The organism is Spirosoma sp. KCTC 42546 (assembly GCF_006965485.1).
Lineage (GTDB): Bacteria > Bacteroidota > Bacteroidia > Cytophagales > Spirosomataceae > Spirosoma.
Map to the genome: position 1 here is coordinate 3690259 of NZ_CP041360.1, position 57671 is coordinate 3747929.

Annotated in this window: 44 protein-coding genes and 1 pseudogene (2 of these 45 only partly in view); 29 read left to right on the forward strand and 16 right to left on the reverse strand. The window is 47.2% G+C overall.

From position 1 onward, the window contains the following. The 5 genes from EXU85_RS15000 to EXU85_RS15020 all read left to right on the forward strand — a co-directional run. A protein-coding gene (locus EXU85_RS15000; protein WP_142772868.1) for a PhoH family protein crosses the window boundary here: on the forward strand, positions 1 to 132 show its end. 834 nt of this gene lie to the left of the window's left edge; only the last 132 of its 966 coding nucleotides appear in the window; its start codon lies off the left edge, out of view; the stop codon is at positions 130 to 132. Next, complete coding sequence (locus tag EXU85_RS15005; RefSeq protein WP_142772869.1) at positions 113 to 1471, forward strand: M43 family zinc metalloprotease; 1359 nt, start codon at positions 113 to 115, stop codon at positions 1469 to 1471. The genes EXU85_RS15000 and EXU85_RS15005 overlap by 20 nt, the downstream gene beginning before the upstream one ends. A gap of 207 nt (positions 1472 to 1678) precedes the next feature. Beyond that, on the forward strand, positions 1679 to 2131 hold the full coding sequence (locus EXU85_RS15010; RefSeq protein WP_142772870.1) for a GNAT family N-acetyltransferase: 453 nt from the start codon (positions 1679 to 1681) through the stop codon (positions 2129 to 2131). Continuing rightward, complete coding sequence (locus tag EXU85_RS15015) at positions 2128 to 4311, forward strand: ComEC/Rec2 family competence protein (RefSeq protein WP_142772871.1); 2184 nt, start codon at positions 2128 to 2130, stop codon at positions 4309 to 4311. The genes EXU85_RS15010 and EXU85_RS15015 overlap by 4 nt, the downstream gene beginning before the upstream one ends. Positions 4312 to 4347: 36 nt before the next feature. Further along, positions 4348 to 4956 (forward strand): Uma2 family endonuclease, encoded by a 609-nt coding sequence (locus tag EXU85_RS15020; RefSeq protein WP_142772872.1) that lies wholly within the window; start codon positions 4348 to 4350, stop codon positions 4954 to 4956. A 90-nt stretch (positions 4957 to 5046) separates the two neighbouring features. Here the strand turns inward: EXU85_RS15020 and EXU85_RS15025 are convergent, their stop codons facing one another. The 3 genes from EXU85_RS15025 to EXU85_RS15035 form a co-directional block, all read right to left on the reverse strand. Next, positions 5047 to 6492: a tetratricopeptide repeat protein gene (locus EXU85_RS15025; protein WP_142772873.1), complete on the reverse strand. Its 1446-nt coding sequence runs from the start codon at positions 6490 to 6492 to the stop codon at positions 5047 to 5049. Between the two features lie 111 nt (positions 6493 to 6603). Next, entirely contained in the window at positions 6604 to 7164 is a 561-nt protein-coding gene (locus EXU85_RS15030; RefSeq protein ID WP_142772874.1) for a hypothetical protein, read from the reverse strand. A gap of 77 nt (positions 7165 to 7241) precedes the next feature. After that, positions 7242 to 7796, reverse strand: coding sequence for an ABC transporter permease (locus EXU85_RS15035; protein ID WP_142772875.1), 555 nt, complete (start codon positions 7794 to 7796; stop codon positions 7242 to 7244). Positions 7797 to 7912: 116 nt separating this feature from the next. Here EXU85_RS15035 and EXU85_RS15040 point away from each other — a divergent pair, with 116 nt between their 5' ends. Both EXU85_RS15040 and EXU85_RS15045 read left to right on the forward strand, forming a co-directional pair. After that, positions 7913 to 8587, forward strand: a complete 675-nt coding sequence (locus EXU85_RS15040; protein WP_142772876.1) for a TetR/AcrR family transcriptional regulator — start codon at positions 7913 to 7915, stop codon at positions 8585 to 8587. A gap of 81 nt (positions 8588 to 8668) precedes the next feature. Next, the gene (locus EXU85_RS15045; RefSeq protein WP_142772877.1) at positions 8669 to 9994 is read left to right on the forward strand and encodes an AarF/ABC1/UbiB kinase family protein; all 1326 of its coding nucleotides are present in this window, start codon (positions 8669 to 8671) and stop codon (positions 9992 to 9994) included. Positions 9995 to 10076: 82 nt separating this feature from the next. Here the strand turns inward: EXU85_RS15045 and EXU85_RS15050 are convergent, their stop codons facing one another. Beyond that, positions 10077 to 11099, reverse strand: coding sequence for a Gfo/Idh/MocA family protein (locus tag EXU85_RS15050; protein WP_142772878.1), 1023 nt, complete (start codon positions 11097 to 11099; stop codon positions 10077 to 10079). A 73-nt stretch (positions 11100 to 11172) separates the two neighbouring features. On the opposite strand from EXU85_RS15050, the gene EXU85_RS15055 reads away from it, so the two are divergent. Next, entirely contained in the window at positions 11173 to 12291 is a 1119-nt protein-coding gene (locus EXU85_RS15055) for a glycerate kinase (RefSeq protein ID WP_142772879.1), read from the forward strand. Between the two features lie 88 nt (positions 12292 to 12379). On the opposite strand, the gene EXU85_RS15060 is transcribed toward EXU85_RS15055, so the two are convergent. Further along, on the reverse strand, positions 12380 to 13588 hold the full coding sequence (locus tag EXU85_RS15060) for an FAD-dependent monooxygenase (RefSeq protein WP_142772880.1): 1209 nt from the start codon (positions 13586 to 13588) through the stop codon (positions 12380 to 12382). Positions 13589 to 13660: 72 nt separating this feature from the next. Beyond that, entirely contained in the window at positions 13661 to 14647 is a 987-nt protein-coding gene (locus EXU85_RS15065; protein WP_142772881.1) for a lipid A deacylase LpxR family protein, read from the reverse strand. Between the two features lie 128 nt (positions 14648 to 14775). Between EXU85_RS15065 and EXU85_RS15070 the strand changes: the two genes are divergently transcribed. Beyond that, on the forward strand, positions 14776 to 14958 hold the full coding sequence (locus tag EXU85_RS15070) for a hypothetical protein (RefSeq protein WP_142772882.1): 183 nt from the start codon (positions 14776 to 14778) through the stop codon (positions 14956 to 14958). Here EXU85_RS15070 and EXU85_RS15075 read toward each other — a convergent pair whose 3' ends face one another. Continuing rightward, positions 14959 to 16398 (reverse strand): C1 family peptidase, encoded by a 1440-nt coding sequence (locus EXU85_RS15075; RefSeq protein ID WP_142772883.1) that lies wholly within the window; start codon positions 16396 to 16398, stop codon positions 14959 to 14961. It lies immediately after the preceding gene. 20 nt (positions 16399 to 16418) lie between these two features. After that, entirely contained in the window at positions 16419 to 17522 is a 1104-nt protein-coding gene (locus EXU85_RS15080; RefSeq protein WP_142772884.1) for a caspase family protein, read from the reverse strand. A gap of 181 nt (positions 17523 to 17703) precedes the next feature. Between EXU85_RS15080 and EXU85_RS15085 the strand changes: the two genes are divergently transcribed. Beyond that, positions 17704 to 19698: a tetratricopeptide repeat protein gene (locus tag EXU85_RS15085; RefSeq protein ID WP_142772885.1), complete on the forward strand. Its 1995-nt coding sequence runs from the start codon at positions 17704 to 17706 to the stop codon at positions 19696 to 19698. A gap of 105 nt (positions 19699 to 19803) precedes the next feature. Here the strand turns inward: EXU85_RS15085 and katG are convergent, their stop codons facing one another. The 5 genes from katG to EXU85_RS15110 all read right to left on the reverse strand — a co-directional run bounded on the left by katG (position 19804) and on the right by EXU85_RS15110 (position 25328). After that, positions 19804 to 22074, reverse strand: a complete 2271-nt coding sequence (gene katG, locus EXU85_RS15090) for a catalase/peroxidase HPI (protein WP_142772886.1) — start codon at positions 22072 to 22074, stop codon at positions 19804 to 19806. 152 nt (positions 22075 to 22226) lie between these two features. Next, on the reverse strand, positions 22227 to 22850 hold the full coding sequence (locus tag EXU85_RS15095; RefSeq protein WP_142772887.1) for a trans-aconitate 2-methyltransferase: 624 nt from the start codon (positions 22848 to 22850) through the stop codon (positions 22227 to 22229). Between the two features lie 49 nt (positions 22851 to 22899). Beyond that, entirely contained in the window at positions 22900 to 24168 is a 1269-nt protein-coding gene (locus EXU85_RS15100; RefSeq protein WP_142772888.1) for a dipeptidase, read from the reverse strand. A gap of 205 nt (positions 24169 to 24373) precedes the next feature. Further along, complete coding sequence (locus EXU85_RS15105; protein WP_142772889.1) at positions 24374 to 24784, reverse strand: RidA family protein; 411 nt, start codon at positions 24782 to 24784, stop codon at positions 24374 to 24376. Positions 24785 to 24902: 118 nt separating this feature from the next. Next, positions 24903 to 25328 carry an EthD family reductase gene (locus EXU85_RS15110; RefSeq protein ID WP_142772890.1) on the reverse strand — a complete coding sequence of 142 codons (426 nt, stop codon included), beginning with the start codon at positions 25326 to 25328 and terminating at the stop codon, positions 24903 to 24905. A gap of 742 nt (positions 25329 to 26070) precedes the next feature. Here EXU85_RS15110 and EXU85_RS15115 point away from each other — a divergent pair. The 19 genes and pseudogenes from EXU85_RS15115 (at position 26071) to EXU85_RS15205 (ending at position 54175) form a co-directional block, all read left to right on the forward strand. Then, on the forward strand, positions 26071 to 28143 hold the full coding sequence (locus EXU85_RS15115) for a histidine kinase (protein WP_142772891.1): 2073 nt from the start codon (positions 26071 to 26073) through the stop codon (positions 28141 to 28143). Further along, entirely contained in the window at positions 28136 to 28876 is a 741-nt protein-coding gene (locus tag EXU85_RS15120; RefSeq protein ID WP_142772892.1) for a LytTR family DNA-binding domain-containing protein, read from the forward strand. Before EXU85_RS15115 ends, EXU85_RS15120 begins: the two co-directional genes overlap by 8 nt. A 557-nt stretch (positions 28877 to 29433) precedes the next feature. Then, entirely contained in the window at positions 29434 to 30765 is a 1332-nt protein-coding gene (locus EXU85_RS15125) for a VCBS repeat-containing protein (RefSeq protein ID WP_142772893.1), read from the forward strand. Between the two features lie 139 nt (positions 30766 to 30904). Next, a complete protein-coding gene (locus tag EXU85_RS15130) occupies positions 30905 to 32017 on the forward strand; it encodes a FecR family protein (RefSeq protein ID WP_142772894.1) in 1113 nt (370 codons plus the stop codon). 202 nt (positions 32018 to 32219) lie between these two features. After that, positions 32220 to 35780: a TonB-dependent receptor gene (locus tag EXU85_RS15135; RefSeq protein ID WP_142772895.1), complete on the forward strand. Its 3561-nt coding sequence runs from the start codon at positions 32220 to 32222 to the stop codon at positions 35778 to 35780. A 19-nt stretch (positions 35781 to 35799) separates the two neighbouring features. Continuing rightward, complete coding sequence (locus EXU85_RS15140) at positions 35800 to 37482, forward strand: RagB/SusD family nutrient uptake outer membrane protein (protein WP_142772896.1); 1683 nt, start codon at positions 35800 to 35802, stop codon at positions 37480 to 37482. Positions 37483 to 37557: 75 nt separating this feature from the next. Beyond that, positions 37558 to 39885, forward strand: a complete 2328-nt coding sequence (locus EXU85_RS15145; RefSeq protein WP_142772897.1) for a PQQ-binding-like beta-propeller repeat protein — start codon at positions 37558 to 37560, stop codon at positions 39883 to 39885. Positions 39886 to 39918: 33 nt separating this feature from the next. Next, complete coding sequence (locus tag EXU85_RS15150) at positions 39919 to 41220, forward strand: DUF1080 domain-containing protein (RefSeq protein WP_142772898.1); 1302 nt, start codon at positions 39919 to 39921, stop codon at positions 41218 to 41220. Further along, on the forward strand, positions 41220 to 42128 hold the full coding sequence (locus tag EXU85_RS15155) for a PmoA family protein (protein ID WP_142772899.1): 909 nt from the start codon (positions 41220 to 41222) through the stop codon (positions 42126 to 42128). Before EXU85_RS15150 ends, EXU85_RS15155 begins: the two co-directional genes overlap by 1 nt. Positions 42129 to 42225: 97 nt before the next feature. Then, positions 42226 to 43473, forward strand: coding sequence for a sugar MFS transporter (locus tag EXU85_RS15160; RefSeq protein WP_142772900.1), 1248 nt, complete (start codon positions 42226 to 42228; stop codon positions 43471 to 43473). A 69-nt stretch (positions 43474 to 43542) separates the two neighbouring features. Then, complete coding sequence (locus EXU85_RS15165) at positions 43543 to 44667, forward strand: Gfo/Idh/MocA family protein (RefSeq protein WP_142772901.1); 1125 nt, start codon at positions 43543 to 43545, stop codon at positions 44665 to 44667. 34 nt (positions 44668 to 44701) lie between these two features. After that, a complete protein-coding gene (locus EXU85_RS15170) occupies positions 44702 to 46336 on the forward strand; it encodes an NADP-dependent glyceraldehyde-3-phosphate dehydrogenase (protein WP_142772902.1) in 1635 nt (544 codons plus the stop codon). Between the two features lie 46 nt (positions 46337 to 46382). Beyond that, complete coding sequence (locus EXU85_RS15175; RefSeq protein ID WP_142772903.1) at positions 46383 to 47879, forward strand: xylulokinase; 1497 nt, start codon at positions 46383 to 46385, stop codon at positions 47877 to 47879. A gap of 174 nt (positions 47880 to 48053) precedes the next feature. After that, positions 48054 to 48185: pseudogene (locus EXU85_RS35655) on the forward strand (fructose-6-phosphate aldolase); the annotation flags it as partial. Beyond that, a complete protein-coding gene (locus EXU85_RS15185; RefSeq protein WP_142772905.1) occupies positions 48182 to 49039 on the forward strand; it encodes a transketolase in 858 nt (285 codons plus the stop codon). The pseudogene EXU85_RS35655 and the gene EXU85_RS15185, both read left to right, overlap by 4 nt. A 9-nt stretch (positions 49040 to 49048) precedes the next feature. Beyond that, positions 49049 to 50017 (forward strand): transketolase family protein, encoded by a 969-nt coding sequence (locus EXU85_RS15190; protein WP_142772906.1) that lies wholly within the window; start codon positions 49049 to 49051, stop codon positions 50015 to 50017. Positions 50018 to 50278: 261 nt separating this feature from the next. Then, positions 50279 to 50872, forward strand: a complete 594-nt coding sequence (locus EXU85_RS15195) for an RNA polymerase sigma factor (protein WP_168207797.1) — start codon at positions 50279 to 50281, stop codon at positions 50870 to 50872. 352 nt (positions 50873 to 51224) lie between these two features. Further along, positions 51225 to 51632 (forward strand): PadR family transcriptional regulator, encoded by a 408-nt coding sequence (locus EXU85_RS15200; protein WP_142772908.1) that lies wholly within the window; start codon positions 51225 to 51227, stop codon positions 51630 to 51632. 35 nt (positions 51633 to 51667) lie between these two features. After that, a complete protein-coding gene (locus tag EXU85_RS15205) occupies positions 51668 to 54175 on the forward strand; it encodes a PspC domain-containing protein (protein WP_142772909.1) in 2508 nt (835 codons plus the stop codon). 88 nt (positions 54176 to 54263) lie between these two features. Here the strand turns inward: EXU85_RS15205 and EXU85_RS15210 are convergent, their stop codons facing one another. The 3 genes from EXU85_RS15210 to EXU85_RS15220 form a co-directional block, all read right to left on the reverse strand. Next, complete coding sequence (locus EXU85_RS15210; RefSeq protein ID WP_142772910.1) at positions 54264 to 55331, reverse strand: AI-2E family transporter; 1068 nt, start codon at positions 55329 to 55331, stop codon at positions 54264 to 54266. Between the two features lie 181 nt (positions 55332 to 55512). After that, positions 55513 to 56895, reverse strand: coding sequence for an L-serine ammonia-lyase (locus tag EXU85_RS15215; RefSeq protein WP_142772911.1), 1383 nt, complete (start codon positions 56893 to 56895; stop codon positions 55513 to 55515). A 73-nt stretch (positions 56896 to 56968) separates the two neighbouring features. Next, positions 56969 to 57671: the 3' portion of an oxygenase MpaB family protein gene (locus EXU85_RS15220; protein ID WP_142772912.1), read on the reverse strand. Its footprint extends 56 nt past the window's final position; the window shows 703 of its 759 coding nt (coding positions 57-759); the start codon falls outside the window, past its right edge; it ends in the stop codon at positions 56969 to 56971.

The following is a 57671-nucleotide window of genomic DNA, read 5'->3' on the forward strand; positions in this document are numbered from 1 at the left end:
GGTTTGATTGAGTCGGTGGAGATTTTGAAAAACATCAAAGGAATTTCGTTCGTTGAGCTGGATGGACGTGATGTGGTACGGCACCGGCTCGTTCGTGAAATTATAACAGCGTATGATAAAGCAGGGCAATAACAGCCTGATGAGTAACAGGCGAACCGGCTGGCATTGGCTGGCCGGTTCGCTTTTCTGTTTACTGACATCTGGGGTGGGGGCGCAGTCCCTTCAGGAACCGATCGTTAACCGATGCGCAACGGTCGAACATGAACGAATCTTACAGCAACGGGACCCCAACCGATCTCGGCAACTGACGGAGCTGAACGATCGGGTTGAGCAGGCACTGGCGAAGCAAAAATCACTTCGTCAACAAGCAGACAACACGATTTACCGTATTCCGATTGTTGTGCACGTGGTTCATAACACAGCCTCATTAGCCATTGGGGGAGCTAACAATGGAAATATTTCTGAGGCACAAATAGCCTCTCAGATTGCCGTATTAAACGAGGACTACCGACGTAAGGCAGGCACTAAGGGCTACAACACCAGCCCCATTGGGGCCGATGCAGGCATAGAGTTTTTCCTGGCTACCAAAGACCCGTACGGGCAGCCAACTACGGGTATTACACGACATTACTACCCTCAAAAAGCATCGTTCAATATTTTTAACGACGATTCGCTATTGTCGCAAATTGCCTACTGGCCCAGCGATCGGTATCTGAACATCTGGGTGACAACCCTTCAGGATGATTATTTGGGATACACGCAGTTTCCAACAATGGCTGACACGCTGAAGGGGTTACCTACAACGGCGAATGACCTCACCGATGGCTCGATTATCGATCACCGGACGTTTGGTCGGCAAACAGGTACGGTTAGTCGGTCATTGTACTTACTGGGCCGAACGGTTACGCACGAAATCGGTCACTGGCTGGGATTGATCCATCCGTGGGGAGATGGGAGTGGATGTAATGAGGATTATGTAGCCGATACACCCCCCATGGCTGACGGATCAACCGCTCAGCAGACCTGTAAGCAAACCTATTCCAATTGTGATGGGAAGGGACAGGTTCGTGATTTGATGGAAGACTACATGAATTACTGGCCAGATGCCTGCATGAATCTGTTTACGGCAGGTCAGGTCGCCCGGATGCGGTCGGTACTGGCACTGAGTCCACGACGGGCCCGATTGATCAAATCGGTTGAGTCGCCCTTACCCGAAACAGAAAACCTGACCCTGACGGTTTATCCAAACCCCGCCACTACTGATCCTACGGTTGATGTTCAGCTCAAGGGGTTTCAGTCATTCAGTGTAGATTTATACGATACAGCAGGTCGTCAGCTACGAACAACGGCTTATACCGATTCCCCCAGTACACGGGTATCACTTTCAGTAAGTGGATTACCAACAGGTGTGTATATTGTGCGGGTAAAAACCGACAGCGAAATCGCCAGTAAGCGTTTGCTGGTGCCGTAGTGTTTAACATGTGAGGTTTGATGTCTGAAGTTTAGGCATTAGTAAACACTATTTTTACTAGTTCCTGGCCAAACTAACTTCTTTGGTTTCTACTAGATACTCTTGTTCATCTTGTACTATATAGAGCCAAGGGGATCTGTAAGAATTAAACTGAGCGAGTACTCGCGCTAACGTCAAACTTCAGACATCAAACTACAAACTTCTTTTATGATTAACGTTTTACCTATTTCAACACCTGCCGATCTTGACACTGCTTTTGCTATTCGCCGAAAGGTGTTTGTGGAAGAACAGCATGTTTCGGCAGCGGAAGAATATGATGAGTTTGAGGAGAGTAGCACTCATTTTCTAGCCTTTTCAGAAGGTATCCCTTGCGGAACAGCCCGTTGGCGTCGAACATCGAACGGTGTTAAATTAGAGCGGTTCGCTGTGTTGTCCGCTTTTCGGGGGAAAGGTGTCGGTAAGGCATTAGTTCAAGCTGTCCTGGATAACGTATTCAGCCAGCAGCCTGAACCGATCGAGCGCATTTACTTACATGCGCAGGTAACAGCGATGCCGCTATATACTGGCTTTGGGTTCGTTGCGGTTGGCCCCATGTTCGAAGAAGCGGGTATCCAGCATTATAAAATGGTACTTCCGGGCTCTGCGTATGCTAAGGAATGAAGGGTCAGCCATTTGTTCGCTATGTAGCCGCTCTGATTGCGGGTATTAGCCTCTATGTGTTCCTGCCCAATTGGCCAATGCTACCCATTTGGGGACTGGTTATAGGCCTGGGACTGTTCATTTCTGGCTTTTTTCGTACAGTCGGAAACATAGGCAGGCCAATCCAATCATGGGCGGGTATAGGTGGATTACTTATTCTGGCAGGTTTAGGCTGGGCTATTACCTATCAACGAACCGCCAGCAACCGGCCCGATAACATCAGCCACTTAGCTGATACGTTACAAGCCTACGAAGGCATCGTTTCAGCTCAGCCAGAGGAGCGGGCAAAAACTTACCGTGTTGAACTGGAAATTCGCCAGGCCACGTTTGGCCGGGCCATAGTTCATCAAGTGGTACTGGATCAACAACCGATTGCAAGGTCCAGCCAATCAACAACTACATCCTGGAAGCCTGTAAGTGGTCGGGTAATTGTGTACCTCGACAAGGCGGACCAGCCTATGCCGCGCTATGGCGAGGTTTGGCTGGTATCAGGCTCACCCCGGCCCATTGATCCGCCACTGAATCCCGGTGAGTTTAATTACAAACGGTACCTCAGCTACCGGAATATTTATCACCAGCAATACCTGCGCCCCTTCCAACGGCAGATTCTGGGGTTGGACCCTCCCAACCGAATTACTCAACTGGCCACCCGTGTGAACCGCTGGGCCGATAGTGTGTTTACCCATCAGGTAGGTGCCCGAGCCGAATATGGAATTGTGAACGCGATGATTCTGGGTAGTCGGGATGACCTTGACACTGAGCTCTACCGGGCGTATTCGGCAGCGGGAGCCGTACATATTTTATCCGTATCGGGTTTGCACGTGGGTATTCTGTTTCAGGTGCTAACCGTATTGCTTGGCTTTCTGGCTAAACGACGGTATGGTAAACTTCTGATGGCTGGCCTTCAACTAGCCATTTTGTGGTTTTATGCTCTTGTCACGGGTTTTTCGCCCCCTGTGCTTCGGTCAGCGGCCATGTTTACGATGGTGATTCTGGCCAATGCGTCGGGTCGGCAACAGCAGATCCCGAATACGTTAGGGGCATCCGCATTTTTCATCCTGTGCTTTGATCCTTACGCCTTATTTTCGGCGGGATTTCAGTTGTCTTACCTGGCTGTGGCGGGCATTAGTGCCTGGCAGTCTTCGCTCTATCAGTCAATAACCTTTCGTTATAAGTGGGCAAATAAACTTTGGGAGTTAACGGCGGTTGCCCTTGTTGCACAGTTAATTACGTTTCCGTTAGGTGTCTTCTATTTTCACCAGTTTCCAACGTATTTTCTAGTGGCGAATCCGATTGTCATCGTGATGTCGGAGATTCTGTTGCCATTGGCTATGGCTACCTTAGCTTGTAGTTGGGTTCCTTATCTGAATGATACAGTAGGGTGGTTGTTGCAGAAAACGGCCTGGTTGCTCAACTACGCCGTTACCAAGACGGGCCAATTGCCCGGTGCGGCCTGGGATGGGCTCTGGCTATCACCTATAGCCATGCTCCTGATTTATACGGTTATTCTATGTGGTGCGGCTCTATTGTTAACCCGAAATCGTGTTTATGTTTGGGCAACGGCTGCGGCTGCGGTTTTACTGGCGATGATAACCGGTTGGGAGGAGTATAGTCAGCAAAATCAGCAACAAGTAGCTGTTCATTTTTTACCCCATCGAACTGCTGTGAGCCTGACCTATGGCCATCGAAGCACCCTGCTAACCGATCTGGATACAAACGATACACGTTCGTTTGATTTTTATCTCAAAAATACCTTTGGGCAGTGGGGTGTGAAGGAGTTGACGATTGCCCATGTGAAACGATCCGACAATGCAGTGGACTCACTGACTGACATACCTTACTACTACCGAACACCTGCGTATGCGTTGTGGGTTTGGCATGGTAAGACACTCTTATTGGTTAATAAACTGTCTGGTCAAAATCGGTGGCGATTACCGGCTGTGGTGGACTATCTGATCATCCGTCGAAATGCCTTACAACACTGGGATCAACTCAACGGACGCGTAGTAGCGCGACACATTATTTTCGATGATTCGAATAAAACCCCTCTGACAGACAAGCTCTTAGGCGAGGCCAGGCAACGTGGAATTGCCTGTTATTCCGTACGGCAAATGGGAGCGTATGTGGCCGATTTGGAATGATTTTGGTTATCTTTACAATGTTAAGATACTACGGCAATGACAATCAGTATTGCAAATTTACCGGAAGAACAACGGCCTACAACCGTCGAGTTTGCCAATTATCAGATGGACGATGACGCGTTCTACGATTTTTGTCGTCAAAACGAACATCTGAAATTTGAGCGCGAACCCAACGGAATTATTACTGCTATGCCAAATACAGGCGGAAAAACTGGGAATCGAAATACAAAAATTATATCTAGGTTAGATTTTTGGTCTGAATCGTTTGGTGGACTCGTATTTGACTCATCGACAGCATTTAAATTCCCGAATGGAGCAGTACGCTCGCCCGATGCTGCCTGGATAAGTGATGCCCGTTGGGATTCGCTAACGGCTAGTCAACAAGAGAAGTTTCCGCCAATTGCTCCTGAGTTTGTAGTTGAGTTAATGTCGGCAACGGATTCAATTGCGAATGCAAAAGAAAAAATGCAGGAATACATTACCAATAATGTGTTATTAGGCTGGCTTATTGATCCTAAAAATGAGGAAGTAATGATTTATCGGGCAGATGGTACCATTAGTCGGCATACCAACTTTGAGCAGCCTATTACAGGTGAAGATGTACTGCCAGGGTTTGAATTTAATTTACGATTACTGCTACGTTAGCAACCATACGCTGGATTTAACTGAGACGGGCTGCTTTTAATTAGTTAAGCAGCCCGTCTTTATATTTTCAATTCGGTCAGTAAGTTAATACTATCGTGTGTACAATGCCCCTTTTGCAATGGTAGACTCGTATTCGTAATTGATCGTTTCTAAAAACTTGCCGGTTACCCAGCCAATATCCGCATTTCGGACAAATACGAAACGTTTTGGGCTTGAAGTTGATGAATACGCTTTCATGATAGAGTCCAGCCATAAGGCACCAGCAATAAGTTGTTTCTCTGTTAGCAAGTTTTGTAAGGTGGTTACGTCCTTCTCCACTTTGCTACGGGTGGCCGGGTCAATTACGGCATTCAGATTAGGTTTCGTTAGCTCTTTGTAGTCTGTCAGGGCCAGGCGTTTAAACCGTTCTACATCGTCTAGTGTAATAGGGACAGCCGTAACATTGGCTCGTTCAGGATGAAGGTAAGTAACCAGTGCCCAAACAATATCCCCACCAACGCCTACTGTATTCCGCTGTTGTAGCCCTTTGTTGTTGGTGGTAAAGCGGTTGCTAAAAATAGAGTCTGCCATTGATTTAATGACCCGTGGCGCTTCCTTTTTGTAAGCATCCATAGTCAGTGAGCGTTTGGCTTCGATCTGGGCAACCAACGAGTTCGTACCAACTGGGAGGTTAATTCCATGAAACGTTTTGGACGCAGGGGTAGAGCCTTGTTCGAAATAGCCGCCAACGGTACTGTTCTTGCCGAGGTCCAGAGCCGAGGTTGTAGGCCATACTTTACGTGGAATTGCTCCCGTGGTAAATAACTCCGCTTCCCGGTTGGCGGTCAATGAGGTGTCGATTTTTAGATTGCTGTTGGGAAGTGCCCGCGACAATTGATCGTACACTTTTCGGCGGCTGTCGGGGTTGCGGGCCAATTCCTCCCGGACGTCGTTACTCAGAACGATAAAGACGCGCTCATTCGGAATGTTGTACCGCTTAATGGAGTCCAGACAGGATCGTAACGCATCCTGCTCCGCCCGAAACCCACCCGATGCATCAGCGAACAACGTTTGAGAAGGGTTGGCAATATCCGCAATCGACTTTATGTCTTTCTCATAAAAATCAGTTTCGTATTTCGTTTTGAGGATCGCCAGTTTAATGCTTGACAAACCAATCTGGATACCAGCATACAGATTTTTATTCGACAGACTTCGGGCAATTTCATTGACACCCCAGGCACTGGCCACATACTTGAGTTTGAGATACTGAGCACCAGCCCGTTCGAGGTAGCGTAGGGCTGTAGTTGTATCCTTCAGATCCTGGTACGAAAGGCCTAATAGCTCATTGGTGACGGCTTCCCAATACAAACTACTCGTTTTTGTTGCGGGTAAAGCCCGTTGGAGCAGGTTGATGGAGGCATCCGGCTTATCGACTTCCCGAAGGGTAATGGCTAGTTTAATATACCGAATGGCCTGGTGCAGACTTGTGGCTTTCTGCGCGAATCCAGTATGGCTTGAGCAACTGAGTAGGAAAAGTAAAATTAATAAGCGTTTCATAAGCAGGGCGAGTAAAATTAGGGTTACCGCCACACTTACGTAGTAAATCAGCAATTAGACTTATTGACTTGAGGAAAATTAGCCTGGATCAGCAAAAATGATTGTATGGAACTAGGGTTGGCTGGGTGCCTTGCTCAGCGAGTCTTTCTTAGGGGCGGGTGGCCGGAATCCACCAATTTCCTTCTGCATATCCGGTTTTTGGGACTGATACATAGTCCATTGTTCGGGCGTAAGGATAGGCTTTAGTTTTTCTTCTTTTTCTTCATTGAACATCAGCATCACTTCCCGGATCTGTTTGATCGTTTCGGGAGAAGGCCGACCACCGCCACTGGCACCAACAATATCTTTGATAGCATCCTGTTGCTGGCTGGCGTATTCATTGTTGAGGTGTTTGACTTCTTTCAACTGATCTTTGGTCAGAGACAGGTGATCTTTCAGCCATTTAGTTTCCTTCATGGCCATATCGCCAGCAATATTCGGTACCGAGGAGCGTGGGCTACTGGGCATCTGCTGCTGATTCATACCACTCATACCGCCCATCCGGCCCCCCATGCCACCACCGTATCCACCCCCTCCATAGCCCCCATACTGGCCAAAACACTGGCTATTTATCAATAGACCTGTGCTCAGGCATACAATGCAGAATAGAGTAAAGCGGGTTGACAAGTTCATGAGTACGGCTTCTAGTGACAAATACGATAACTGAAAGGCGAAGTTCGGAAAAAAAATTAAAGAATTTCGAAAGCAGGCTATCGGATAGGGGACTTATCGAGAGACTTGATACGAACCTGTAGGTGAGGCTCTTCTCCATCAGGTACAATCACAACGATGTTATTGGTTAGCGTTTCGCCATTTTCAAAGGTGTGACTTGGCTGGATAGGTAACGTGGTCGAAAGGGTTTTGCCCTCTCCTCCATCCATATTTTTAGCCGAGGCTGTGTAGGAGGTTGACGTTGGTCGGGCACGGAGGGTAATTGTTTTCGAAGTCAGTTTCGCTCCGGTTGCATTTAAACAGTCGAACCGGGCCAGCAGGTCCTGATCCCGCACACCAAAAGACGTTTGCCGGGGATTGAAGAGCTTAGTCACTCCACTTTTATTAGTGGCATAGACCGTAAGTTCGTACCGTTTGAACGTACCTAAGTGACTCAGTTCTTTTTTGCATTCGTTACGAATTGTATAGCCGTATTCAATGCCATTGATTTCGGCTGGTTTGTTGATGGCTATTTCATAAGCTTGTTGAGCAATTGCCGGAGAAACCAGACCAACGCCCAATAAAAGAAGCAGGAAAACAGAGCAGTTCTTCATGCGAAAATCAATAGGACAAATTGTATCCGAAATTTACAAGAAAAACAGATGTAAACAGTAGGATATTGTGGAAAGGTTGACAAACTTTTCTGATGTACAGACCGTTGCTCTTGTATATGGAAACGCTCGAAAAAATCCGTAAAGCCTACACAGAGTACGTACTTGAAAACGGGAAACAACCCACCTCTGTCTTCCAGTTTGTCAAGAAATTGAAAATTGCCGAAGCCGACTTCTATACCGAGTATGCATCCTTTGATGCCATTGAAGCCGACATCTGGCTTACTTTGTTTAAAGAAGCCAAAACAACTGTTGAAGCCGACGAAACCTATCAGGGCTACTCTGTTCGGGAGAAACTGCTGGCCTTCTATTACACCTGGATCGAGTTACTAAAAGCCCAGCGCAGTTTTGTCGTATATAGCTATGGACGTATGGGCATGGAGCAAGGGACAGGGAGCATGGGGAGGAAAGTACAAGGCTTTGGGCGTACGAACCAATCGCAGGTGCTTAGCTTGTTCAAAGAGGAGTTTTTTGATTATGCCCGCGATTTGCTGGCCGAAGGCCGGGAAAGTAAAGAAGTAGAACCCCGCCCATTTATCACCGACCGTTATCCGAACGCACTATGGGGCCAGACCCTCTACCTGCTGGACTTCTGGGTACGCGATGTGAGCAAAAACTTTGAAAAAACTGATTCGGCTATCGAAAAATCAGTCAATACCGCCTTCGACCTCATTGGCCGTTCGCCCCTGGATACCCTGTTCGATTTCGCCAAGTTTATGTACCAAAATAAATAATTAATGTGTAATGCATAATGTAAAATGGACAATGGCAAAGAGCCCAGTGCATTATACATTATGCATTGATCATTTTACATTATGAAAAGCCAAACCTCCGTTCCGACCACCAAAGTTGCCCGTGCCAGCCAGTTTGTGAAAGCCGGAGTAAAAGTGGGCGGGAATTATATTAAGCATTACAGCAAAAAGCTACTCGACCCGAGTTTGTCGAAGGATGAACTGCACAAAGACAATGCGGCCGATATTTACGACGCACTCAGTGAGCTGAAAGGCTCAGCTCTGAAAATGGCCCAGATGCTGAGCATGGACCGGGGCCTGCTTCCCGTGGCTTATTCCGATAAGTTTACCATGGCGCAGTACTCAGCTCCTCCGTTGTCGGGGCCGCTTGTGGTGAAAACGTTCAAGACCTATTTTGGCAAGACACCCGCACAATTATTCGATAAGTTCGATATTCAGGCGGTGAATGCGGCTAGTATCGGACAAGTACACCAGGCCTTTAAAGACGGCAAAAAGCTGGCGGTTAAGGTCCAATATCCGGGTGTTGCCGATGCCGTCAGTTCAGATTTGAAGATTGCCAAACCACTGGCTGTTCGACTATTGAATTTGAATGAGCGCGATATTGACCGCTACATGGGTGAAGTAGAGTCGAAACTGCTGGAGGAAACGGATTATGATCTGGAACTTCGCCGGTCAATTGATATTTCTGAGGCCTGTGCGCATATTCCTGATCTGGTATTCCCGAAATACTACCCCGAATTATCCTCCAAGCGGATACTGACCATGGACTGGCTCGATGGGCTTCATCTGAAAGAGTTTCTGAAAACCAACCCTTCTCAGGCTGTTCGGAACCGTATTGGGCAGGCACTGTGGGACTTTTATGATTTTCAGATTCATTCGCTCCGACAGGTTCATGCCGATCCGCATCCGGGTAATTTCCTGATGCGGGCAGATGGGACAATGGGCGTTATCGACTTCGGTTGTGTAAAGGTGATTCCGGATTTTTACTACGATAACTACTTCCGGCTTGTCAATCCTGATACACTCGAAGACCCCGATCTCACCGAAGAGATTTTTGAAAATCTGGAGTTCCTGACGGATGCTGATTCGCCGAAAGAGCGGGTATTTTTCTCTGATTTATTTAAAGAAATGACCCTCATGCTGGCTGAACCCTTTGCCGTCGATTCCTTTGATTTTGGCGACGATTCGTACTTTACGAAAGTCTATGCCTTTGCCGAAGGGCTGACCAATGTGCAGGAATTGAAAAATTCAAAAGTAGCCAGAGGATCCCAGGACGGCCTGTACGTGAACCGAACCTACTACGGTCTGTATGCCATGCTAAATGAATTAAAAGCCTGCGTAACGACCACCAAACCCGAGTGGCTCCGCTCGAAGAAAGAGCTGGTGTAGAAATTGGTCATTGATTGTCACTGATTGTCAGGCATAGTCAAGTATAGTTAAACAACTCTTGACTATGCCTGACAATTTATGACTATGCAGATGCCGATTGGTAAATCCGTTCGATGATTTCCTGTAAAATGGCGCCTTGTTCCGCCGTACAAACGTTTGACGGTTTGCCGTTGCATGCATCCAGAAAAGCGGCTGTGTTTTTCAGTTGAATATCAACTTCCTCCAGATACGGAAATTGAACATCGGCCAGCTCGCCAGCCATTTCAGTATGAAGGCTGAACGGAAATAGCTTTACCCCGCCTTTACTGCCAAACAGTTCCAGATTGCGATCCTTATCCACCTGCGTATTGAGCGCAAACGAAGCCGACAGAATGATCGACGCTTTGTTGGGAAACGAAATGTAGGCTGTTGCTGCATCTTCAACCTCAAACGTAGCGGGATTCCAGGCACCCAGTAATCCTTTGCCACCAGCTTTTCCAATAAAATCGTATGTATTCCCCAAAACCTGATCGGGAGTAGGGTAACCGAGAGCACACAAGGCCAAGTCGAGTACATGAACGCCCAGGTCCATTAATGCGCCACCACCCTGCATGGCCTTATTGGTGAAATAACCCCAGCCCGGAATTCCCCGCCGACGAAGAAAATGTGCTTTGATGTGATAGATTTCACCCAGTAGTCCATCATCTTTGCAGCGCGTCAACAACGCCCATTCACTCGTTTGCCGAAGCTGGAAATTATACGCCAGAACAAGGCCTTTCTGAGCGGCCAGTTCGGCCATTTCGCGGGCGTTTTGAGCATGTATAGCAGGTGGTTTCTCGCAGAGAACGTGACAGTTATGGGTCAGAGCCTCCATCGTTTGTGGATAGTGAAGGTTGTTGGGTGTGCAAATGACCACCACATCCGGTGCGCACTGGCTGTATAGTTCGCCAGTATCCGAAAAGGCGTTGGCAATGCCATGTTTGTTGGCCAGGGCACGGGCTTTTGTTAAGTCGCGGCTGCAAACGGCTACAACCTCAACCTGATCGGATAACTGGTTAAGCGCGGGAATATGATTCGTATCGGCAATATTGCCACCACCAATGATAGCTGCTTTAAGTAAGGACATAATTCTAGAGAAGGCAGTAAATCGAATTGGCTGCCAACTTACTCACTAACCAAAGGATACACAATTATTGACAATGAAGATTTTACTGGCGCCGGATAAGTTCAAGGGTTCACTGACTGCTTCGGAAGTATGTGCGGCTATGGCCGAAGGGATTTTACTGGCCAATCCAACGGCCGAAGTGTTATCTGTTCCAATGGCGGATGGGGGAGAAGGTACGGCCGATGTACTAACACAGGTTACCCAGGGGGTGTGGCATACCTTAACCGTTCAGGGCCCGTTGGGCCATCCGGTCGAAGCGGGTTATGGTATTTCGGGTGATGGTAAAACTGCGTTTATAGAGATGGCCCAGGCATCGGGCCTGCGATTGCTTCAACTTGCAGAGCTCGACCCATTTCAAGCCAATACATTTGGAACTGGTGAATTGATCGCGCACGCCATCCAGCAAGGGGTTGAACGAATTGTGCTGGGAATTGGCGGTAGTGCTACCAACGATGCCGGAACGGGCATGGCAGCAGCGCTGGGCTGGCAATTTCTTGATCAATCAGGCCAGCCATTACGCCCCTGTGGGGGGAATCTGGGCGAAATCCAGACAATCATTCCACCTGAATCTGCCTGGAAAGGAACGGTTGAAGTCGCCTGTGATGTTACGAATCCGCTGGTCGGCCCACAAGGAGCAACGTATATATACGGCCCTCAGAAAGGAGCCAAACCGGCTGATTTGCCCAGGCTGGATGCCGGAATGAAACACTGGGCAAAGGTTGTTTATAACCAGTTTGCCATTGATTTAGCCGATATGCCCGGTGCGGGTGCTGCGGGTGGATTAGGTGCCGGTGCTGTTTTATTCCTGAAGGGTCGCCTGACCGAAGGGGTTAATCTGCTGATGAAAGATACCCAGTTGGCCGAAAAAATGGCGGGCGTAGACCTCGTGTTCACGGGCGAAGGGCGAATCGACAATCAGACCTTACAGGGTAAACTTATTGCAGGAATTACCCGATTGGCGGGAGAACGAGGTATTCCCGTAGTAGCGTTGTGTGGCTCTTTACAACTCAAGCCAGATGAGCTGGTTGAGCTGGGTTTGACAAGTGCCTTTTCCATCATGCCCGGCCCAGCCAGTTTAGAAGAAGCCATCGCAAATGCCGCCGATTATATGAAACGAGCATCGTTTCAGGTCATGCGAGTATTGACCTTATAAAGTTGTGTATACGGGAAGAGAGGATGGCCCAACCAGCTCCAAATTGTAGTGGTTAGTAAGTTTTTATAACTACCGAGTCAATTTATTGTCAGATGCTCGTGTTTTTCCAGTAATCAGGGAGTATGATTTTATCTTCGGTTGGATCTTTAGTTTTACTACTAAACAAATCGGAAATTCGTTTGACCAACCGGCTGGAAATGAGCCTAATTCCTGCGTAAAATAAAGAGATGCCGAATTTGGTTTTTGGATGTGCTGCCCAGGGTACGCCCGGAGGCAACTTCTGCACCTGATTGACATAGGGACGCAGGAGGCTTTCATAGGCAGCAAACGCTTGCCTGTAATCGGCGTTTCTTGCTAATTCACCGGCAAGCACATAAGCTCCTACAATGGCAAGACTGGTTCCCATTCCACTAAGGGGAGAAGGGCAAAAGGCGGCATCTCCCACCATGGCACATCGACCCTCCGACCATCGAGGGGCCATCACCTGACTGATGCCATCAAAATAAATATCCTGGTTGGCATCGAGTTCGGCTAGAATTCGGGGTGCCTCCCAGCCTGCATCGGCAAACTTCTTTTTTAGAATTTCCTTCTGCTCAGAAACTGGCAATCGTTCGTATCCTTTCGGGTCTGACAAAAATGAAAAGGAAACCCGGGTTGTGCCTTCGTTGTCTGGCCGAATGAAGATTACCCGTGAACCTGGTGCGTTGTACCAACGTGCCCAGTTCGTATCGGTTGCTGAGCGTGGAATGGTAAAATACGAAATGTAAAGACCTAACGGCCGAATAGTGGGTTCATCCCCAAAGAGTAACGTACGCGTTTTTGAACGGATGCCGTCTGCACAAATGACAAGGTCAAACTGCTGTTCAATACCGTTCTGAAATGCTACAGTAACGCCAGTTTTTCCTTCCGTCAACTGAACGATCTGTGTGCCAAATATATACTCGACCTTATCTTTCGTCAGGTCGAAAAGCAGTTTAGCCAGATCTCCCCGAAGAATCTCCAGTTCACGAGTTCCTACAGTTGATTCACCTTTCGGGAGTTCGGCTTTACTAATGTTGTGTTCATCTACGAAACATACGCCTAACTCACCTGTGTTTGCCGCACGAATGTCGTCTTCGATACCCATCAATTGGACAATTTTTTGGGCGGCCCCGGTTATGTCAATATTCTGGCCACCCAGTCTGAGTGAGTCTGCCCGTTCCACTATGGTGGTTTGAAAGCCAAAACGAGTAAGCCAGAAGGCCAGGGTGGGGCCGGCAATACTTGCCCCGGAAATAAGCACTGTTGTTGGCTTCATGTCGTGTTAGGTACCAGACAATGAGTTACTAACTTTCGCCCTTGGGCAGTCCGTTGAACTCAATAGGGTTGTCTATTGGGCAAATGTACCGAATGATACACCGATTTTAATACCACCCCAACGGTGGGGCTTGCCCGTTTCAAACTCTCGGGTCAGCAAGGACTGATAATATTCCAGATACAGTTTTTTGTACCGGAGCACAGCTCCATAGTTCGCCTGAAAGGTAGTGCGCGCCAGTTGGTCGGCGGGAATCACGTACGGGCTGGTGCGGTTAAACAGGCCGCCTTGCAGAGTGGCATCGTAGCCGACTAAACTGACCAGCGGCTGTGCGTACACATACAATTGCAGCGGTAACCGCCTTTGGGTCGAGGTAGTACCAAACGGCGAATCGAACCGACCTGCCATCACCACAAACCCCGTTTGCAACCGATCCGCGAAGGTGCCCACCTGTGCCTGCGCATTAGCGCTGACCGACAGCGCATTCCGATAGGCATAGAGTTGTTTCTCGTAATTGAGGTTGTAATTCAGAATCACGTCGTTGCGAATCTGATGCTGCCAGCCGTGGGGTTCAACACCATTTATGAGTCGATGAATAGCCGCCTGCATTTCGCCCCCAAAAGCAACAGATCCAATCATTCCGGTGCTCAACACCGACGATACTCTAACCCGGCGCAACGTATCAGTTGCTATACTGAACGTTTTGAGCAGAATACAGCCCGCAAAAGGACGGTCGCCAACCAAGATGGCGTCGCTTTGGATTGTAGTGGGTGTAAAGCCGAAATGTTCGAGCGCCAGCCCATACTGAATATGGCTAGCTCTGGCTTTAATGAGCAGCTTCGTAAGGGGATTTTTACGGAGCGCCGGATTGACGACTTCAAAATTGTAGCCCTGTGTATAGTAATAGTCAGTGGTCGTGAAATAATCGTTGTCGTAATGTAGCCGGAAGTAGTTATCGGAGCCCATTTGCCGAAACGACGCCGTATTGTCGATGCGTTGTGCTAAACCTACCAGGGGAATCAACCACCCCAACACGACCAAAATAATTTTAATTGTTTGCATGGTAAGCTATCTACGCCTACACGGGGGCAGCGGATTGATTAGCTTAACTAATTAATGGATAGGTATACTGAGAGAAAAAATTCGTTTATTGTCCTGGGAAGACACAGTTACATCAACTCGATCAAACTATGAAAAAATTAACGCTCTCTCTGGCTTGCTTTTTTTTACTAACCGTAGTTGCATTTGCTCAGGCACACCGAGATACCGGAAGTGGAAATTCATCTGGAATTGACTTCCTGTCTGTAGGTATAGGTATAGTTATTGGAGTCATCATTGGCTATTTGATTGGCTCCCGCGCCAGAAAGGTATAATCAGTTTATATGGTTCATGCCTACCAATAGCGGTACAATACGGCCCCGATTTTGATTCGTCAGGAAAAATCCCATTTTCTTCTCTTTGTAATTAACTTGTTGATAAGGAGTTAAGGCGCTCCCAAAAGCCGCCAGAACACGGCTGGAGAAGGATCCTTTTTGTTCGTTTATTTTTTTGACATAGTCATCTATGTTGATCGCTGTTTCCGAGAACAGAAACAGCCAATATTCCAGACCTGTACTCCCTTCAAGCCTTAGCAGCTTGTCTTTTGGTAAATCCATCCGGGTATCGCGACCGATAAGCGGACTAAAGCCATCTTCAGGAAAGAGCCTGGTAGTTACACTATCGGTTGCATTGGCCGTAATCAGATAGAGGTACGTTTGCTTCGATACGGCAACACTGAATATAAACGGCGTACCTGTTCGCTGAGGTCTTATAACCGAGTAAGCTGCCAGTTCTGTACCCGCTTTTGTTCGCTCAACAGCTTCTTCGGTACCGGTCACGAACGTAGCCAGCGAAATGGTTAAATCGGCCGAGAGAATGATGTTTGATTTGTCGCCAGCGGGTTGTAGGTAAGCCTGATAGCCATATTTGGCATATTGATTAAAGTCAGCATAGGTAATCCAGAAATAGCCTTTATCTCCCCAGGTACTTCCCCAGCTATTGACCAGTTTAAACGCCCCCTTACCAAACATGGTATCGTCGTAACCAACTATGCACATGGCATGGCCAATGCTTAGTGACGTTGATAATTCGGGTTGCCAGCGCGTAAAATTAGCTCGTGCGTTCCCCGAATGTACCCAGGGTAAAAAGGTCTTTGTTCGTGACCCAAGCGTATTACGGAGAGACAGGTTATTCATCGAAGGAGTCGTTTGCATGCCGACGACAACCGGTGAAAGCTCCGACAGTGCTTTTTTGGTAGCTAATGTCTTCGCTTGTTGTTCATCCGACAACCCGAACAGCTTCACGTAATCCAGTATTCTGGAGTCTGGGTTAACCTTCATGGCAGTTGGTTGCTGGCAGTTCGGAAAAGGAGCCTCCGACAGTAAGGGTAGGCCGTTTTGTTTAATATACTCCAGGGCGTCACCAATATCGAGTCCTCCTGTGCAATCGGTATCACCTGCGTCTTTGACGTTGTTGTAGAGATAAGAGGGAGAAAACCGGAGTGCATCAATCGCCTTTTTGTCGGTTAGTCCCCTCTTTTGAGCTTCTAACAGGGTACGCATGTAGTAGCCTACTGATACGGCTACGCAAGTTCCATTCTCTCCCTGATTAATAACCGAGGGAACATACGCAGACAAATCGACCCGGGGCGGTAGTTTGTTAATTGCCTGGCCAGAGCGCTTCTGAAGTAAATTCTGGTACTTGGTATCGTCGTTATGCAGCCCCTGTCCATACAGCCAGGATGGTAAGAGCAAGAACAGAAAAATTGATTTCATCGGTGCAGGTTTAGACGTGACTATCTTATATACTCTTCACGAATTGTCAAGCTTTTAATCGGCTTCGGCACCGATGGATCGACCTCTTTAGTCGTTATGGAAATCGTTTTCAATATGCCTATAAGTTCAATCGATTTACCATTCTCAACGTAACTCAGGGGCTTATTTAGCTGATCCAGATATTCGTTCAGGGTGCATTTTTTATGGAGTCTTTCCTCTTCCTTCCATATAAAACTATCATCAGGCAGAAAGAATCGACCGACTTCTACCATAGCATCAACCTGACTCAGCCCCAGGAGTTGCTCACGAATCGGGATTCGTTGGATTGAATCCCGATTCGTTGCCATAGCATTCAGCAGGCTATTGAGCGTTTCGTTGGACATTGGATCGATCGACGCCCGCTGTACAATGGGTAGAATAGTGGTACGGCACGATTTTATTTCCAGTACGGGGGCCTGATTAAATGGTTTTCCAGCTAAACCAACATGCACATAGCTTTCTGTACGGGTGATCAACCGCTGAAACGAAACCGTTGCCATTTCTGCTGGCTTATTGGTTAATAACAGTTCCTGGAAGGCGCTATTTAATGATTTTGTGAAAACTGACCCATCGTCGTCCATCCAGGATGGAACCAGAGGTAACGAACTGCCCATTTTCACCAGGCCACAGTTATTCAGAAATAATTGTTGAATAATCTGCTTTCTGGGGTCCCGTTTGTCTAAACCAATAGTACTCTGAATATTATCTTTTATCACGAATTGAGCACTGCAATCAGCAATCAGCAGGCGTAGATGTACATTCTTTGCTAACAGCCACTTTTGTACTTCGCTAACTGATAAACCTTCTACAGCCGCGTCCTTTAGTTTCCAATTGGCGAAATTACCCGTGTTTTGGGGCGACATAATTCCAAACCCCGAATAATACAGGATAATAATGTCTTTGGCACCCGTCTTGAGCGACGAAATGGTTTTATTGAGTGCGGCACGGGTGAAATCTTTCTTCGACAGGTAGGTTAGTTTCATTGGATATCCCAATCCCCATTCTACTGTTTTGGTGATCTGGTTCATGAGTTCTTCGTTGCGAAGGTTTATCAGACCAAGATTACGATCTTCCTGCTCGAGCATGTAAATTACGTGCAGTCTGGGCGGAGAGGAAGGCTTAGTAGACTTCTGAGCAGAAACTGAGCGACCATAAAAAAATAAAAGTACAAGCAGGAGACTACTTTTCATGGATCTGGTTGATTTTCAGTAAAAATAGCCGAAACTTGCTTCGCTTAACTTTATAAAGCAGCATTCCTTCGCGGGTATGAAGTCCATCAAATTCCTTGTCTTTATCTGGTTGTGGTGTCAGGGAGCCTTTGCCCAGCAAAGTCTATCCGACAGTCTTACAAAGCGACTTTCTGAGCCTCTTGCCGACACTACCCGTGTACTGATACTCGATCAACTAGGTCGTTCATTAATGTATTCGAAACCGTTTGAGGCTATTCAGCTAGCTCAGGACGGGCTTATTATATCCCGAAAAATTGGGTTTAAGCGAGGAGAGGCTCGTATCCTGAATCGAATCGGAGCTATTTTACGAATTACTGGCAACTATGCGAAAGCGCTTGAAGCCCATCTGGAGTCCGTCCAGGTTGCCGAAGCAATCAACGATATTGACGCTCTGGCCCGAACGTATAATAACATCGGTATTTTATATTCTGAACGAAAGGATTCGCGCAAAGCCATTGACTACTTTAAAAAGACGCGTGCACTTGCCGAGCAACTGGGCAATACAGATTTGACGCGCACAGCGCTGTCGAACATTGGTGCTGACTATGCCTTCCTGAATCGGTTGGATTCGGCTCTTGTTTACACGCGGGCCGCCTACGAACTGACGCTTCGACTCAACACAAGTGATGCTCAGATTGAGCTGATTAATCTGGGCAATATTTACAAGAGGATGGGGAAAAACGCACTGGCGCTGACCTACTACAAAAAAAGTATCCCTACGTCTGTTGCCGTCAGAAATGACCGCACGCTCAGTTTGACCTATCTCGAAATGGCGGAGGTCTTTCGAAAACTCAATCAGCCAGATTCTGCAATTGGCTACGCAAAACAGTCATTACAACTAGCGCAGGCAGCCAATACACCGGTCAATATTCTCAATGCGGGCAAACTACTGTCAGAACTGTATGAGACCGCCAATCCGCAACAGGCGTTAGTTTACTTCAAACTGGCCTCCGTGGCTAAAGACAGTTTAGAGAGCGCAGAAAAGGTCAGGAATTTTCAGAACATTGAGTTTACTGAAAAACTCAGGCAACAGGATTTATTACAGGCACAGGAGGCTTATCGAAGCAGGATCATAACTTATGTGTTGCTGGGCATTATATCGGTATTTATAGTCATTGCTTTGTTGCTATACCGGACTAATCGCCATAAACAAAAAGCCAATGTGCTGCTTCAGTACCAGCGCGACGAAATCAATCTGCAACGGGATAAAGCAGAACAAGCGCTTACAGAATTAAAAGCCACCCAAGCCCAGCTTGTCCAGAAAGAGAAATTAGCCAGTCTGGGTGAATTGACGGCTGGCATTGCCCACGAGATACAGAACCCCCTGAACTTCGTCAACAATTTTTCGGAGGTCAGCACCGAATTAGTGAATGAACTCAGGGAAGAAATTCTGGCCGGACGAACCGATGATGCACTGGATATCAGCGACGATTTAACCCAAAATCTCCAGAAGATTACGCATCATGGCAAACGGGCTGGAGCCATTGTTAAAAGCATGTTGGAGCATAGCCGGGCTTCCACAGGTGAGCGAACTTCTACGAATATCAACGACCTCGCCGAGGAATATCTAAGGCTGGCCTATCAGGGGCAGCGGGCCAAAAACAAGGGTTTTACCTGTGAGCTGGTAACAAATTTAGATCCTACCTTAGGTAAGGTTGATATTGTGGCCCAGGATATGGGCCGAGTACTCCTGAATCTGTATAACAATGCCTTTTATTCCGTTCAGGATCAGGCTAAGCAAAGGGGAGAAGCGAGCGCCTATTATCCAAGAGTCACCGTTAGTACTCGCTTTCGAAATGGGCAGGTTGAAATTCGAACGGCAGACAACGGTATGGGCATTCCCGAAAGCATACTACAGAAAATATTTCACCCATTTTTTACGACAAAGCCTACAGGCGAGGGCACTGGGTTAGGGTTGAGTTTGAGCTACGACATTGTCACCAAGGGACATGGTGGCGAGATGAGTGTAGCGAGTCGTGAAGGCGAAGGTGCTGAGTTTCTTATTAGGTTGCCGATCAATCATCCCCTTTAAACTCAAGGCAGCTATGAACGTGAACTAGGCTACTGGAACTAAAAAGGTGGCCCGTTGCCAGACCACCTTTTTTCACTAGAATTCAAATAACCATTGCTTTCGCAATTAGGCCAGATCGAATCGACCCAGATTCATTACCTTATCCCAGGTTGCGATAAAGTCCCGCACGAATTTCTCCTGCGAATCACCACAGCCGTATACTTCCGCAATAGCACGAAGTTCGGAGTTAGAGCCAAAGATCAGATCGACACGTGTGCCAGTCCACTTGGGTTCGCCCGTCTTCCGGTCACTACCCACGAATACGTTCTGGGCATCTGATGTTGCCCGCCAGGTGGTGCTCATATCGAGTAAGTTGACAAAGTAGTCATTCGTGAGCGCTTCTGGACGTTGCGTGAAGACACCGTGTTTCGAATGATCGAAGTTCGTGTTCAGCACACGCATGCCGCCAACAAGAACTGCTAACTGAGGAATAGTCAGCGTCAGCAGTTGGGCTTTGTCAATCAGCATGTCTTCTGCCGCAGACTTATGTCTTGGATTCAGATAGTTGCGGAACCCATCGGCACTTGGTTCCAGTGCTTCAAATGACTGCACGTCAGTTTGTTCCTGCGATGCATCAGCACGTCCTGGTCTGAAAGGTACCGTTACCTCATGACCCGCATTCTTAGCTGCCTGCTCAATACCTACATTTCCTCCTAATACGATCAGATCGGCAATCGAAATCTTCGTGTCACCAGCCGCATTGTTGAATTCATGTTGGATACTGGTCAATTTCTCCAGCACGGTAGCCAGTTGCGCCGGATTGTTGGCTTCCCAATCCTTCTGCGGTGCCAGACGAACACGACCACCATTAGTACCACCTCGTTTATCAGAGTTACGGAAGGTAGACGCCGAAGCCCAGGCAGTAGATACCAGTTGCGACACCGACAGGCCAGAAGCAAGAATCTGTGCCTTTAGGTTAGCGATGTCCTGATCACTCACCAGTTGATGGGTCACAGCGGGGATAGGATCTTGCCACAGAAGCTCTTCGGTAGGTACTTCCGGGCCAAGGTACCGCTCGATCGGGCCCATATCGCGGTGCGTTAGCTTGAACCACGCCCGAGCAAACGCATCGGCAAACTCATCCGGATTCTCGTAGAAGCGTCTTGAAATTTTCTCGTACGCAGGATCTGCCCGCAAGGCTAAATCGCTCGTCAGCATCATGGGAGCATGGCGCTTTGACGGATCGTGGGCATCGGGCACAGTACCAGCCCCGGCCCCATTCTTGGGCTGCCATTGGTGCGCTCCACCTGGGCTCTTCGTCAGCTCCCATTCGTAGTTGAACAGGTGATCAAAGTAATCGTTGCTCCATTGGGTTGGGGTCTTGGTCCAGGTTACCTCAAGACCACTGGTTATGGTATCGGGGCCATGTCCACTGCCAAATGTGTTTTTCCAGCCCAGACTTTGCTCCTCAATGGTTGCACCTTCAGGTTCTGAATGAACGTACTTGCCGGGATCAGCAGCACCGTGAGTTTTACCAAAGGTGTGCCCACCCGCAATAAGGGCAACGGTTTCCTCGTCGTTCATGGCCATACGACCGAAGGTCTCACGAATATCAACAGCAGAGGCAAGCGGATCAGGATTGCCTGCCGGGCCCTCGGGGTTCACATAGATGAGACCCAGATTAGCTGCGCCGAGGGGTTGCTCAAGCGTACGCTCATGGGGGTTGGCATATCGAACCGTATCGCCCAACCACTTGGTTTCAGAGCCCCAATAGACATCTTCCTCAGGCTCCCAAACATCCTCACGCCCACCGCCAAAGCCAAACGTCTTCAAGCCCATCGACTCAAGAGCGCAGTTGCCGGTGAGAACCATCAGATCGGCCCACGAAAGTTTCCGTCCGTATTTCTGTTTGATCGGCCAAAGCAGCAAGCGGGCTTTGTCGAGGTTTGTATTGTCGGGCCAGCTGTTGAGTGGGGCAAAGCGAAGCGTACCCGCGCCCGCACCACCGCGGCCATCGCCAATGCGGTAAGTGCCCGCGCTGTGCCACGCCATCCGAATGAAGAAAGGGCCATAATGACCATAATCAGCTGGCCACCAATCCTGAGATGTGGTCATCAACTCCATGATATCCTTCTTAACGGCCGCCAGATCGAGCGATTTAAATTCCTCGGCGTAGTTAAACTGCTCGCCCATCGGATCAGACAGCGACGAATGCTGACGGAGGATATTCAACTTTAACTGATTTGGCCACCAGTCACGATTTCGGGTGCCACCGCCAGCACTTTTATTTAGCTCACCAGTCAAAAATGGGCATTTGCCTACGGTATTAACTTTACTTTGGTCGTTGACGTCCCAAACGGATGGATCCTGTGTGTCCTGCCTTTCGATATTTTCCATTTTCGGTAGAGTTTAATTGTTTAACGAGCCAAATCTAGACTAATCTTTGCTATAGTTTTCATCTATTGTTTTTATCTACCTATAGATAAAATCTATTTACTGGTAAAAGTATGCCAGCCAAGGAAGCGTGGTATAAATGGTAAAATACGGCCTTAGTCCAGATCGACTACCAGTTCATTCAATCGGGCCAGCCAGACCGTACGGTACCCGCAGGTGGGATCTTCTGTAACGTGCTCGACAACGGTAAAGCCTTGTTCCTGAAGAAGGGCTTGGTAGTCAGCAGAATCTAAGCTGGCGTGGTAAAGCGGCTCCCCCTGATAGTTGCCAATTGCTTCGCCGTAGGCAGGACCACTTGTAAAGAGTAAGGCTGCACCCTGGGAAGCGTACGTTCGAAAAACGGGGAACATGCAATGCTGGTCAGCATGGGTAAGGTGAAAGAAACTGTCCCATGCTAAAATGCCCTGAAATTTCTTCTTAATAACAACGGTTCGCATGTCAGCTACTATCCAGTTTTGCTCAGGAAAGCGGTTCCTGCATAGGTCAATGAACGTGGGGGAAGTATCAACGCCAGTTACCGAGCAACCTTGCTCAAGTAAGTATTTTGCAATCGGCTCGCCCATACCGCATCCTAAATCAAGAATTGAAGCACCGGGTGGGTTGAGCGCAAGAAAACGATCAAGCCACGCTTTCTCAAACAGGCTACGACTTCGCTCCTTATTCCATTGCAAGGCATTCCGTTGATATAAACTACTGATCCGTTCGGCGTCTGATTGCATGGGTATAAAAATACGGTTAGGGTTTCATCAGATTGACCGGGTTGTTGACTTATTTATGACTCGAAGTGGCAGAATCAAACACCCGGCAAAAATTACCACCCCCTATTTTACCAATTTCGTCTTCGCTAAAGCCTGTCTTAAGTAACGCATCAACGACCGCGTAATAGAAACCAGCCTGCTGATCCTGCCAGGCTTCGTTCGTACGTTCGCCAATTCGGCCGCTATTTCTACCGCCGGGGCCATTTTGACTAGCATTACCCGGACGACCATCCTGAGGTGGCGTACCGGGATTACTTCCGCCCGGTTGGGGAGCTAGGCCACCCGGTCTAGAACCAAAGCTAGCGGCAGATCGGTAAGCCGGAGTCAGTTTGGTATCGGTGCCGATGCAGACATGGTCAACGCCGATGACGTCAACCAAAGCTCTGATATTCTGGGCATAGGCTAGGGTTGAATCTGCCAGATGTGTCCATACCCCAATAACTCCACCTGCGTTGGCAACCCGTTTCGCCTGTTCCTTACTGATGAGCCGTGGGCGCATCATTTTAGCCATATTTTCATTCTGTCCCAGTTGTGTATCGAGCCCGGTATGAGAGATGAGCACCGGGTGGGTTGTGAGTTTTAAGGCCGCATTTATTGTATCATTGCTGCAATGGGTAAGGTCTATAAGAATACCGAGCTTATTACATTCTCGGATGACATCGGCACCGAACGCAGTTAGTCCACCGTACTGAGCGGGTTTTGTGTAAACGTCACCCAAAGGCAAGGATGCATCGTTGTCATGAAGCAGTCCAAGGTGCCGCAAGCCTCGGTTGTATGCTACCCCAAGCCGATCCAGATGCCCTTCCAGAAAGTGACCACCCTCAACCGATTGAATAAGGGCTGGCTGGTGCTTCGTATAAGCAGAACGCAGGTCGGCCAGATTCATTGAACGCTTTAGGTTGTTGCTTTGCAGCATCTGGTCCATTGCATCCAATCCGGTTATGAACCGATTATAGGCATCGCCAGGGTTACGTAACTGTTGATAGTCAACAGCAAATGTCATGCAGATAGCCGATAAGCCTGACTTCTTCATCTCGCCCGCCAGATCGACTGTTGGACCCGGCAACTCGGCAGCATCTAGGGGCACATCGATATGATTGTGAGTATCAACGCCAATCGTGTTGGCTACGATTGTGGTTACCCTTGGATCGATCTCATCTGGATTGGCTGCATCGCCAGACCATGACAGCAGCGGGTTCATGGCCAGTACTGTTCCTGCCCCGGTTAAGGTGTTGATAAATGTCCGCCGTGTCCATGCCTGCTGGTTATTTTTTTTCATGATTTTCAGTTAGGTGAATTGCCAGAAGGATTGGATTCTTCCACCGCTGATTTCTGATCAGCATCGTTTGATAAAGACAGACCTTCTGGAATACCCTGGTTTTGACCGATTGGGTATTTTCAATACCGTATACGCATGTCAAGTGCTGTATTGTTGCACCCATACCAATCGTAGCTGTAGAGCAATTTTGGTCAGTTCACCTTACCTATTTTTCTCTTTTGAAGGCAACCGCTTCAATTTCCACTAAGTAGTCGGGATTGGCTAAACCGGCAACAATGATTCCAGTAATTACAGGGGGATTACTTAATTTTTTCAGAAAGCCTTGAGCGCCTTCAAAGCCCTTTCGTACGTCCTGGCCTTGAACAATATAAATTGTTAATTTAAACAAGTCATCTACCGTGGCATCGCAGGCATTTAGAGCAGTTTCAATATTTTTTAAAACATACTCTGTTTGTAAGGTTATATCACCTTTCCCAATTATTTCCAGGTCTTTTGTTATTGCGTTCTGGCCGCCAATATAAATTGTACTTCCATTTCCTTTTGTAATGGCTACCTGAGAGAAAGCAGGATTTTTTAGTAATTGGTCCGGGTTCAGAAATTCTATGCTTGAGTTCATAGTGTATGGATGTTGGTTAGTCAATGAACATGAACTAGTTAACAAGACCTATGTCGCACACAACGCCGAAGAGCAAATCTCAACTGGACAAACCGGGCGTTTCTGAAAAGTTTAAAAATCACTTTACCACCTCACTAATCAGTATAGTAGGACTGATATTGGTGTACTTCGGAAAATCTGCCCGTATAGCCTCTCTATTGGGGGCGATAGCCGCCTGATAATCAGGTAGACTCTTAACATAAAAACTTCCAATAGCCATGAATGGTAATGGAGAGTTGGGGATTCCACTTGAAATACCTTTTTCTATGGTATAACGTACCAAATTAGACCCTAACAAACCTGCTACAAATGGCATATGACTTTTTTCGTAATAATCCATATCGAACGTTTTACCTTCTGCATAAGGGTATAAAATGGACACCTTAACCAAACCTTTTTCGACAACGTCCGCTTGATTTTCGGATTTAGGAGCCTGCTTTTGTTGAGCAAATGTTGAAAAACATGGGCCCAGAACTAATAAAACGAATACGAGTTTACGTTTCATACTGCTATTTTTTAATTGTTTCTATATTAAAAAGCATTGATTATGAGTAAGTTAACTTCCTGAGCTACTGAATTCATGCCTTTGGGATCGAGAATCCTGTTGACCGAAAGCTACCACAAGCGGAGCAGCTAGAAACCCTGTTGGCTAATCCGATTTTGCAATTTGGTTAATATTTTTAAACTCTTCCAGGATTTCCTTTTGAAACTAAATGGTTGTTATTCTGCTCCATTAATCGACCAGGTTGGGAGTTGAACGTTTTGCTTCCTAAGCCAACTATATATACCAGCACACCCAACATGAACTTACTCAGCCTATCTATAAATCTGAATTTTAAGCATTCAAACTAACTCTGACTTGTCCTGGAAAAAGTTAACCAGTTTGTGGTCAACTTTTTCCAGGACAAGTCAAAAATGATTTCTTCAAAATGAGGTGATTTAGGACACATCTTTCAACGAAAACCTATGAGTCATTCAATATGGGTTGTTACAGGTAGTTCTTTTGTTAATAACCGGATTCAGATTTGGCTGGCTAGAGAATGTCTCCTTCAATGTTTCTGATAATTCCTATAAGGTGTACCTAAATTTAGTCAATATTGAACCTAAAAATAAATTGGCACCTAACTACCACTTCAAAAACGCAAATTACCCATCAAGTGTGTTAATGACTCAATCGCAATGTAGAAGCCTTTCCTAAATGGTTAACATAAATCGAAAAGGATGTAATTTTATCTTATCGTCTTTATATGTTTACACCGTTCTGCCATCGATTTATCCTGCTTTTGGTGGCATTAATCTGCCCAGGGTTTCTGTATGCCCAATCCCAAACAATCGATAGTTTACAAAAGCTATTACCCACTCTCCAGGCAACAGCTCGAATTGATGCGATTAATGCGCTAAGTGAAGCGTTCTGGAGTTTGCGAAACCTTGATTCTTCTAAAGCACTCGCCTTCAGGGCTGCTGAAGAGTCAACAGCTTGCAACTATCAATTAGGACTTGGTGAGGCATTAACTAACTTGGCTACCATCGATTACGAAATTGGAAATTTTGTTGAAATGGAGAAAAGAAGCCGTATTGCCATTTCTCTTTTTACAAAAAAACATGCAGAAAAACGACTGGCTAGGGCCTGTTCTCTGTTAGGACAGGCAATTTGGGCGCAAAGCAAATTTGACCCAGCAATCGAAGTCTTTAATCAGGCAGCCTTCTATTTTGGCCAATATAAAGACTCAACTGCTCTAGGCAGAACATTTGGCCGGATGGCTTTATTAGAAGAAGAACGAGGGAATTACGAATTAGCGTTTCAATACAGCTTAAAGGCCCTGAAATTTAGCCAAAATGAAGCTTATTTTTCTTTAGGGCAGCTATATGCTGATGTAGGTGATTATGAAACTGCCCGAGATTATTATGGAAAAATCAACCAACGACTTAAGCTAGGCACCTACCTTAAACTTGGTGAAACTTATTACCTACAAGCGAAGTATGATTCAGCTCTTTATTACTACCAATTACACATAAAAGAGAGCCGTGATTTACCAAAAAAAACATTGACCAAAACTTACGCGCTTCTAGGTGGATTATACCTGAAATTAAAAAATTACAAGACAGCTCTATCGTACCTAAACATTTCACTTACTGATTTTAAAATTGACAATAATCGCAATTGGGTTATGCGTGTATTGCTTGAATTGGGCAAAACCTATAAGGAGACAGGTGAGGTAAACAAATCAATTTCTACAATAAATGAGCTGCTGACGTACGCTGAGGAGTCAGGTGCCAAACAGTATATGCGGGATGCCCATTACTTATTGTTCCAGTTATTTGAGGACTTAAACCAAGAGAATCGCGCTTATTTACACCTTAAACGCTATACAACGCTCAACAATGAGATCGGGATTGATTTGTCAGTCCGAAAACTAGCCTTTTATAAAACTTCCTACGAGCGGGAGCAGGCACAACTAAAAATTACCCTGTTAAACCAGCAAAAGCAATTGCAACAGGAGGAATTGAAACAGACGGCTCAGCAACGCCAATTTCTGTTCATTGGCCTACTGGCGATCGCTCTCATTGGGATTGTGTTGATCCGAAATACGCTATTGAAAAGACGCGAGGAGAAGCACCTCAGAGAACTGGCGGAAACGGAACTCCGAATACAAAAGCTCGAGACAAAAAAGCAATTGGGCGAACTGGAAATGCAGGTTCTTCGAACGCAAATGAATCCACATTTTCTATTCAATTCACTGAATTCAATCAACCGATTCATTCTGCAAAATAATAAATCCCAAGCTTCGCTATACCTGACTAAGTTTTCGAGACTTGTACGGATGATCCTGCAAAATTCGCAGAATAAACTCATCACGTTGGAGCAGGAACTGGAATCGTTAAAGCTGTATTTGAGCCTGGAATCTCTCCGTTTTGACGACCATTTTTCATATACCATCACAATTGAGGAAGAGCTCGATGCTGAGGCACTTAAAGTGCCTCCCTTAATTATCCAGCCATATGTGGAAAATGCCGTCTGGCATGGATTAATGCATAAGGAAGAAAAAGGCCAAATGAATATAGACGTATCTAGCGATAAGGGGTTTATCTATATCAAAATTTTGGATAACGGCATTGGTCGTCAAAAGTCAACTACCTTACAGGAGAGTATAGATGAGACCCATAAGCCAATGGGGCTGGGCATTACTTCGGAACGAATTGCCCTGTTACAGGAGTCAGTGTCAAAAGACTCTGTTGTGGTCATCAATGACCTTATTGACTCGAATGGTACTCCATGTGGTACAGAGGTTATCCTTCAATTACCCGAGCTGTATGATTAAAGCCATCCTGATCGATGACGAGGCCCATTGCCTGGATACGCTTAGTATCCTGCTGGCAGATCACTGCCCAGAGGTAACCATACTTCAGACCTGCCGATCCGCCAAAACGGCCATTGAGGCTATTGAACAAGCAAAACCCGATGTAATTTTTTTAGATATTCAAATGCCGGGCACCACCGGGTTTCAACTACTGGAGCAATTGGGCCAGGTGTCATTTGCCGTTATTTTTACGACGAGCTATGATCAATATGCGATTAAGGCCATCCATCTTAGTGCACTCGACTATCTACTAAAACCTGTTGACCCTGCTGAATTGATAGTGGCAGTTGACAAGGTAAAACGACAAAAGGCTATACCTTCTCCGGAGCATTTTGAATTGCTTTTTGACCGACTTCATAACAAGCTGAGCGGCTTTCGGAATATTGCCATTCCTACACTGGAAGGGTTTGAATTTATTCCCGTTGACCAACTTATTTTCTGTGAAGCCGATGATAATTACACATATCTTATCCTGAAAGATAAACGGAAAGTTATTGCCTCACGCACGCTGAAAGCTATAGAAGAGCAACTACGGGAATTCCCCTATTTTGTCCGTGTTCACCATTCCTACATTGTCAATATAAATGAAGTGACCAAATATGTTCGTGGTGAAGGAGGGTATTTAATTATGAGTGATAGTTCGGTTGTTAATGTTTCCCGTAGCCGCAAGGAAGCGCTGCTCAAGTTGTTTTGATGGATCGGTTAGAATACATATTCAGGCTAACTCTCAGTTCGAGTTGCAACGATTGTTTCCTTCAACGGTCTACCCCTAGTCCAATCAGGACTTCGTCAATCCACTAGCCTGCTTCCAGTCTAATTTTCCAAATGCGCGGTTAACGCCATCTGGATCAAGATTTACTTCCCAATACTTCTTCTGAGGCTAACTCTTTCTGGGTGTATGGCAGGATTGTTATAAAAAATCCAGCTATATCCATACAACTACTTAGTAAACCCGTCAACTACTCATTGCCACTTTTCGGAACCAATTCGGTCGGATAGCTTTGACTTGCAAGTCAATAAGCGGGCATTTGGGGTATGTCGTCAAGTGTAAGGTGGTTAGTCAGGTCGGACAGCTTGACCAACTCAATCAATTCCGTATGAATTAGACAGCGATGGGCAATTGGAGTTACAAGGGTCGGTTTAGCGGCAAGAAAGGACATTCTGCATCCTCCTTGCCGCTTACCGAACAAGCTAAGGGCAGCTTGAGGGGCATCCGTAAAAAGCAGTTTACATTTAATCATATTGATAACTATGAAACGCAAGTCAACAGTAGGGTACTATCTGGCAATAGCCCTTCGGGCATTTACTCTTTTTAGCACGTTCAGTCTACTTACAGTCGGGGCCGCCAATGCGCAGCACCCATTTTATGCCTTTGTCTATGGAGATGCCACGCCAACCTATGCAGACGCAACCTCTTCCCATGTGCCCCAGGACCCAGATCTACACGCATTAGATGCCACATTCGTCGATGTCGACAAAGACGGTGATCTGGATGTCGTCATTGCTGTTGAGATGGGAGCAAACCGGCTCTATCTGAATGATGGAAAAGGAAAACTCACCTGGAAAAAAGAGGCCTTTGGTACTGCCCGCCATGATAGTGAACATGTCTTAAGTGCCGATTTTAATAAAGATGGTTATCCTGATCTTGTATTTGTCGCCGAAGACGATCATGCTCATCAACTTTTTTACGGCGGTCCGGGCGGCACATTCAAGGAGGTGACCGACAGGCTTCCTGCCAAAAGTGAAGGCAATGCATTGGCTGTAGCCGATGTCAATAATGATGGCCTGCCAGACATTCTCATTGGTAATTCGGGTGAAGAAAGACCGGGTAAAACCGAGCGTGCTTCAGGCCAGGATTTTCTTTGGCTCAATGATGCAAAACGGCCTGGCTATTTTATTGACGCAACAATCACACACATGCCAAAAGATAATGACGACACCCAGGATATTAAACTGGCTGATCTGGATGGGGATGGTGACCTGGACATGATCGTTGCCAACGAAACGCCCCCCAGTCGTTTACTCCTAAATGATGGTCAGGGCCATTTCTCAGATGCCTCCGATCGGCTGGAGTTGCTCGTACCGATGGAAACAAGGATGGTGCAGATTGTTGATGTGAATAGCGATAAGAAACCAGATCTGTTATTTTTTAACCTCACCAGCAACAATCACGGATGGGATAAAGACCCGCAGGTTCGCTTGCTGCTTAATGATGGAAACGGTCGCTTTACCGATCAGACAAAATCTCATTTGCCAGAAAATCGATTTTCCAGTTGGGGAGGGGCTATCGTCGATTTTAATCGGGATGGTCGGCCAGATATTCTAGTAGGGGCTATTCAGGTACCGGGTTTTGTTCCGTTACAGGTACGAGCCTGGAAAAATGAGGGTAATGGCCAATTCAAGGATGTGACAACGGAAGTTGTGCCTAGCTTAACGGTCGGACGTCATTGGGGAATGGCGCTAGGGGATTTAAACGGAGACGGTATCGACGATATCTTTATCGGTGCGTGGGGTACCCAAGCTCGTCTATTGCTCAGCCGCAGTCCAGTAAGCAGCGAATCGACGAAATCTAAGGGTGAATAATATCTAATTGATTATCAGTCAAATAGGTGAAAGTTGTAAAATTTTATAAAAAAATTCGATTTTAGGAGGGGACATTTTTCGATTTTCCGCCACTACTATGTAAAAGCAATATTATTTACTTTTTTCCCTGTAAAGTCCAGTGACTACCTATCTACGCTATAAACCGGAAGATTTTATCCAGGACGACCATTTTCGCCATTGGGTTCTCAGTCCCGATGACGAAATGGAACAGTTCTGGACAAATTTCCTGACCATTTACCCCGATAAAAAAACTGATGTTACCCGAGCTCGTGCGTTGCTATTGGCTATGGATTCGCTTGGAGACGAGCCAAGCCTTGTGCAGGGACAACGAATGAAGACCGTTATTTTCGACCACATCGAAGGGACTGAAACAGCTACCCCATCGGTATTTAAATCCGTCTACCGGAACGTATCAACCTATTGGGTATCGATTGCTGCGACAATCGCCCTGGTCGGAATGGTTTGGTGGTTTATCGCGAGCCGCGGATCGAACGGATTACCACCAACCTATGAAAAGCAAATAGCGCAGGTACGTGTTCCACTCGTGGAGAAAGCCAATCAAACAAAAACGTCTCAACGCATCCTGTTACCGGATGGGAGCAGCGTTCTGTTAAGTCCGAATGCTAAAGTGAGTTATGAAAAGGACTTTTCCGGCCAGCAGCGAAAAGTGTACCTATCCGGACAGGGCTATTTTGAAGTCGTGAAAAACGATTCAAAACCGTTCTTCGTCTTTGCCAATAACGTAGTTACCCAGGTAGTCGGGACGCGCTTCACGGTCAATAGCGCGCAAAGTGCCATTGGTATTAGTGTCATTGTCAAATCGGGAAAAGTAAAAGTATTTACCCTTGAGCAGTACCAAAAACCAGAAACTCAAAAAGCAGGGGAAACGATCTTGCTCACCGCGAATCAGCAAGCGACCTATGATCCAGCACAGGCCTTACTGACCAAGAGTATTGTTGCTAAGCCGGAAATTTTACAAAAACCCGAGAAATTTCCTGGTTTCAATTTCAACGGTGCCGCCATCAACGATGTCTTTTCCACACTGGAACACTCGTATGGGGTCACGATTGCCTATAACAAACAGACAGTTGAAAACTGTAATCTAACGGCTCAACTAGGCGATGAGCCCTTATTTAAAAAATTAGATATTATCTGTCGGACGATTGATGCGACTTACGAAGTGTGGGGAACAAAAATTGTCGTGACCGGAAAAGGCTGTTCACCTGAATAATTCCTACTAACCTTTAAACCGAACTAACTCCGCTCTGCCTATGGGTAACTAGTCGCCAGATCCCCACAAATAAAAATACCGGTAATGTGTCCGCATTACCGGCAACTCCCCCTCGTGTTATCCGCTAACAAACCTGTTTCCAGCAGGTCGGGGATTGTTTTGCCCAGTAATTCCAATACATGAACCAAAACGGAGTAAATCTATGCAATTATTTTATAATTCCTTACCCTTATTGACCAAAGTTATGAAGGTCACAGGCACCCACGTCTTGCTGATTTTGATCTTTACCAACTTCAGCGTCGCTCGCCCCAGCTTTGCTCAGGAATTGTTGAACCGTCCTGTGTCAATGAACATAAAAAACAAGGAATTAGGCCTTGTGCTGGATCACATCTCGAAAGAAGCCAGGATCCGCTTTACCTATGTTCCTAAACTTATCGCCATGGATCAGCGAGTCTCGTTGGTAGCCAACAAAGAAAAGCTGTCTACCGTTTTAGATCGGATTCTCAAACCGCTCAATATCAATTATGAGATCGATGGTGAATTTATTGTGCTCAAACGAGAACCCGGTCATAGCAATCGAACGGGTGAGAATGATGCCGCTGGTTTATCGAAAGCAGTAACCCTGGCCGATGTGGCTATAACGGGTACCGTCGCCGATGAAAAGGGTGAGCTACTTCCAGGAGTAAGTGTTGTCCTAAAAGGTACGCAGCGAGGCACAACCACGAATGCTGACGGGGCCTTTTCGTTTAATGTGCCCGATAATAAAGGTGTCCTGGTTTTTAGCTTTGTCGGTTATATCGCGCAGGAGATTGAAATTGGCAATAAAACCACATTCACAGTCCGCCTGGTTGCCGAAAGTAAATCCTTAAGCGAAGTCGTGGTCGTCGGCTACGGTGTACAGAAAAAGGAGACTTTAACCGGCGCTGTATCCGCCGTTAGTGAAAAAGAGCTACGTGCCGTACCAACCGGCGATGCAGCGGCCCGGCTACAGGGACGCGTGGCGGGCGTGACGGTGGTTACCAATAACGAACCAGGGGGTAATTCCATCGTTCGGGTGCGGGGTATCGGATCGATCAACAACAATGACCCCCTATATATCGTCGATGGGGTGCCGACCAATACTGGGCTATCAGGCATCAATCCCAATGATGTGGAGTCGATGACCGTCCTTAAGGATGCTTCAGCCGCAGCGATTTACGGATCGAGAGGGGCAAATGGCGTTATTGTGGTAACCACCAAACGTGGTAAGAAGGGTACCTTAAAGTTGAGCTTCGACGCCCGCTACGGAGCCCAGCAGGCAGCCAATCACCTTGATATGATGAACACTCAGGAATTAGGTGAGCTTCTCTGGCAGCGGAAACGCAACAACGGATTAACCGTGGGCGGGCCCGGTTGGGCGGATGCCCAATTTGGCAATGGTGCAACGCCCGTTATTCCCGATTACATTATACCAGCGGGGGCTTCGGCCAGCCAGGTGAATGAAAGCACCTATACGTATCCAACACCTTACAATGGGATAACCAAAGCCAATAAAGAAGGCACCAACTGGTTCAAGGAAGTTACCGCCGTAGCACCTATTCAGGAGTATAATTTATCCGTTTCAGGTGGGGGTGAAAAAAGTAATTTTGCCGTTTCTGCGGGTTATTTGAATCAAAAAGGAATAATTGATTATACCGGCTTTAATCGATATTCACTCCGGGCTAATTCAGATTTCACCGTAACCAAGTGGCTTAAAATCGGCCAGACCATTGGCGCGACGGTCTCTGACCGATTAGGCTATATTAATACCGGTACCAGTAATGCTGGTTCAGCCGTTGCGTATGCCATTCGCCAGAATCCCTTGATACCCGTTTATGATATCCGGGGGAATTTTGCCGGAACAAAAGCCTCCGGAACGGGCAATGGTGTGAATCCGGTAGCGCTGCTGTCACGAGCCAAAGACAATCTGAACCGGCAAATGCGGCTTATGGGTAGTGTGTACGCGCAGATTGATTTTACCCCCAATCTTTGGTTCAAAAGCTTAATCGGTATCGATTACAACACGACCCGGGCAAAGATTCGAACGCTGGCCGATCCCGAATGGACCCAGACAACCAATAATAACGTATTGACCGAATCGCAGCAGGATATCTTCCAGTATAACTGGACCAACACGCTAAACTTCAACAAAACATTTCGGAATGCACATACCGTCAATGTATTAGCTGGGGTTGAAGCCATCCGAAACAATAATCAGATCTTTACCGCCACCCGGTCGACCTATCCCTTTACCGATCTGGATTACATGGTACTGGACGCGGGTCAAAAGGATGTTTCCAATACAGGGACCTTTGATGAGTGGGCGCTTTTCTCCTATTTCGTCCGGGTTAATTACGACTACAAAGGAAAATACCTGTTTGAAGCGACAACCCGTCGGGATGCCTCCTCCCGGTTTGCAGCAGCGAATCGATGGGGAACTTTCCCGGCCTTTTCGGCAGGTTGGCGTATTGTCGAAGAGCCTTTTTTAAAGAATGTAAGCTGGCTGAGTGACCTGAAAGTCCGGGCGGGCTGGGGCCAGAATGGGAACGACAATGTCGGAAATTATAATGCGTATACGACCTACCGTGCGGCCGGTGCCGAATCCTACTACAATATTTCTGGAACCAGCAGCACCAAGTCCGATGCGGGTCTGCACATCTATTCGCTAGGTAATCCGGCGGGACAATGGGAGTCATCAACGACGACAAACCTCGGTTTAGATGTGGTTCTGCTGAACAACAAGTTTGAAGCCAACATTGACATTTACAACCGTCGGACCACGAACATGCTCTACCCAGATTCCCGGCCCGATACCTGGGGGGCGGTGGTGTTACCTTCCATCAATGTCGGTGAAATGCGCAACAACGGGATCGATGTGATTTTAAGCTATCGAAATCGAATCGGAAAAGACCTGAATTTTAACATCGGGGCTAACCTGTCCCATTATAAAAACACGGTTGTTCGGTTGAATGGCAATCCCAGTGAAATTCGGTACGGCAACACCTTACAGAATGACGTATATACAGCTACGACAGCGGGGCAACCCATCTCTTCCTTTTATGGCTATATCATGGATGGCATCTTTAATACGCAGGAAGAAGTTAGTCAGGCGCCCAAGTACAATCCGGATATCAATGGGCGGGATACCTACAGTCGACCCGGTGTATTCAAGTTCCGGGATATCAACGGGGATGGGAAAATTACCACGGCCGACCGGACCTTTATTGGTTCACCCCATCCGACACTTACCTACGGTTTGAATCTGGCACTTAATTACAAGAACTGGGACATGACGATGTTTTTTCAGGGAGTCACTGGCAATAAGGTGGTTAATTATTTCAATCGGGAACTGTTATTTACCCGTAATGAAGGCAACTACCTGAAGCGTCGTTTGTATGAGTCCTGGACGCCGGAGCGCTACGCCAACGGAGAGAAAATTACGTTACCCATTACGCTGACCGATGATGCAAACATGCAAAAACCCTCGACGTTCTTCGTCGAAAGTGGTGCTTATCTACGCATGAAGGATTTTCAGATTGGCTATACGATCCCCGCTGAACTGACTAAAAAGCTGCACGTTGATCGGCTCAGAGCTTACTTCCAATCGACCAATTTGTTTACGATCACCAAGTATTCAGGATTAAACCCCGAGATCACCGAGCCTAACGACGGCAATAAAGGGGTTGACACCACGGTGTATCCCACTCCTCAGATCTTTATGCTGGGCCTGAATCTGAATTTCTAATTCCTAAAACCGAACAGCCATGAAAAATAAGTTATTTATAGTCCTGACAGTACTGCTTGGGGCCTGCACGGGGGATTTTTTAGAGATTAAACCCAAAGGCCAGACATTTTATGACGCACTCACAACCAAACAGGGAGTGAATCTGCTACTGACAGGGGCCTATGCCGATATCGACGGTGTTAACGGAACCGTCGGGGATGGTTGGGCCAGCGCAGTGACCAATTGGGTATTTGGTGGCGTTTCGTCCGACGATGCGTATAAAGGTTCGAATGCTGGGGATCAAAATGCAATTAATGCCGTCGAAGGTTTTTTTGCCGACGCCCAGAATCTGTACGTATCCCAGCACTGGACGCCCTTATACGATGGTGTTGTGCGCTGCAATGACGTACTAAAGGCACTTAAGGCAGCTACCGATATGTCCGATACTGAGAAAAAGCAGGCCGAAGGCCAGGCCAGGTTCCTGCGGGCTCATTATTATTTTGAGCTCACTAAAGTGCATGGGAAAGTCCCCTATATCGATGAAAATACCACAAACCCGACTGTCGTACCGAACGATCATATCCTATGGCCGGAAATGGAAGCCGACTTCAAGATGGCGGCTGATGCATTACCAGCTCGTTGGTCTGATAAAGGGCGGGCCACCAAATGGGCGGCTAAGACTTATCTGGCCAGGATTTATATGTTTCAGGAAAAATTTCAATTAGCCAAAGATCTGCTCCAGGACGTGTACAGCAATGGCGGTTATAGTCTAATGCCGAGCTATGAGCAGAATTACCTGATCAAAACCATCAATAATGCAGAGTCCATTTTTGAAATTCAATACGCTGTCAATGATGGATTTCCTAACTCACCAAACGCTGGGCTTGGCGAGTCGATCTGTGGGCCGCATTTCATTGGGTCCAGCGGTTTTTACCTGCCCACCCACAGTTTGGTCAGCGCGTATCGGGTCGATGCCAATGGGCTTCCTTTACTGGACGATACGTATTCGGCGGATGACATCCTGCCCTTTGCCACTAACGGATCATCCGTACTGTACAAAGGACCGGTTGATCCTCGGCTAGATCATACGGTGGGTCGACCCGGCGTACCCTTTCTGGATTGGGGCATTCACCAAGGACTCTCCTGGGTCCGCGATCCAAGTAATGCCGGCCCATATAATAACAAGAAGAACATGTTCCTAAAGTCGGAACAGGGCGCTTTATCCAATACGACCGGGGTGCGGGTATTTCCCAATGCCAATAACTACCGGGTATTCAAACTGAGTAACGTCATTATTTGGCTCGCCGAATGCGAAGCAGAGGTCGGTTCGTTGCAGAACGCTACGACGCTGGTCAACCTGATCCGAAACCGGGCTAAAAACTCCAATGTAGTTCGGTTTGCGGACGGTACGCCAGCGGCCAATTATAAAGTCGAGCCCTATCCCACGACGTTTCCTACCAAAGAGTATGCTCTCCAGGCGATTCGGTATGAAAGTCGGCTTGAATTTGCGATGGAAGGCATTCGCTTCTTTGAACTCGTGCGTTGGGGTATCGTTGGTCCGGTCATGAACAATTACCTCGCTGTAGAGGGTACGGTCTTACCCTACAATAAGGGGAAAGTCTTCAATGTGGGTCAGCACGAAATCTGGCCCATTCCTCAGCGTCAAATCGACATTTCGGTGAAAGAGGGCAAGTCGGTTTTGACCCAAAATCCAGGCTATTAAATCTGTATACATACACTGCTCAAGGGCTACTAAAAATGTAGCCCTTGCATTTCTCATATCAAAAAATAGTCAATTATGAAACGTACTAAAACTGTAAGAAACCGAAGTACGGTTTTGGGAGCAGTGACCCTTTCAGTTGCCACCAGTATTCTTGCTGGAATAGTGGCCTTCCGAAGTTCCGATGATGGGGGTACATTAACAAAGGAGGGAGTAAAACCCTATACCGACTGGACAATTTATGGAGGGGGAAGTGAAAACATCAAATACTCGGCCCTGGATCAGATCAATACCAGCAACGTGAAAAATCTACAGGTAGCCTGGGAATATGCATCTGGTGAGGCCTCCCCAACCAATACCACCGACATGAAGACCAATCCCATTATTGTCAATGGGATCATGTATGGCCTTAACCCGCAGTTGAAACTGTTCGCCTTAGATGCCGCTACAGGAAAAGTAAAGTGGGTGTACGATCCCGGCAGCATTCCCGAAAAGGGAAAGAATGCGGGGCGGGGACCCTTTGGCCCGTCTACCAAAATTTGCCGGGGTGTTACGTATTATAACGGCGGGAAGAATGATCAGCGGATTCTCTACACACCAGGTGGCGGGCATATGTTGTACTGCATTAATGCGCTGACGGGCAAGGTCATCCCAACCTTTGGCACCAATGGGCACATTGATCTACACGATGAGCTGGATATGGAAAACGCCCACGATCTGCATATTTCCAACACCAGTCCCGGTATTATTTATAAGAACCTGATCATAATGGGCTCGCGGTTAGCCGAAGCCGCAGAGGCAGCACCCGGTCATATCCGGGCTTTTGATGTGCATACCGGAAAACGCAAATGGATATTTCATACAATCCCACATCCAGGTGAACCGGGCTATGAAACCTGGCAGAGTCCAGGGGCTTATAAATACGTTGGCGGGGCCAATGCCTGGGGTGGCTTTAGCCTGGATGAAAAACGAGGGCTGGTTTTTGCCGGAACGGGTTCGGCTACGCCCGATTTTTACGGAGGTAATCGAAAAGGAGATAATCTATACGCCAATTCGATATTGGCCCTTGATGCGGCTACTGGCAAACTGAAATGGCATTTCCAGACCGTTCACCACGATCTGTGGGATTGGGACCATGCCGCACACCCCATACTGGTCACGGTCAAAAAGGATGGCAAACCCGTGGATGCCGTTGTCCAGATCACCAAGCAAGGCTTCATCTTTATGTTCAATCGGGAGACGGGTGAGCCAATCCATCCCATCAACGAGATTCCGGTACCCAAATCCGAACTGGCAGGCGAATGGACCTCCCCAACGCAACCAGTACCCTCTTTCTTCAAACCATTTGTCCGGCAGCAACTTACGGAAGCGGATCTATTAAAAGAAGGCATTCCTGATTCCTCGTATCAGGACATTCTAAAAAAATTTCGCTCCTATAAAACCGATAACATGTGGAATCCGCCGTCGCTTCAGGGTACCATTGAAAGTCCAGGCTGGAACGGCGGAGCCGAGTGGGGTGGTCCCACCTTTGATCCAACGTCAGGCATCATGTACATCAACGCTAATGAATCGCCCTGGGTCATGAAAATGCAGGAAGTCAAAAAAGGGGAGATGATCGCAAAGCAAACCAACTTCGAAGCTGGCCAGATGCTGTATCAACAGAATTGCAGTGGTTGCCACGGGAGGGACAGAAGGGCGGGAGAAACGAACAAGGCACTAACTGCGAATCCATCGCTGGTAGGCATTGCCGAAAACAGCAATTTGAAGCCGGGTCAGAAATACGATGAGGCATCCTTTAAAAGCCTCATCAGCTCTGGTCGAAATAATATGCCCCCATTTGGTCACCTGAGCGCTGAGCAGAAAACGGCACTGGCTGCCTTCATTTTGAATCTGGACAAGATCAAGGATCAACCCTTTAAAGATCTGAATACCAAGGAAGAGCCGGAGCATTTCAGAACGCCCTACAGCTTTGCCGGTGGGCCTTACGGTATCGGGAAATTTCTGACGAAGGAAGGATTTCCAGCGGTTAAGACGCCTTGGGGCCATTTGTCGGCTGTCGATCTGAATACCGGTAAAGAACTTTGGAAACAGCCCCTGGGGGATTATCCCGAGATGAAGGCCAAAGGCATTCGTTCCGGAAGTGAAAACTTCGGTGGATCGGTCGTAACGGCGGGTGGATTGGTCTTCATTGCCGCTACCCGAGATGAAATGTTTCGGGCATTCGATAAGAAGACCGGTGAGCTGCTTTGGGAGGTAAAAATCCCCGCTGCTGGCATTGCGACGCCTGCGATCTACCAGGTGAATGGAAAACAGTTTGTAGTCATCGCGTGTGGTGGTGGGGGTAAACAACGAACCAAATCAGGCGATAAATACGTGGCGTTTGCTTTACCTGCCTCGAAAAAATAGGCACTCTCTACACCTAAAAATCAGCATCTGAGTATGAAAAAAATACTAAATCTAGTACTAATGCTGGTAAACCTGACCATGATAGGTTTACCAGCATTAGCGCAGAAGCCCGAAGGGGACTGGCAAATCCTGTTTAACGGGAAAGATTTCACCGGATGGAAGCACTTGAACGGCAATCACAAAGTGGAAGTAAAAGAAGGTATGATTGTCGGTACGGTGGTTCCGGGTGAACCTAACGGATTTCTGTGTACGGAACAGGAGTTCGGTGATTTTATTCTGGAACTGGATGTATCGATCGACACGACGATGAACAACTCCGGTATTCAGTTTCGGAGTTTGAGCAACCTTGATTACCTGAATTATCGGTTGCATGGGTATCAAATGGAAGTCGACCCCAAGCCGCAGCGGTGGAGTGGGAGCATCTACGACGAAGCTCGTCGTGGCTGGCTGTATACGACCGAGTTGAATGTATCGTCCAAAACTGCCTTTAAAAATAATGCCTGGAACCACTACCGCATTGAATGCTTCGGTACCAGTAACCGCACCTGGGTAAACGGCGTGCCGGTGTCACATTTGATTGATGACGAGACACTTAAGGGGATGATCGGTTTGCAGCTGCACAGCAATAACCCAAACGATCCGATTCCCCCCGGCAACCACCAGATCCGCTTTAAGAATATCAGGATCAAAACCAGTAACATCAAACCCTCGCCACCCGACGATATATTTATCGTGAACCTGATCCCCAATGATCTTTCAGCAGCGGAAAAACGAGCGGGATATCGTTCACTTTTTGATGGAAAAACGGCGCAGGGCCTCTCCGGAGCCGATAACTCAACATTTCCAAAATCGGATTGGGTGATAGAACAGGGTACACTGACGATTAAAGAGTCGAAACGGAAAGAGAAGAAAAGTGTGTTTCTGAAAAATCCCTATGCCGCTTTTGAATTGAAATTTGAATTCAGACTGGCAGAAGGAGCGGATAGTGGCGTAAAATACCTGTTGTCCAATCCAGAGGAAACTGCGGAGGGCCTCGAATTTCAAATTCAGGATGATATGCTGCCCGGTAACGTGCCCAGGGGAACAGATCTCACCGCGTTGGGCTCAGTGAAGGGGTTGGCGGAGTCGAAGCAAACGATTTTCTCAAAACGCCGGATCGGGCTGTGGAGCAATGCGATGATCCGCGTTTATCCTGACAACCGCGTCGAGCATTGGATCAACGGATTTAAAATGGCGGAGTACAAAGGCAAGTCGCATGATAAGGGGTTTATTATGTTGGAAAACAACGGATTATCGGTTTCGTACCGGAGTATTAAGATCAAAGAATTACGCTGATGCATATAGGTAGAGGGCTCGCCATTTTTGTTCTGATTATGTGCAGTATTGTTCCTGGTTTTGGGCAAAAGTCGAAAAAGAACAGCCTTGAAATCGTCATAGAATCAGATACTTCGTTTTCCATTTACAAAGGCAAGGTAAAGCAACTGGTCTTGACGCAAGTAGCCAAACCGACCGAGCGCCCCTATATTCATCCCATAATGGCACCCGATGGTCAAAGTCCGGTAACCGAGTTTCGTCCCAATCATCACCTTCACCAGACGGGCCTATTCTGGGGTCTTAAGCGAGTGAACGGACGGGATTACTTTATGAAGTGGAAAGGCGATTACTGGAAGCGCGTTTCGACCAAAATAACAAAAAGACAAGGGAAACAGGTTGCCTGGCAAACCGTCTATAACGTACTGGATTCAACGGGCCAAACGGCGCTAGTGGAAACGCAAAACTGGACGTTTCAGGAAGTCGACGGAAAATTTGTGCTCGATTTCGAATGGAAAGGTCAGGCCCAGACGGATGTTACGATGGGGAAATTTTACGTGGGTGGGCTGTTTATACGGATGCCTTGGACAAAGGACCTTGCCGGGGAAGTCATTAATGCGTCGGGTCAGATCAATAAGCAGGCCGAAGCACAAAAAAGCGATTGGCTGGATGTCGGTATTCAGCGGAAAGGCCGCTCCGACATGGCGCATTTCACCCTGCTTGACAACCCGCAAAACAACGCGTTTCCAACGCCCTGGCGGGTCGATAATGAATTCGGCGTTGGGCCTTCTCGCCAGATCATGGAAGACTGGAGCATAGCCAAAGGAGCCACCGAAACAATTCGTTACCGCATCCTGATTTATACGGGACTGATCAATCAAGCGCAAATCCGTGCTGTTGCCAAAGCCTATCAGCAGCGTTACGCACGTTAATTTTTTTAGTTTCATTAATGACCCGATGACCGGCACTATTACCCTTCAGAACGATTAAGCACAGCTGTTTTTAACACAACGAAATTTAAGGTTTTCTATGGAACACATAAACGTGAATAGGTCCCGGCTATTTCAAGCTAGCTGTTTTGCCCTGATTACGACGGCCTTTTCCTTCAGTATTCGCGCGGGTATATTACCCCAGTTAGGAAAAGAGTTTGGCTTAACTGCTGAGCAATTGGGGTTCATTAATTCCATGTTTTTTTTCGGATTCCCCATTTCCATGATTATTGGTGGCTTACTCTATCATAGCATGGGGCCTAAACGCATCATGCGCGTCGCGTTTGTAGCCCACACCATCGGTATTGTCTTAACCCTTTATGCAGAAGGCTATACCGGTCTACTGATCTCGACGTTTTTTATCGGTTTCGGCAATGGCTGCACGGAAGCGGCCTGCAACCCCATGATTGCCGATATGTTTTCCGGCACGCTGATGAACAAAATGCTGAATCGGTTTCACATGTGGTTTCCCGGCGGTATTGTCATCGGCAGCTTAATTTCCAAATTCATGACCGACGCAGGCCTTTCCTGGCAGGCTCAGATTTGGGTGATCATGATGCCTACGGTGCTGTATATTATCCTATTCGTTGGACAGGCCTTTCCTCAGCCTAAAGTGGAAGGGGCTACCTCATTGGCCCAGAATGCACGGGCTTTACTCACTCCTTTGTATCTGTTTATTTTCTGCTGCATGGCGTTAACGGCCATTACTGAATTTGGTCCCCAGCAGTGGGTGGGTTTGATCATGAGTAAGAGCGGGGCCAGTCCCATGCTCATTTTAGCGTTGGTAACGGGATTAATGGCCATCGGACGCTTTTTTGCTGGTCCGGTCGTTCATAAACTGGATCAAACCAGTATCCTGTTAGGTTCTTCTGTTTTTGCGTTGATTGGTATTTACTTGTTCAGTACCCAAACGGGATCTGCCGCTTATGTAGCCGCCATTTTTTTTGCCATTGGCGTTTGTTACTTCTGGCCCACCATGATTGGCTTTGTAGCCGACCATATTCCGCTCAGCGGAGCACTGGGTATGTCAATCGTTGGGGGTGTCGGTATGTTTTCAACGGCTATTTTTCAGCCCATCATCGGCCGATGGATCGATGGGGCACGGACCGAATTAGCCTCTGTGGACATGCGGGGAGAAAGTCTGGAATTAGCCGCCGGCCAAGCCACGCTCGCCAAAATGACGACCTTTCCTATTATCCTGATTATTGCCTTCACGATTCTCTGGTTTGTTATGCGGAACCGAAAAGCACGGGTAACAACGAAAGCCTTTGCCGCAACGGACTATTAGCCCTTTAGCTGAAGTTTTATTTACTCTTCACGTTTTTAAGCGCCTGACCTAAACAGGCATGAACTCATTATGTCAAGAAAATTGAATGTTGCCATCGTAGGATTAGGTTTTGGAGCCGAATTTATCCCCATTTATCAGCGTCATCCCAACGCGAATATGTACGCGATCTGCCAGCGAAATGTCCAAAAGCTACATGAGATCGGGGATGCCTACGGCATTGACAAACGCTATAGCAATTACGACGAGCTACTGGCGGATCCTGATGTTGACGCCGTTCATATTAACTCGCCCATTCCCAATCATGCCGAGCATAGTTTGAAAGCCTTACGAGCGGGCAAGCATGTGGCTTGCACAGTTCCTATGGCAACAACCGTCGACGAGTGTTTGGAAATTGTCCGGGTTACCAACGAAACGGGCAAAAAATACATGATGATGGAAACGGTGGTGTACAGCCGGGAGTTTCTGTTCGTCAAAGAGTTGTACGAGAAAGGAGAGCTGGGTAAGGTACAATTCCTAAAAGCCAGTCACCAGCAGGATATGGACGGCTGGCCTGACTACTGGCCGGGTTTACCGCCCATGCACTACGCTACGCACTGCGTTGGACCGGTAGCCGGTCTATTAAAACTGGAAGCCGAATACGTGTCCTGTTTTGGCTCAGGGACCATTCGAGAGGAACTGGCGAAGATTCACAACTCACCCTTTGCTGTTGAATCGGCGCATATCAAGTTCAAAAACAGTGATTTATCGGCTTATGTGTATCGCTCGCTGTTCGATGTAGCCCGGCAGTACCGGGAAAGCTTTGAGGTCTATGGCGACAAAAAGTCGTTTGAATGGCCTTTGATTGAAGATGAAAAGCCGGTTATTCACACGGCTAAAAAGCCAGAACCCGAAATTCCGGAGGAGGTTGTCGTTCCCGATTATGCCCACTACCTGCCCAGGGAAATTGCTGGATTTACGACAAAGGGAGTGTATGATGCCGATGATCAGCAACACCTGTCGTTTACTCAGGGCGGTGGTCATGGAGGTTCTCATCCGCACATGGTCCATGAGTTTTTATCCGCCATTATAGAAGACCGGGACCCCTTCCCGAATGCTAGCCAATCGGCAAACTGGACGAGTGTCGGCATTTTGGCCCACGAATCCGCCCTAAAAGGTGGCCAGTTGGTGCCCATCCCTGATTTCAGTGCTGTTTAATTCGTCTCATTGACGATCTAATCCTTTGGCAATTATGAACCCAAACGCATCCTTACTGGGTCTTTTCCCAGACGATAATGACATACCGGCTACGATACGTTTGTCGGCCCCAGTTCACCAAAATAAAATCCTGATTAATGGCGAGTTATTGCCGTGGGAGGGCCCCATTCAGCCCGTCTATTCGCCTATTTATACCCGGGAAAAGTCTGGAGAGCTAACGCTAATCCAGATTGGCAGTTACCCAATTGGAGGACCGGCCGAAGCCCAGTTGGCGTTGCAGTCTGCCGTTGCAGCTTTTGATTCCGGTAAAGGTGAATGGCCGTCGATGGCTGTCCATGAACGGATTAAGCGAATTTGGGTGCTTATTCAACACATGATTCGGCGCAAGGAGGATATTGTCAAGCTGATCGTATGGGAAATTGGCAAGACGGTAAAAGATGCTGACACGGAATTTGAGCGCACCATTGGGTATATACTCGACAGTATTAAAGCGCTAAAAAAATTAACGAATGAATCGTCGCAGTTTATCATCCAGCAGAATTTTATTGGGCAGGTAAAAAAAGTGCCTCATGGCGTCGTCCTATGCATGGGGCCTTTTAACTACCCACTGAATGAAACGTTTACGACCTTGATCCCAGCGCTACTTATGGGGAACACGGTCCTGTTTAAGCCCCCCAAACAGGGAACGCTTTTATTTGAACCAATTCTGGAAGCCTTCGCCGAAGCTTTTCCCAAAGGAGTGGTCAATACCGTTTATGGACGTGGCCGGGATATTGTGCCAACACTGATGCAATCGGGTAATGTGGACGTGCTGGCCCTGATTGGCTCGAGTAAAGTGGCTGACAGCTTAAAGAAAATGCACCCGAAATCAAACCGACTGAAATCCATTTTAGGATTAGATGCCAAAAACGCAGCCATCATTTTTTCAGATGCGGATATAGCCTTAGCTGTCAAAGAATGTGTAGCTGGCGCCTTGACGTATAATGGTCAGCGTTGTACGGCGCTTAAAATTTTATTTGTCCACGCTAGGGTTGTCCAGGAATTCAATAAGCGACTGATTGAGGAAGTGGATAAACTAGTGGTGGGTATGCCGTGGGAAAGTGGTGTGACAATTACGCCCCTAGCGGAACCAGATAAACCAGCGTATTTAGTAGGCTGCATTCAAGATGCGTTGGATCATGGGGCAACGGTTTTAAATAATGGACATGATCCGGAATTCGTAACCGGTTCGCTAATTAAGCCGACGGTTCTTTTTCCTGTCAATGACCAGATGATTATTTATCGGGACGAGCAATTTGGGCCTTTGGTTCCAGTGGTTCCATTTGAGGATTCTCAATTGCCCATTGACTACATAACACAGTCTCCATATGGTCAGCAGGTTAGTTTATTTAGCCAGGATCCAATTACGCTTAGCGTCATGATCGATAAGTTGACTGGCCAGGTTGGCCGGATTAATATCAATGCGCAGTGCCAGCGTAGCCCGGATTCATTCCCATTTTCTGGCCGTAAGGATTCGGCGGAGGGTACACTTTCGATCGTCGATGCACTGAATGCGTTTTCAGTTGATTCAGTTGTAGCGATGAAACAGACGACGCACAATGAGCAATTGCTGGAAGCCATGTTGGAACGGGATATGTCGAGTCGACTTTCCAATCGAGTGGTTTTTTAGAACAACTTCAATTGCAAACGTTAACTATTACTTTTTGCTCAAAGACATGCCCGCTTATCTACTTGGATATGACATCGGTAGTTCATCCGTAAAAGTTGCCCTGATCGAGGCAAAAACAGGCCGTTTGTTCGCTTCGGCCAGCAGCCCTGACCAGGAAATGACCATTCAGGCACCCCGATCAGGTTGGGGAGAGCAGCATCCTGACGTCTGGTGGCAGGAACTCGTTCGAGCTACGCACCGATTAAAAAAGGCTCATTCGTTCGAATCAGGCGATATAGTAGCCATCGGTATTGCTTACCAAATGCATGGTTTAGTAGCCGTAGACAAAGACCATAACGTACTTCGACCAGCTATTATCTGGTGCGATAGCCGGGCCGTTGCCATTGGTGAGCAAGCCCTACACGATTTAGGTGAAGCCTATTGCCTGGATACTCTTCTCAATTCGCCAGGAAACTTTACGGCCTCCAAACTACGATGGGTAAAAGAGCACGAACCGGCTGTGTATGAGAAAATCCACAAAATCATGTTGCCCGGCGACTATATCGCCCTACGCCTAACGGGCGAAATACAAACAACCGCTTCGGGCTTATCGGAGGGAATCCTCTGGGATTTTAAGAATAACCAGGTCGCTCATCATCTGCTCGATTATTTTGGCCTTGATGAGTCCCTGCTGTCGGAGGTTGTTCCCACGTTTGGTTATCAGGCTGGAATGAGTGCTCAGGCGGCTGAAATACTAGGTCTCAAGTCGGGTACACCTGTTACCTACCGCGCTGGTGATCAGCCCAATAATGCGTTTTCGCTGAATGTGCTGCGATCCAGCGAAGTAGCCGCAACGGCTGGTACATCGGGGGTTGTTTACGGAATTACAAAGGAGATATCGCCCGATCAGGTGGGACGTATAAACACCTTCGTTCACGTAAATAACCAGCCTGAAAATCCCCATTTGGGGGTACTAGCCTGCGTTAACGGAACAGGCATTCTTAATAGCTGGTTACGCCGATTGGTTGGCAATCTTCCCTATAACGAATTGAATAGCCTGGCTGCTCAGGCCCCAATTGGGGCCGATAATCTTTATTTTTTTCCTTTCGGGAACGGTGCTGAACGCATTCTGGGCAATGCGAATCCCGGTGCTAATCTGAAAAATTTAAGCCTATTGACTCACCAGATTGAGCACGTCGTCAGAGCCGCTCAGGAGGGAATTGTATTCGCGCTGACGATGGGTTTGCACATTATGGAATCTGTGGGTGTATCGGCAAAGGTTGTACGGGCGGGGCAGGCTAATATGTTTCTGAGCCCAGTGTTTCGGGAAGCTTTCGTGAACACAACGGGCGCAACGCTGGAATTATACAATACCGACGGGGCGCAAGGAGCGGCTCGGGGTGCAGGCATTGGTGCAGGTGTTTACGCTACGTTCGATGAGGCCTTTGCCTCGCTGGAACGGGTTAGTCTGACCGAACCTGATCCCAATTTACAAACCGCGTATACCGAAGCTTTCAATCGATGGCATTCGCAACTACAACGAACCGAATTAAGCAACGTATAACACTACTTAAAGCTCATGTCAACGATCACATTAGGCGATCAGGAATACGTCAAAGGTATTGGTACCATTGCCGACGAAGGCCCTAAATCCAAAAATTCGTTAACGTTTAAATGGTATAAGCCCGAGTTAGTCGTAGGTGGAAAAACCTTGCGCGAGCAACTTGGCTTTGCCATTAGTAAATGCGCTGAAATCGGAGCTGATGTCATGATGAGCCCCTTGAGTGTTATCACCGCCCTATTGAACCATCCACTAACCAATAGTGGGCTCGCCAAATTCTTAAGTGACCATAAAACCGCAAACGCATGAAAACGGATGAATTACAAAAAGTAGCTTCTCAAGTGCGTCGGGACATTGTTCGAATGGTGCATGGGGTAGCATCAGGCCATCCTGGTGGATCGCTGGGTTGCACCGATTTACTGGTAGGTCTCTATTTTCAGGCGATGAAGTTGAAAACAGATGAAGCAGACTTAGTCGTGTTTGATATGGGAGGGACGGGGGAGGATATGTTCTTTCTATCCAACGGCCATATTTCGCCTGTACTATACTCCGTACTGGCACACCGAGGTTACTTTCCAGTGAGCGAATTGGCGACGTTTCGCAAACTGGATTCCCGCCTTCAGGGACATCCGGCAACAGCAGAACATTTGCCGGGTATCCGAATTGCTTCCGGATCATTAGGCCAAGGGCTTTCGGCTGCTGCAGGGGCCGCTTTCGGCAAAAAAATACGAAAAGATTCGCATCTGGTGTACTGCCTGATGGGCGATGGCGAACAGCAGGAAGGTCAAATATGGGAAGCGGCCACTTTTATTCCCCATAAGAAACTAGACAACCTGATTGCAATCATTGATTATAACGGTCAGCAGATCGATGGCCCAACAGATGTAGTATTAAATAACCTTGACTTGGGTGCTAAGTACGAAGCTTTTGGCTGGAAAGTATTGCATATGGATGGCAATAAGATGGAAGAAATTGTCGCCACACTGGCTAAAGCTAAACAGGCAAGTGGTCATGGTATTCCCGTGTGTATTATCATGAAAACGGAAATGGGGCAGGGAGTTGATTTTATGATGCATACTCACAAATGGCACGGAACCGCTCCCAACAATGAGCAACTTGCGAATGCCTTAGCACAACTGGAAGAAACCCTCGGCGATTATTAACGGACTATCATGAACACCTATACGTTTACCGAAAAAAAAGACACGCGTTCCGGCTTTGGCGCAGGCATGGCAGAACTGGGGCGGACCAATCCCGATGTAGTTGCTTTGTGCGCTGATCTGGTCGCTTCGCTGAAACTGGACATGTTCATTAAAGAAAATCCAGATCGTTTCATTCAGTGCGGTATTGCTGAAGCAAACATGATTGGCGTAGCGGCAGGTCTGACCCTGAGTGGGTTGATCCCATTTGCTACGACATTTGCCAATTTTGGATCAAGTCGGGTCTATGATCAGATACGTCAGGCAGTGGCTTACTCGAATAAGAATGTCAAAATCTGTGTATCACATGCGGGTTTGACGTTGGGTGAAGACGGCGCTACGCACCAAATTCTGGAAGACATCGGCATGATGAAATCACTACCCGGGATGACAGTCATTAACCCCTGTGATTTCAACCAGACCAAAGCTGCTACCATAGCGATTGCTGAATACCAGGGGCCTGTCTATCTACGATTTGGACGCCCCGTTGTACCAAACTTTACGCCCGAAGATCAGCCATTTGAAATCGGGAAAGCCGTGCTATTGAATGATGGCGCTGACGTATCCATTTTCGCCACCGGGCATCTGGTATGGCAAGCCTTAGAAGCGGAAAAAACTCTGGCTGAACAAGGAGTCAATGCCGAGATTATAAACATCCACACCATCAAACCATTGGATAAAGAAGCAATTCTTCAGTCCGTTTACAAAACAGGGTGCGCCGTAACCGCCGAAGAGCATCAGATGAACGGGGGGCTAGGCGACAGCGTAGCACAGGTGTTATCATTAAACCACCCTGCACCGCTGGAAATGGTGGCGGTGAACGATTCATTCGGGGAGAGCGGTACGCCTGAACAACTCATGGAAAAATACGGTCTGACAGCCGCTTCAATTGTTGCCAAGGCCTTGGCGGTCATTCAACGAAAAGGCCTTGTTTATGTTTGATTTTTTAGGGGCATCGGGCTAATATGAGAAGTGTTATAGAATTCAGATTTAGAATTATCTATAGGTCGGAATAAGGGGGCATTTATTGTTTTTATCATAGGTTGGTAGTTAGAAACGGGATAAGATTCTGTCTTATCCCGTTCTTCAATTCATAATCGAGCTCTTTATTGGTCATGGCTACTTCATTGCACTATTTTGTTTTTAAATTGTGATTTTGTACTTTTTGTTTAGTAATTTTGGTTATTGCTGATACCTATAACTTTGGAACAGAGCCTGCCGTTAGATCATGTACTTTGGGATGCAATCCGAGAGGGTGACAAAGCGTCATTAGGCGAATTGTATGAACGCTATTATCGGCTCTTATATCGGTATGGCACCAGACTGATTTCCGATTCAGACCTGGTGGAGGATACGATCCAGGATGTATTTATTACCATTTGGAATAACCGACAAAAGCTAGCTATTGTCAAGAATATTAAAGCCTATCTATTTACAATACTTCGAAGAGGTATTCATCAGAAATCGAAAAAAGATGAATTTATCTCAGATATTGGTACGACACCTGATCTGGCATATCCAGAAGGGAAGGGTAATTATGAGGATGTAGAGTATGAGCAGTGGCTTGTCGAGAAATTAAGCATTGTCTTAAAAAGTTTACCCCAGCGCCAGATGGATGTCATCCTTTTGCGCTACTATGAAAATTTCCAGACATCCGAAATTGCCACAATCATGGGCATTACGGAGAAGTCGGTTCGCAATACACTTTATAAAGCACTTACACAACTACGAATATACATTCAGCCTTTAGATTTTATACTCTTTATTTTCCTGGTACTTCAGACCCTGAAATACTAACATTGGCTGTTTTGTGTCTAAAATTTAGTTGTCTTGCCCTGGAATCATTCGGGCGTTTTTCTGAACGGTTCCCGGCTTGACCAGTCCTGAATTTTGTTGACACTAATTAACATCATCAACTGATCGCCCTAATACGGGTAGTTTAGAATTTTTTCCCATTCCCTAAATATATATATATCACATACTTGGGGAATCGCCCATTTACTGCGTGAATTCACAAATTCACATTTCCATTCATCCCCAAATTTTGCCACTAATACCAGATTTAAGGCAAAAAATAACAGGTACCTTGCATCACATAGTACCTTTTTGTACCTTTGGAATATGAAATTCACGAAACCAGTCTATTCCAATGAATATTGAAAACGCTCAGGTGCAAATGCGGAAGGGCATTCTGGAGTTCTGCATCTTGCACATCATATCGCGGGGCGAAATCTATGCCTCCGATATGCTCGACGAGCTGACCTCCGCCCGAATCATGGTTGTGGAAGGTACTTTGTACCCCCTGCTAACCCGTTTGAAAAATGCCGGTTTGCTCGATTATAAATGGGTAGAGTCTACATCCGGGCCACCACGTAAATACTATATTCTGACCGATCTTGGTCGCAATTCCTTAGAAGCCCTGAACGAAACCTGGCAGGAACTTGCTGAGTCCGTTAATGCGATTGTCGGGAAGATTGAGCAACACAAAAAACTCACAAATGGCGCCGTGTCTGTTTCACCATCGCCAGATCCAACCACTCCTCCAACCAACGCTTAACCTATTCTTTTCTAAAACCGAATCGTCGGACTGCAATGAAAAAGACCATAAGCATAAATATTAGTGGCGTCATCTTTCATATAGAAGAGGATGGCTACGACAAACTGAAAAATTACCTGACAACCGTACAACAGTACTTTTCGACCTACGAAGACAGTCAGGAAATTGTAACAGATATCGAAAATCGAATCGCTGAAAAATTGCTGGCTAAATTGAAATCGGCCGACAAACAGGCTGTTTCGCTTGAAGATGTCAACGAACTCATTGCCGCAATGGGCACCATAGCCGACTTTGAGGCCGTAGAGGAGGAAGAAGTTTTAGTGACCACCGGTGGCCGTAATTCTGCATCGGGTACGGGACAGGGCGCACGGAGTACGGGCGCATCAAACCCTGTTCCAGGCACCCTGCCAAACGCCCCTAACACATCGCATGAACCGCGTCGACTCGTGCGTGACGTGCGCCGGAAAACCCTGGGCGGTGTATGTGCCGGATTAGCTCATTACTTCAATGTGGATGTGGTATGGATACGGCTTATTTTCCTGGTTCTCTTTCTGGCAATGCCGCCATTAGGACATGAATTTGGGGCTGGCGTATCAAGCTTTACGTTCATTATCTACATTGCTATGTGGATTGCACTTCCTGGTGTTACTACGATTGAGGATGACAAAACGGTAAAAAAGTTTTTCCGTAATCCCGAAGACAAAGTGCTAGGGGGCGTTGCATCGGGTATTGCTGCTTATTTTGGGGTTGATACGGGAATTATCCGTCTATTGTTTGTACTAGGTATTGTGTTCTTTGGCGTTGGGTTCCTGCTCTACGTTGTGCTATGGATGATTGCGCCCCAGGCCAATACACTTACCGAAAAAATGGAGATGCAGGGGCAACCCATTACGCTTTCTAACATTGAACATAGCATTAAGCAGAACCTGAATATCAACGAAACCGTCCACAATGAAAGCACATTAACACGCCTACTGCTGTTCCCGTTTCGGGCTATTGCTACCATTATTGGTGGGCTGGGTAGCGCGCTTGGGCCGTTGTTAAATGGAGTTGTGTCGTTGATTCGGGTTTTTGCCGGGGTAATTATGTTAATTCTGGCCTTTGCCGGAATGATTGTTTGCCTGGCATTTCTGGGAGCGGCAATTGGTATCGGAACAGGTAACGCATTCACGGGTAGCGATTTCCCGATCGAAATGTTTCGTCACGATATTTCTGCACCCATGGTGCTGGCTGGTGTTTTAGTGGGCCTGATCCCTGCGTTTGGTTTAGCTATTCTGGGTATTATGCTAATTACCATGAAGAGCGTATTAAGCAGCCGTACTTCTTTAACATTGGCTGGCGTTTGGTTGGTTAGTCTGGTGGTTTTCGCCGGAACAGCCACGCCACTGATCTCGAGTTTCCAACGTCGGGGAACGGTTGAAGAAACGAAAGTGCTGAATGTACCAGCGGCTATTCCAACCTTCGCCATGAATGAGGTGGAAAATGACGATAACTGGCGTCCCTCAATTGATGTAAAAGGTTACGATGGCACAAGTATAAACCTGGTGCAGTATTTCAGGTCACAGGGACGCAGCCGGGCCGATGCACAAACTAATGCTCGCCAGATTAAGTATGCGTACACGATTAAAGATTCGACCGTACGTTTCAATGAAACCCTGGAACTGGCTCCCAATGCTCGTTTCCGGGGACAAGATCTGGATATTGACTTACTGGTGCCTTACGAAAAGCCGTTTCGAATGACCCGTGATTTCGCCCGCTTTATCCGGAATGAATTTGGTGAGAAAGAGTTTGATCGGATGGCGTCCAGCATCTGGAAATTCACGAAAGACGATGGGTTGGTTTGTATCAACTACCCACGTGAGAAAGACCAGGATGATGATAGTGAAGACAACGACGTTACTGACCTCACCGATGACGTACAGAGTGCCGTTGCCAGCGAATTAGGGGATGACTTCGATCATATCGGCGATCATACCCGTCAATTTAACGTCAGCGATTTCTCGAAAGTAGATATTGGTGGCGCGTTTGTAGTCCGTTTCCGGAAAGGAACAACTTACAAAGTGGTGGCCGACGGACGTGAGAAGGACCTGGACGATGTGAACGTGAAGGTGACAGGCAACAAACTGGAAGTATCCGTTGACCGAAACGGCTTGTTCGATTGGAGCAACCGAAAACGGATTGGCCTTACAATTACAGTTCCGTCTATTGAGGAATTGAAACTTTCAGGCGCATCAAAAGCTAGTCTGGTCGAATTCGGAAATTTCAAGAGTTTGAACATCGACATGAGCGGTGCCTGCCGGACCGTCTTCGACGGATCGGTTGAGAAACTTAACCTCGAATTATCGGGTGCGTCGAATGCCGTGCTGCGTGGCCATGCAAACCAACTGGAAGCTGACCTCAGTGGAGCCAGCAAAATTGAAGCAACTAACATGGACGTAACCAAAGCCTCTGTGGATGCAAGTGGAGCCAGTCACGCTAACTTTGGGCACGTTGGTTCAATCGAATCTGAAACCTCTGGTGCCAGTAAAGTTACGCGGCAGTAAATTAGTTGAGAATGAACAATGGATAATGTAGAATGGATAATGAGCAAAGAAGATTCTGACTCATTACCCATTCTACATTATCCATTATTCATTTACGTTTTTCGGCGGCTTCTTCCACCTTCTCTTCTGCCAAAGCCACTTCTTTCTCCTGCTTTTTGTTTTCGCGTTCGAAAACCTTAATGAGCACGATGAAGTAGGAGAGGAGTAAAGGGCCAACTACCAGGCCAAGAATGCCGAAAATTGGTACGCCCAAAACAATACCTGCCAGCGTAACGAGCGGGTGAATATCGCCCATGCGTTTGGCTAGCATAATGCGGAGTAGATTATCGATATTGATGATCACGATTACGCCAACGATGAGAATCCCTGCTCCCTGTCCCGTATTGCCCTGCGAAAGTTGAATCAGTCCGGCGGGGCCCCAAACAAGGGGCGTACCGAGTACAGGAATGAAGGCCATGAAAAAGGCAACCGTTCCCCAGAATAGCGAATCAGGTACACCAAAAATCCACAACGTTAGCCCGGTTAATACACCCTGAACCAAACTAACCAGTGCCTGTCCTAGTACATTGGCATTGACATTGTTTTTGAGCGATTCGCCTAGCTCCTTTTGAGTATCCCGTTTAAAGGGCAGGTATTTCTGAAGCCCTTTTTGAAAGCTCTCCTGCTGCACAAACATGAAATACAAGGTAAACAACATAAGGCCCAGTATGACAATGAAATCCAGTGCTCCCCCTGCCAGTGAGGGAAGAAGTTTACTCGCATAGGAACCACCCTGCCGTAAAACAGCCTGGATGTTTTGCTGACTGGTAATCTTATAGCCGGTAAGTTCTTCTGCTTTTTTGACTAAATTCAGAATATCTTCGGTGTGCTGAGAATAGTATTGAATCCGGTCGATGAGCAGTAAACTCAATGTCAAAAAAGGCATTATAATAACAACCACCGAAAACACAATCAGAAGCGAGGTGACCAGCGAGCGATTCCAGTTTCGTTTGATAGCAAGCGCTGTAAACCACGGACGGAAGACCACGTACAGAATGCCTGCACCCAGAAAAGCCGATATGTAGCCACTCAGGCCAAATAAAATAAAGCCTGCAATCACGATCAGGCTTGTTATTAATAATACGCGTTGTTGCTGGGGCGTATAAATATTGGTCATAAGTCAAATCAATGCACTGTTAATGTACACATTTTATTAAAAACGCATTAAACAGCCTGAAATGTTTTAAAAAAGGAGGAGGGGGAGAAAAGGGACGAGAGGGAGGAAGGTAAAAAAAGGCAGCAAGTGTCCTCATTTTTCCTTTCCTCCCTCTCGTCCCTTTTCTCCCCCTCCTCCTTTTTTAACATTCTGTTGCACTCAAAGCCAATCCAGCTTCTGATGTTTCTTTGTATTTTGTAGACATATCGCGCCCGGTGGCTTTCATGACTTTGATAACCGCATCGAGCGAGATTTTCTGGAACGAAGCTGCCCCCGAAGTTGCCAGTAGAAAAGCGTTGTACGCTTTCACTGCACCCATTGCATTGCGTTCGATACACGGGATCTGGACGTAACCGCCAATGGGATCGCAGGTCATACCGAGGTGATGCTCAATACCGATTTCAGCAGCAGCTTCTATGGGGCCAATGTCGCCTGAGGGTTGGGCGCAGCGCGTCAGGAAAGCCGCTCCCATGGCTGAAGCAGTCCCAATTTCGCCCATGCAGCCCATTTCGGCACCGGAGATACTGGCATTATGTTTCACTAAAAAACCAATGGCCGCAGCGGCAAACATACCCGCCCGCAACGTTGTCCGATCGTAATGGAAGTGGTGTTTGGCCAAGTAAGTCAACCCAGGAATCACACCCGAAGCACCTGATGTTGGAGCCGTGACAACAATGCCTCCGGCGGCATTTTCTTCCGAAGCCGCCAAACAATAAGCATTTAGGAAAATCAGGAAGCTGTCTGACGACTGGCTCATTCCTTTCGCCTGCTGGAACAGAATAGGGGCTTTACGACTCAGTTTGATAGAGCCTGGTAGAATACCCTTGTGTTTAAGCCCCCGCCGAACAGCCTTATGCATGAAATCCAGAATCTGATCCAGTCGTTGATTGATTTCGGCGCGACTTCGGCCGGTTAAAGCCATTTCGTTTGCCATCAACAACTCGTCCAGCGATATGTTGTCGGTTTTGAGATGGGTTTTCAACTCAGCCATTGTTGCATAGGGGTAGGGGACCGATAGACTGCCGGGCGCTACTTCTGGCTCACCTTTTCGTATGATAAATCCACCCCCAATAGAATAGTATTCTTCTGAAAACAGGGTTTGATTGTCGGCCGCGAGCCGTAATACCATCGTATTATGGTAAGGAGAGTCGTATCGGACGCGTTCGAAATGAATATGCTGAGGCCCAACCTCAATAACGTGGTCTCCAACAGGAACAGCGTATTTTATTGATGGATCGCGCAATAGTTTTAGTAAAGCAACGGGGTCTGTGGTTTCTGGCTGCCAGCCTAATAATCCAGCCACTACCGCCCGATCGGTACCGTGCCCTTTGCCCGTGGCGCTCAATGAGCCATAGAGATGAACATGGACAGAGTCAGCCTGTTGATGAACATCGGTTGGTAAATGAGCTAGCCGTTGCCGAAAATCGAACGCGGCTTTCATTGGGCCAATTGTATGCGAACTCGACGGCCCCGGTCCGACCTTAAACAGATCAAAGACTGAGGTTGTAATAGGGGTTGTTGGCATGTTGATGAAGAAGGTTTGCAGGCTGATGGCGTAAGGCTGGAGCCTTGCGCCATCGATCCATCAATTAATTAAATCACTTGTCCAAACCCCGAATCTGATCCAAATACTCGGTTGGAAGCAGTACCCGTTGAACAACCGATCGAAGTCCAATGGCATTCAATACGCTATATAAACCAATTGAATAGGTAAGGAGCGGTTTTTTAGGAAGATCCAGCAACTCGCTTACCTGTTTTGGTACGAGTATGCCCTGCACTTGCCGAAGTAAATCGTATCGCCAGTTCCCCAGTGCTTCCTGATATCGCCGGAACAATTTATCCGTAAACTCACTATGAACCAAATCTCGGCTCAAGTGAACATCCCGATCAATGCGCCAATCAGTGTAGGTAGTTGGTAAATTGGGTACGCCCATACCTCGGCCAACTTCCTGAAACGTCGTAAATAATTCTTCCCGTTCTGGGTTGGTGAGTGGCCGCTTCAGCGTTTCATAGGCTCGTTCGGAGTAGTCGATGAGCATGTAGAGCACATCCCGGTAGGCCCAGTCTGGAATTTGATACCCTCGCTTTTGCTCAATACCCACATGAATGGCCCCCATCCGGGCAACGGCTTGCCGTGCTTTGTCATCCGGCAGAAAAACGATTTCCTGTGCGTAACGAACGGTAGAAAACAGGCGACCAATAGGATCGGCGGGTAATTTGCCGGTATAAAAAAGCCAGTCAACGGCCCGGTTGAGGGCGAACTCAGCCGCCGATCCGGCAAAGACTAACAGAATAACATCG

Bases quoted from the DNA above. Each gene is read 5' to 3' on its own strand.
- EXU85_RS15005 (WP_142772869.1), top strand. From the start codon at position 113: ATGATAAAGCAGGGCAATAACAGCCTGATGAGTAACAGGCGAACCGGC.
- EXU85_RS15010 (WP_142772870.1), top strand. From the start codon at position 1,679: ATGATTAACGTTTTACCTATTTCAACACCTGCCGATCTTGACACTGCT.
- EXU85_RS15015 (WP_142772871.1), top strand. From the start codon at position 2,128: ATGAAGGGTCAGCCATTTGTTCGCTATGTAGCCGCTCTGATTGCGGGT.
- EXU85_RS15020 (WP_142772872.1), top strand. From the start codon at position 4,348: ATGACAATCAGTATTGCAAATTTACCGGAAGAACAACGGCCTACAACC.
- EXU85_RS15025 (WP_142772873.1), bottom strand. From the start codon at position 6,492: ATGAAACGCTTATTAATTTTACTTTTCCTACTCAGTTGCTCAAGCCAT.
- EXU85_RS15030 (WP_142772874.1), bottom strand. From the start codon at position 7,164: ATGAACTTGTCAACCCGCTTTACTCTATTCTGCATTGTATGCCTGAGC.
- EXU85_RS15035 (WP_142772875.1), bottom strand. From the start codon at position 7,796: ATGAAGAACTGCTCTGTTTTCCTGCTTCTTTTATTGGGCGTTGGTCTG.
- EXU85_RS15040 (WP_142772876.1), top strand. From the start codon at position 7,913: ATGGAAACGCTCGAAAAAATCCGTAAAGCCTACACAGAGTACGTACTT.
- EXU85_RS15045 (WP_142772877.1), top strand. From the start codon at position 8,669: ATGAAAAGCCAAACCTCCGTTCCGACCACCAAAGTTGCCCGTGCCAGC.
- EXU85_RS15050 (WP_142772878.1), bottom strand. From the start codon at position 11,099: ATGTCCTTACTTAAAGCAGCTATCATTGGTGGTGGCAATATTGCCGAT.
- EXU85_RS15055 (WP_142772879.1), top strand. From the start codon at position 11,173: ATGAAGATTTTACTGGCGCCGGATAAGTTCAAGGGTTCACTGACTGCT.
- EXU85_RS15060 (WP_142772880.1), bottom strand. From the start codon at position 13,588: ATGAAGCCAACAACAGTGCTTATTTCCGGGGCAAGTATTGCCGGCCCC.
- EXU85_RS15065 (WP_142772881.1), bottom strand. From the start codon at position 14,647: ATGCAAACAATTAAAATTATTTTGGTCGTGTTGGGGTGGTTGATTCCC.
- EXU85_RS15070 (WP_142772882.1), top strand. From the start codon at position 14,776: ATGAAAAAATTAACGCTCTCTCTGGCTTGCTTTTTTTTACTAACCGTA.
- EXU85_RS15075 (WP_142772883.1), bottom strand. From the start codon at position 16,398: ATGAAATCAATTTTTCTGTTCTTGCTCTTACCATCCTGGCTGTATGGA.
- EXU85_RS15080 (WP_142772884.1), bottom strand. From the start codon at position 17,522: ATGCTCGAGCAGGAAGATCGTAATCTTGGTCTGATAAACCTTCGCAAC.
- EXU85_RS15085 (WP_142772885.1), top strand. From the start codon at position 17,704: ATGAAGTCCATCAAATTCCTTGTCTTTATCTGGTTGTGGTGTCAGGGA.
- katG (WP_142772886.1), bottom strand. From the start codon at position 22,074: ATGGAAAATATCGAAAGGCAGGACACACAGGATCCATCCGTTTGGGAC.
- EXU85_RS15095 (WP_142772887.1), bottom strand. From the start codon at position 22,850: ATGCAATCAGACGCCGAACGGATCAGTAGTTTATATCAACGGAATGCC.
- EXU85_RS15100 (WP_142772888.1), bottom strand. From the start codon at position 24,168: ATGAAAAAAAATAACCAGCAGGCATGGACACGGCGGACATTTATCAAC.
- EXU85_RS15105 (WP_142772889.1), bottom strand. From the start codon at position 24,784: ATGAACTCAAGCATAGAATTTCTGAACCCGGACCAATTACTAAAAAAT.
- EXU85_RS15110 (WP_142772890.1), bottom strand. From the start codon at position 25,328: ATGAAACGTAAACTCGTATTCGTTTTATTAGTTCTGGGCCCATGTTTT.
- EXU85_RS15115 (WP_142772891.1), top strand. From the start codon at position 26,071: ATGTTTACACCGTTCTGCCATCGATTTATCCTGCTTTTGGTGGCATTA.
- EXU85_RS15120 (WP_142772892.1), top strand. From the start codon at position 28,136: ATGATTAAAGCCATCCTGATCGATGACGAGGCCCATTGCCTGGATACG.
- EXU85_RS15125 (WP_142772893.1), top strand. From the start codon at position 29,434: ATGAAACGCAAGTCAACAGTAGGGTACTATCTGGCAATAGCCCTTCGG.
- EXU85_RS15135 (WP_142772895.1), top strand. From the start codon at position 32,220: ATGCAATTATTTTATAATTCCTTACCCTTATTGACCAAAGTTATGAAG.
- EXU85_RS15140 (WP_142772896.1), top strand. From the start codon at position 35,800: ATGAAAAATAAGTTATTTATAGTCCTGACAGTACTGCTTGGGGCCTGC.
- EXU85_RS15145 (WP_142772897.1), top strand. From the start codon at position 37,558: ATGAAACGTACTAAAACTGTAAGAAACCGAAGTACGGTTTTGGGAGCA.
- EXU85_RS15150 (WP_142772898.1), top strand. From the start codon at position 39,919: ATGAAAAAAATACTAAATCTAGTACTAATGCTGGTAAACCTGACCATG.
- EXU85_RS15155 (WP_142772899.1), top strand. From the start codon at position 41,220: ATGCATATAGGTAGAGGGCTCGCCATTTTTGTTCTGATTATGTGCAGT.
- EXU85_RS15160 (WP_142772900.1), top strand. From the start codon at position 42,226: ATGGAACACATAAACGTGAATAGGTCCCGGCTATTTCAAGCTAGCTGT.
- EXU85_RS15165 (WP_142772901.1), top strand. From the start codon at position 43,543: ATGTCAAGAAAATTGAATGTTGCCATCGTAGGATTAGGTTTTGGAGCC.
- EXU85_RS15170 (WP_142772902.1), top strand. From the start codon at position 44,702: ATGAACCCAAACGCATCCTTACTGGGTCTTTTCCCAGACGATAATGAC.
- EXU85_RS15175 (WP_142772903.1), top strand. From the start codon at position 46,383: ATGCCCGCTTATCTACTTGGATATGACATCGGTAGTTCATCCGTAAAA.
- EXU85_RS15185 (WP_142772905.1), top strand. From the start codon at position 48,182: ATGAAAACGGATGAATTACAAAAAGTAGCTTCTCAAGTGCGTCGGGAC.
- EXU85_RS15190 (WP_142772906.1), top strand. From the start codon at position 49,049: ATGAACACCTATACGTTTACCGAAAAAAAAGACACGCGTTCCGGCTTT.
- EXU85_RS15200 (WP_142772908.1), top strand. From the start codon at position 51,225: ATGAATATTGAAAACGCTCAGGTGCAAATGCGGAAGGGCATTCTGGAG.
- EXU85_RS15205 (WP_142772909.1), top strand. From the start codon at position 51,668: ATGAAAAAGACCATAAGCATAAATATTAGTGGCGTCATCTTTCATATA.
- EXU85_RS15210 (WP_142772910.1), bottom strand. From the start codon at position 55,331: ATGACCAATATTTATACGCCCCAGCAACAACGCGTATTATTAATAACA.
- EXU85_RS15215 (WP_142772911.1), bottom strand. From the start codon at position 56,895: ATGCCAACAACCCCTATTACAACCTCAGTCTTTGATCTGTTTAAGGTC.